The organism is Gallibacterium genomosp. 1 (assembly GCF_001678575.1).
GTDB lineage: Bacteria > Pseudomonadota > Gammaproteobacteria > Enterobacterales > Pasteurellaceae > Gallibacterium.
Genome location: NZ_JTJP01000006.1, coordinates 1 through 44,248 on the forward strand (window position 1 = coordinate 1; position 44,248 = coordinate 44,248).

Below are 44,248 nucleotides of genomic sequence, written 5' to 3' on the forward strand. Positions count from 1 at the left end.
AGCAAATTTGCTGCTGTTCTTGCAGTAACTTCTGCAACAAAAAACTCAAGCAGTTTTTTCTGCATGGATTTCTTTAATTTACAATATGTTATCTTCATTTTTGTAGTATAGCATTGTTGCTAATCTACTACAGCCCCAAATTTTAACTTGACACAAAAACGCTTCAACTCACTGAATAACCACATAAAACTTTGTTCTATGAGTTATCCTAATTTGGAAGAGGTTACACCTCTCCCAATTAAGATATTTATTGCCTTGAACGGTAGGATTTCAACCATTTAAGCATTTTTGATATAGTTGTTTTATTAAGTTAAACTTCTATTATCTTTCCTGTAACGCCTGCTTCATTCGTGTAATCGGTTTGATTAAATATTGAAATACTGTTTTTTCACCAGTCTTAATATCCACTGTTGCAATCATTCCCGGTAACACCGGCAATTCGTGACCGTTTTTATCAGTCAAATGGCTGCCGTTGGTTTTTACCAACACACGATAGAACGAGTTGTTCGGGTTCAGATTTAAATCGCTCGGTTGGCGTTTATCTTGCAATGTACTCGGACTTAATAAGGTTACAATACCGTCCAAGCCGCCGTAAATCGCATAATCATAAGCGGTTAATTTCACCACCGCTTTCATTCCCGGGCGAATATAAGCTACATCTTTCGGATTGATATAGGCTTCCACTAATAAATTATCCTCCACCGGCACGATTTCCATAATATCCTGTCCGGCGGAAATGACGCCACCGATGGTATTAATCCGGATATTTTTCACAATCCCTTTCAATGGCGCACGAATTAAGGAACGCTCCACCGGATCGGCACGTGCGGCGAGATTTTCTTTCGCTTGGTCAAGATCGCCCTGCACTCGCACCAATTCATTACCGGCATCAGTGATATATTTATGTTCACGTTCGGAAATCTGCAACGCCATATCATTTGCGGAGCGTTTCATTCGCAACAATTCCACTTGCGAAACCGCACCTTTCGCTACCATTGGCTCTGTCAAGGCAATTTCGGAATCAAGATAGGCTTTACTATCACGCAAAGTTCTAACTGCTTCTTCCAATGCTTGTTTTTTCGCTTTATAGACCTCCATTTCACGATCTTTAATCTCTTTCGGAATTTTTTCTGAGAAAACAGGTGTCTGCCCTGAAATTTCAGCTTTTAGACGTGTGGTAATCGCCTCAAGATTATCTACTTTCGCTTGTGTTTCACGCAAAATAGCAGAACTTCTGGTGTCGTCCAGTTTTAATAACACCTGTCCTTTTTCCACCAAATCTCCCTCATGCACCATCATTTGATCCAAAATGCCGGGATCCAAACTTTGAATAATCTGTTCTCGGCTATTTGGAATAATAGTACCTTGCCCACGGGTAACTTCTTCTATTTTGCTAAAATATGACCAAATTAGAAACACCACTAAAAAAGCACCCAATAGCCAAATCATAGCAAATGAACCCGTGTGTTTTTCCACCTGCAATGCCGCATTGAGGTCATTTAACAGACGTAAATCCTTACTATTCACTTTTTCTGTTGGCATTTGTGATTGTTCAGATTTTTTTATTTCAGTACTCAGAGATGTCGCCTTATTATCAGCCTGCTTTTTCTGCTCTCCGCTTTGCCCGTTATCCTTTTTATTTTCGTTATTTTTATCACTCATTGCTCAAACCTATTTATTCTCTGTATCATTGCTGTGATGTTCTATTTTCACAGTGGCTTCTTCTTGCTGTTGTGGTTGTGCTAAACGTTTTAATACTGCATCCTTTGGCCCATCCATTACCACTTTTCCGTTATCAACTACAATCACTCTATCAACTAACTGCAACACTTGAGGACGATGTGTAACTACCACTAAAGTACGGTTTTGTACCCATTGTGATAAGCCTGCCAATGCCTGCTGTTCGTGGAATTGATCCAAACCGGTAGTCGGTTCGTCCAATAACACCACTTTCGGGTCTTTTAAGGTCATACGAGCCAATGCTACCGCCTGTTTTTGTCCGCCGGATAAACCTAAGCCGTTTTCGCCAAGATACATATCCAAGCCACGCGGATGGTTCTGCACTAAACCTAACAAACCGAAACGTTGCAACGCCACTAATAGGGTTTGATCGCTCGGGAAGGAATCCATTCGACCTATATCCAAATTTTCACGCAAAGTTCCTAAGAATAGACGAGGATTTTGTTCTAATAACAAAACTTGATTGCGTAAATAATAAGGATCAAGCTGTTTGAGGTTGATACCATCTAAAGTAATATTTCCTTTACTCGGATCATACAAACCAACACCTAATTTCAACGCTGTAGATTTTCCACTGCCAATTTTACCCAATACCCCTACTTTCTCACCCGGACGTACAATTAGATTAAAATCTTGCAATGCCGGTTGGCTATCTTCCTGATATTTAAAAGAAACGTGATTAAACTGCAAATGCCCTTGCACCTGTTTTAAACTGATATATTCACGATCTGCGGGTTTATCAATAGGTTTAGATACAATACCTTCTACCCCTTTTAATGCTAACCACGCCTGTTGGAAACGAGTTGCCAATCCAGCAATTTGTCCCAACGGTGCTAATGCTCGCCCAGAAAGAATGACAGAAGCTATCAATGCCCCCATTGTGATACGGCTGCTCGGATCTTCACTATGAATCAGATAAGTACCGAAAATTACTAGAATTACAGTGTTTAACTGCTGCAAAGCGGTGATTAAATTCACCACAAAATTACTGGTATCTTTTACTTTAATTGAGGAAAAAGAACTTTTTGCGGTATAAAAATCCCAACGCTTCTGCGCCCACGACATTGCATTGTTATTTTTAATAGTTTCAATCCCCTCTATTGCTTCCACCACCAAGCCTTGACGTTGTGAAGATTCACGCATTGATTCATTAATGGCACGGGAAAGTGGGGCCTGTGCCAAAATACCGATAACAATCACCAAAGGAATAATAATCGCTGGTACCAATGCTAATTTACCAGCGACAATCCAAATTACAGTAACAAACAGCAATAAGAATGGTAAATCAACCAAAGTCAGCAAACTGGCACTAGTTAAAAATTCACGCACCGACTCAAAATCACGTAAGTTATTAGCGTAAGAACCAGAAGAAACCGGACGATTCTGCAACTTCAAGGCCATTACTCGCCGAAACAGCATCGCACTAATAATTAGATCGGCTTTTTTACCTGCCACATCTGTTAAATGTCCACGTATCATTTTGGCGGCAAACTCAAAACTGATTGCCAAAATCACACCTATACTTAATACCCATAAGGTTTCATATGCCTGATTAGGAATTACCCGGTCATACACATTCATTACATAGAGAGAACTAATTAAAGCAAGGAAATTGATAATAAATGTTGCCGCAATAACCTGATAATAATATTTTTTAAACCGCCAAATAATACGGAAAAACCAACTCTTCGGCAAAGAGTATTCCGGCAATTCAGAACGGATATCTTTTTCTACTTTCGGCTTAATAAACCAACAGTAACCAAGATATTTTTCAGCTAAATCTACTTCAGCAAGTTGCTGTTTTATACCATCTGTATGAGTAATGGTATAAAGGCGTTTACCCTCTTCATTAGTATCTATAGCAGTTACCACTGCTGCTTCTTCATTCTGTAAAATCAAAATTACAGGTAATGCCAAAGAAGGAATTTCATTCAATGATCGCTGCGATAAATTATTCTCAAAACCTTCGCTACGCAAATATTCACATAATGATGAAAAATCAAGATTGTTGCCATTACGGCGAATGGTATGAGAGGCAAGTGTCGCCACAGAAAGTGGCGACCCTAAAATTTGTGTTGCCAATGCAACATTTTCAATAATTAACTTCATAACTGTTTTTATTTTCTATTTAAGATCAATAGCCCATTTAGTAGTCATTCCTTGTGAATAAAGATAATCCAACACAGAATGACGTAATTGATATTCGGCGGATACTCGATTTAATTCCACGCTTAATAATTCATTTTCCGCATTCAACAAATCCAATAAAGAACGCTTTGCAATTTGGAATTGTAATTTATAAAAGTTGGTAACTTCATAAAGTGAGTTAACCTGTTTTGATAACGTGCCAATTTGACGTTGGTACTCTTCTAAATTAATTAATGCAGTCCTAGTTTTCTCTTCCAACTCTAATTTAGTCTGCTCTAAACGACTTTTTTCAGCTTCTAATGTTTGTGCTTTTTCCTGTACGCTGTATGAAGAAGCACGATTAAACATATCCCAAGATACATTCAAATAAACCTGGCGATCATCTTTGGTTGCCTGCCCTATCAAATCTAATTTAGGATAACGACTCGCTTGCTCCGCTTCTACACCAGCGTGTGCGCTCTTAATTTTAGCTTGAGCAGTCTTATAGGAAGGATGCAAATATTGGTTTTGAGAATATTGTTTCTTTAGTACAACAGCTGTCATTCCTTTAAAAGGATCAGACAACCCGCTCACTTTTACCGCTTTACCTGAATAACGTTGCAATTGACTTAATGCATCCTGTAACTCACGTTCAGAGGTATTTTGTTGTTGCTCAACTGAAAACATTCGTGCTTCTGCCTGCACCAACTCAGAACGACGTCCTTCATCATTGTCTGCAATCGCCTCTATTTCACTGATAATACTACGCAAACGAACTAATCCTCGTTGTTGTGCTGCAATCGCATCTTTACTACGAATTGCCATTAAATAGAGTTCTGTAATTTTATAGGCAATATTCTCTTTTGTTTCATCATATTTATAACGGAAAGAAGCTTCATTGGCTTCAGAATAAGCAACCTTTTTTTCAATTGCACCAAAAGAGTAAAGGTTTACATTCGCCTGTGCTCCCGGTGTAAATTTATTATTTCTATCATTTGTTTGATAACGAGAATAATCCTCTAATGACTGACGACCAAAAACAGATAGTGTTGGATAATGCCCCGAAATTGCCTGTTCTGTTTGATTGTGAGCAATCATCGTATTGGCTTTTGCTTCTAATAATTCCGGATCTTTCTCAAAAGCACGGGATAAAATTTGTTTCAATTCTGTATTTTGGCTATTCGCTGCATAGGTAACACTCGATAAGCATAACCCCAAAGCAAGAATAGAGTAAGTGAAATAATTTCGTGTCATAACCTATATTCCTCAACCAATTTAAAAATTGCGTAATTATAGGACAAATTAAATATTATTTGTACCTGTTGTTAACTATTACGCTTATTTTATTAAAAAGCATCTTCATCTCTTAATAAATGAAAGTTTCCTTTTCGTCGTAAAAATCCGGAACGATCAAAATATTCTACTAACTGCACCGATAATTTACGTCCAAACCCGAGCTGATCCCGAACCTCATTTACCGAAATCTGTTGATATTGACGAAGGTAAACTTTTAACCATTGTGCAAAACGCTGAATATCTTGCTGACGGAAAAATCGATCCTTCACAATTGGAATCAATAATCCCATTTTTCCTGCTTTATACATAAAACAGCGCATCTCCTGTTCATCTAACGATAAAATTTTTGCCATATCACGCACCCAAATAGGTTGTGTGGTTTTCGTAAATTCCGCCTCCACCGCTTGCCAAAGCTGCTGTTCCTGTGAAGTAAAACTGATCTGATGTTCAGGTAAATGTAGCCAACCATTGGCTTGCAGCATCTGCTGCTGTGCCACTAATTGATCAATAAAATGGAAAATTAATATCTTCGGTTGTTGCAAGGCACTCATTCGCCATAAACGTGCCTTACTAACTCCTAATTGATCTTGATGTTGCTCGTGAAACTGAGCCAAATGCTGTAATAACGCTTGTTGTTGTTGCTGTTGGTAATTCAAGGAAAATGCCTGATCACGGTATAAAAACAAATGTTGTTGCTGTTGTAATTGTCGTAACTGACTAGAAGTCAACTGCTCTATCCATTGTAAATGAGCAACTTCCAATGTCTGATTTTTAAGATAAAATTTGATCCTTTCAATGCTGTTTGTACACTGTAATAACGATTGCAGATAACTCAACCGTTCCGGCGTACGTTTATGCCGTTTCGGAGAGTTAATCTCCAATACTGTTGCACCAGCTAATGTCTGCTGATCATCAGCATTACGCAAAATCAATTTATCACCACTCGCCATCAACAACGGTTTATCCATTACCAATTCAACTAAATCATTTTCACCATTGATCAATCGAGTAAATTTGCCAATTGTATGATTTGCCGCATAATAAATATGCACCGCCTGACTGTCATTTAAAACCTGATTTGGTTTCAATTTAATCGTTATTCTGTCACTAAAAGGCATTGTTTCTAAACTACTAAGCCAATCTCCACGTTTAATCTCATCTTCGCCTAATTCAGTAGCAAGATTTAATGCCACACGTTGCCCGGCAACCCCTTTTGACGAATTCTGATTTTGAGCGTGAATGCTTTTAACCCTAACCTTCTGTTGTGCACAAGAAAGATAAAGTTCATCACCTACTGACACCGCTCCACTGAACACAGTTCCAGTGACTACTAATCCAGCACCTTTTAAAGTAAATACGCGATCTATTGCATAACGGAACGGTTTATTTTGATCACTCAGATTTTCCAGTTTCAATAAATACTGCTTTAACTCATCAATACCCTGACCTGAATAAGCGGAAGTGATAAATGCAGGATTTTGAGCTAAGAATGGAAATTGCTTGCGAATTTTCTGCAATAATTGCTCAATTAGCTTAGAATCAACACGATCAGCTTTTGTAATAACAATTAAAATTTGTTTAAACTGCAATAAATACAGTAAGGTTAAATGTTCAATAGTCTGTGGCTTAATGCCTTCATCTGCCGCCACCATCAACATTGCATAATCTACACCCCCCAATCCTGCCAGCATATTAGAGAGAAATTTTTCGTGTCCCGGCACATCAATAAAACCAAGAACACGATCACCGATTGGCAAATAAGCATAACCAAGATCAATCGTCATTCCCCGTTTTTTCTCTTCCGGAAGGCGATCAGCATTAGTGCCTGTCAATGCTTGAAGTAAAGCAGTTTTTCCGTGATCAACGTGTCCCGCCGTGACTATAATCATAATTCATTTACCGTTGTTAATAATGTTTCTATTCGTGCTACACTACGCAAATCTAACCATAATTTATTATTTTCAACACGACCGATAATAGGTTGCGATAATGACTTAAGTATTGTCATTAATTGATATAAATCTTCGCTTTTCGCCGATTTTGCCTGCAAAGTTACCGCTAAAGAATCAATTTTTGTCATTGGTTGCGCCCCACTACCAATTTGAGCTACAGAAGATTCTATCATTAAATAAAAGCGATCTCCGAACTTTACCTGTAACATTTGTAATAATTGTTGCGCCTGCGTTTGTAATTCTTCTATGTTTTTTGTTAAAGCATTTAATGTCGGCAATGATTTAGGCAACTTTTCTGGCTCAAGATATAAGCGTAACGTTGCTTCCAATGCACTTAAAATCACCTTATCACAACGCAACACTCGTTTTAACGGATGTTGTTGTAATTGCTCAATCAACGCTTTTTTACCGACAATAATGCCTGCCTGTGGCCCACCCAATAATTTGTCACCAGAAAATGAGATTAAATCCACACCTGCCGCTACCTTTTGTTGCACTTGCGGTTCGTGCGGCAAACCATAATCACGAAAATCGATCAACGCACCGCTTCCCAAATCGGTAATCACCGGAATATTTTTCTCTTGCCCCAACTGCACCAGCTCTTCTTCGCTGACGCTTTTGGTGAAACCGACAATCTGATAATTGCTGCTATGCACCTTCAACAAAAACGCGGTATTTTCATTAATTGCTTGGGCATAATCACGCAAGTGTGTGCGGTTTGTGGTGCCAACTTCCACCAGTTTACAACCTGACTGTTGCATAATATCGGGAATACGGAAAGCACCGCCAATTTCGATCAGCTCGCCACGAGAGATAATCACCTCACGATCTTTGGCAAAGGTTGCCAACATCAACAGCACGGCGGCAGCGTTATTATTGACGATACACGCCGCTTCCGCACCGGTTAAATGCGCCAACAACTCACTGATTGCTTGGTCTCGATGTCCGCGCTTACCCTGTTGCAAATCAAATTCCAACGCCACATTCTGTTGCATCGCCTGTAATGCTGCCTGTTGTGCCGCTTGCGCCCAAATGGCTCTGCCTAAATTGGTGTGTAACACCGTTCCGGTTAAGTTATGCACCGGCTGAATTGCAAGCTGTCGTTGTTGTTGCAACGCTGACTCCAGCTGCTGCAAAAAGGTCTGTTCATCGGCACAAAACGGCGGTAATTGCGCCGATGTTTTGATGAACGCTCTTGCCTGCTGTAAAAAATGACGCATTGTCGCAACCGTTGCACTATGCCCATATTTTTCCAACAGGCGAGTGCCGCTTTCGGTTTTCAGTAAACGATCAATAGAGGGAAGTTGTCGGTAAAGCCCTGACATAACAGATTCCTAATTATTGGAAATAAAACAAATAATACTGTTTTTATCAGAAAAATTCAGTAAAATGAGTGCGCTTTTATGATACAAAGCACTTTTCTTATGTTCTCGGGAGAGTCGTCGTTTCCGGTGAGGCGGCAGGACTTCAAATCCTGTTAAGGCTGCCAGCAGTCTTGGGTAGGTTCAACTCCTATGACTCTCCGCCATTAATTTCATTAACATATCTTAATAAGCTGATAGTACCATTTTATTTTTAAAGCTCGCTAGAACGAAGAACATCGTGGAAAAATCCCAATTAAACATTATTGATGAGAACAGCAATGGGCTAATACAGGAAAATTTCCCAAAACAGTAAGAGAATAAATCAATGGAGTAACTCAGAACACCTTATGAAGTTTTATTTTGATAAGGTGTTGCTTTTACTTTAACAATTTAAGCCCTAAAAAAGGGCAATCGCATTTTTAATGCCATAACGCCAGTATCCAATCCACTATTGGTACAATCGGAATGAATAATAATGTGCTAGTAGTAACAATATTGGTGGCGAAGGATACATCACCTTTGGCTTGATTGGCTAAAATCGGCAAGATAGCAAGGGCGGAAACGGCGGATTGTAAAATCAGCGTTTGCGCTTCAATGCTAGGGAGGGGTAGCCACGCGTTGCCGAGTAGAATAAGGCTTGCCATAATCGCAGGAGCGAGGGCGAATTTGCCGATGAGAGCGGCGAGGGTGTCTTTGTCAAAACGGATACTTTTCAGCCCCGCGTCATAGAGCGTGATGCCGATGTAAATCAATGAAAGTGGCGTTACCATTGCCCCGACATAGCTTAATGCACTGTGGATAAAATTCGGCACGGGAATGCTCATCAATAAAAAGAGTAGGGCGATGAGGAAGCCAAGCAGTGGTGGTGGTAATAATTTTCTCCAGTTGAAGTGGGTGTATTGCTCCATTTGAGGCTGACTGTTGTCGCGAGCAATGAGCCACGCTCCGAATGTCCAAGTGGAAACGGTGTTCAGCACATAATACACCAAAAAATAAGGCATACTGTTGTCGCCAAATAGAGCGATATTGAGGGGCAAGCCGATGAAAATGGTGTTGGCATTGACGATCGTATTGATGAAAACCCCTCGCCGTCCTGCTCGCACTTTGAGCCATTTTGTCATTAACCACGCGATGAAATAACCCAGTAATGTTGCGGCAACACCGTAGATTAAGCCGTCTGAGAGGGAAAATAGACGCTGTCGATCAAGGTGGCTTAGCACGGAAACGAAAATCGAGGCGGGCAGGGCGATGTTCATTATCAATTTGGAAATATTGCTGGCGAAGCTGTCGGCAAAATAGCCTTTGTGGCGTAAATAGAACCCCAATGCGATGATAAGGACGATGGATAATACGCTTTCAAGTGCGGTGAGAAAAAGCATCGTTTTTTTCCTTTATGGTGATGACTTGACTAATAAAGTGTGGTGTTTTTTCGTGAGAAAATGCCGTCTGCAATCAAGACGGCATTGTGAATAACCCGATTAGCGATAGACCGCTTGCCACATTGCGTCTTGTACGCTTTGCACCCAGTTATCGCTGTGTTTAGTGGCAACACCATCTTTCACCGCTTGTTTTGCAACCGCAACGGCAACGGTGGCAGAAGAAACACGCAAATTGTCCACTGGTGGCAACAGCGAAGCCCCTAAATCTTGCGGATTTACTTGGCTGGCTACTGCTTCCGCCGCTGCGAGAAGCATTCCGTCTGTAACTTGGCTCGCTCCTGACACAATCACGCCTAAGCCTAAACCCGGGTAGAGCAGTGCGTTGTTGCCTTGTCCGATGTGGAAGGCGGTGCCGTTGTATTCCACTGGCTCGACAGGGATTCCCGTTGCGATGAGGGCTTTGCCTTGCGACCAAGGAATAGCGTCTTGTGGCATCACTTCAATGCGTTCCGTTGGATTGGAAAGTGGTAATAAAATCGGGCGTTCTACCCCTTCGCACAAGGCGTTGATCACCACTTCCGTAAATGCCCCGTGATCCGTTGATGTGCCAATTAAAATGGTTGGCTTCACTTGTTTCACCACTTCCAATAAGCCGATTTTGCCGTTTTCACGCGTCCAATCAGCGACTTCTGCCGCAGGGCGAGCGTATTCTTGCTGATAATTCGGCAGGTTCGGCATATCGTCCGTAACCAAGCCGTTAATATCAATCAACCAAACGCGTTTTTTCGCTTCCTCACGAGAAAGCCCGTTGCGTTCCATTGCGGCACTGATTTGATCCGCCATACCTGTACCAGCCGTTCCCGCCCCATAAACCACAAGACGTTGTTCAGCGAAACTTTGTTTGGTGACTTTCAAGCCAGAAATCACCGCTGCCATTACGATTGCGCCCGTGCCTTGCATATCATCATTAAAAATACGGTATTTTTCACGGTTTTCAACCAAAATGCGGCGTGCGTTGGACGGGCCAAAATCTTCAAAATGCAAGAGCGCATTTGGGAACATTTCTGAGGCGATTTTGAGATATTCATTAATCAAATGATCGTAACGCTCCCCACGCACACGCGCGTGGCGGTTACCCAAGTAGGTCGGATCGTTGAGCAAGGCTTCGTTGTCTGTTCCCACATCTAAATTCACTGCGATCACACGGCTTGGATCAATCCCCGCAGCTGCTGTATACACCGCTAGTTTTCCGACAGAAATATCTGTTCCGTTTACGCCCCAGTCGCCAATGCCGAGAATTTCTTCTGCATCAGAACACACGATGAGATCTACATCATCTGCACCAAGTCCTAATGTTTCAAAAGAAGCACGAATATCTTCTGGACGGTTCACATTTAGATAAACCGCACGGGAACGGCGATAATCACGGCTCCATTGTTTAATCGCATCGCCAACAGTTGGGTCATAAACAATGGGTAACATTTCCGCTAAGTGATCGGTGAGCAAGCGGTAATATAGCACCTCATTGCGATTGTGCAGTTGGTCGAGATAAATGTATTTTTCCATTGGCTTTTCATAGCGAGAAAGCTGTGCATAAGCACGTTTTGCTTGTTCCTCTAAGGTTTCCACCGCCGCAGGCAAACGCCCTGTCAAACCTAACTTCGCACGCTCTTCAAGGGTGAATGCTGTGCCTTTATTAGTGAGAGGATTGGTGAGGATATTAACTATTTTACTCATTTTGACTCCTTATATTATGTATTGATAATCCAATAATACCTAAACTTTCAATCTAGCCGCAACAAATAAAAAAGAAGTGTTTATCAATTTTATCCATTATTGAATATCCACACACAATAATAAATTTTACTAAATATTTAAAACAGCATAAATCAATGGAACCTCTCAGAAATTCAGGAAAAAGTTAATAAAACAAATAATCAACTTTGTAAAAGTTTGAGTTTTAAACACCTTATGAAGTTTTTTCATAAGGTATTGTACTTGGTTTGACAATTCTACAAAAAAACCTACAAAATGAACTGACTTCAAAATGTAGGTTTAGTTTATATCTTAGAAGAATTTTAAAAGTACATCTATCATTATTAATGCTGTTTATGCGTTGTGTTATATAAAATCCTATCAGTATATGCCACCGCCAATGCTGATGCTAAGAAACCGAGATGTAAAAACAATTGCCACATAATCTGTTTTTCCGGCAAATTAGCCGCATTAATAAATGTCTGCAACATATGAATAGAGGAAATACTAATTATCGCCATTGATAACTTCACTTTCAACACTGAAGCATTAACGTGATCCAACCATTCCGGTTGATCCGGATGATTATCAGTATTTAATTTAGAAACAAAAGTTTCATAACCGCCAACCAACACCATCACCAATAAGTTGGCAATCATAACCACATCAATCAGATTCAACACTGCTAACATTATTGTGTTTTCATCCATTTGATTAAGATTTACTATCAAATGCCAAAGTGATTTCAAAAATTTAAAGGCATAAATAATCTGTACCACGATTAAACCAAGATAGATCGGCAATTGAACCCATCTACTGGCAAAAATCAATTTAGCAATCGCATTTGGTTTTGGAGTTGTTTGTTCTTGTTGCATAAAATCCTTAATTATTTATTTTTTAATAAATCACGAATTTCAGTTAATAATTTTTCTTCTGCGCTTGGTTCAGCCGGTTTTGGTTCTTCTGCCAGTTTTTCACGTTTTAATTTATTCATCGCTTTAATTGCCACGAAAATAGCAAATGCAATAATGATGAAATCAAAAACAGTTTGAATAAACATACCGTAATTTAAGGTTACTGCCGGAATATCTCCGACCGGACCACGCAAAATAATTTTAAGATCTTTAAAATCAACGCCGCCGACCAATAAACCGATAATCGGCATTACAACATCACCAACTAAAGAGCTTACAATTTTACCGAATGCGCCACCGATAATAACCCCAACTGCCATATCAACAACGTTACCTCGCATTGCGAATTCACGAAACTCTTTCAAAAAACTCATTTTTCATACTCCTAAGTTAAAATTAATAATCAAATGTTAAAAACGGCGCACATTATATTTTTATTGCAGATTTGATACAAATATTTTTAACTATTTTTTCCAGAAATTAGGAAATAACAAAATAAGGATTGTCATAATTTCAAGCCGCCCCAATAACATACCTAAAATCATTAACCATTTAGCCACGGTCGGAATATTGGCAAAGCTGCCGCTGGCACCGACTTCATTTCCAAATCCCGGTCCTACATTGCTGATCGCCGTTGCTGCTGCGCTCCACGCACTTTCAAAATTCATTCCGGAAATTGCCATTAACACCGCTAAAACCGCCATAATCATAAAGTAACTGAAGATAAAGCCGACAATCCCGAATACGGTTTCATTTGATACCGTATGGCGATTATAATGCACGGCGGAAATACTATTCGGATGAATCAATCTTAATATTTGATGTTTTAATACTTGGAACATTATTTGAAAACGGAATATCTTAATTCCACCGGTAGTTGAGCCTGAACACCCTCCTAAAATAAAAGCTACCGTAAATATCATTGTGGTGGTTGCGGTCCAAGTATCAAAATTACCTAAACTGAAGCCGCAAGTGGACATAATATTAATTAAATTAAAAAAAGCATAACGCAGACTATCCTGCCAACTAAATACATTCTCATAATTGAGCCACGCAGCAGTAAATAAGGCGACAATAAAAACAAATAGAGTAAATCCCATTAATTGCTGATCACGGAATAACACCAAAATATTTCGCCGATGAATTGCCTGCACCATTAATAAGAACGGTAATGAGCCGATAAACATAAATACCGTACAAATCCATTGTGTATTACTGTTAAATTCACTCATTGAGCCGCTGCGTGTCGAAAATCCGCCGGTTGCAATCGTGGTAAAGGCGTGATTAATTGCATCAAAAAAATCCATTTCCGACCACATATAGCAAAATAGACAAATAACGGTTAAAGAGAGATAAATCTGAATAATACTTTTGGCAATATCTCGTGCTTGCGGCAAAATTTTATCGGATTTATCGGAAGATTCGGTTCTAAACAGCGTCATTCCGCCCACATTTAAAAACGGCAACACCGCAACCGCCATCACAATAAAGCCCAAACCGCCTAACCATTGCATTGTAGAACGCCACATTAGAAGTGCCGGTGAAGTGTCGCTTACATCAACGATAATACTCGACCCTGTCGTCGTCAGTCCGGAAACGGTTTCAAAATAGGCATCGGTAAAACTAAAATCACTGATCACAATGAACGGCAAGGCACTGAAAACACAACTAATCACCCAAATCAGCGTCGTCAACAACAGCATATCTTTCACGCGTAGGCGCATATCTTGCGGTTTTTTACGCGTTAAAATAAAAGAGACAAAATGAGTGATGCCGATACAGATTAAAAAACCAATCAAACCATCACCGTTATGAAAAAAGGTTACGATTAACGGAATAATCATCAACCACGCAATTTTAGAAAGCACTGAACCTAAAATGTAGAGAATAAATGGTCGATTAAACATAGTGTTACCTTTTTAGATAAAGAACGGGCTTGGTTGGAATAATTTTTCCACTTCAGCAATATACTTTTTATCTTGCAAGAACAAAATAACGTGATCATCCTCTTCAATTATCAACTCCTCATTGGCAATCAACACTTCGCCGTTACGACTGACCGCCCCGATGATCACGCCTTGCGGAATTTTAATTTTTTTCAGTTCACGCCCGATAACTTGTGAAGTTTGCGCATTACCGTGAGCCACAATTTCGATCACTTCAGCCACACCGCGCCGCAATACGGTAACATTCACAATATCGCCTTTTCTGACATAACTTAACAGTGCCGAAACAGTCGCCTGTTGCGGTGAAATGGCAATATCGATCGTACCGCCCTGTACCAAATGCAGATAAGCAATACGTTGGATTAAAGCAATCGCTTTTTTCGTTCCTAACCGTTTCGCCAACAGTGATGCCATAATATTGGCTTCATCATCACTGGTTAAGGCAATAAATGCATCAATATTTTCAATATGTTCTTCAAACAGAAACGCCTGATCAGAAGCATCAGCACAAAAAACAATGGTTTTTGATAATCTCTCCGCTAACATTTCCGCCCGCTTCTGATTACGTTCCACCAACTTGACGCTGTAATCATTTTCCAATGTTCTTGCCAAACCGGAACCGACATTACCACCGCCGACAATCATTATGCGACGATAATTTTTCTCTAAGCGTTGCAATTCACTCATCACCGCACGGATGTGCTGGCTGGCACAAATAAAGGTGACTTCATCACCTGCTTCAATAATGGTTGAACCTTGCGGTCGAATCACTTTATCCTGTCGCCAAATGGATACAACTCGCGCATCAATATGCGGCAAATGTTCCTGTAACATTGAAATCGAATAACCAACCAAAGGCCCACCGTAATACGCTTTCACTACCGCTAAACTGATCAGCCCGTCAGCAAAATTGGCGACTTGCAAGGTGCCGGGATAATTCACCAAACGGGCAATATCATCAATGACCAACTGCTCCGGTGAAATAATATGATCGATAGGCAAAACTTCATTTTTAAACAGTTTGTCCTTTTCGCGAATATATTCCGCATTACGAATACGCGCGATTTTGGTCGGCACTTTAAACAGGGTGTAAGCCACCTGACAAGCCACCATATTGACTTCATCCGAACTGGTTACCGCCACCAGCATATCGGCATCGGTCGCCCCTGCTTCACGCAAGGTTCGTGGGGATGACGCATTACCGTGAACGACACGTAAATCGTGTTTATCCTGCAAGCGGTTCAAACGCTCAATATCATTATCCACTAAGGTGATTTCGTTATCTTCGCTAACCAAATTTTCTGCTAACGTACCGCCGACCTGTCCGGCACCTAATATGATAATTTTCACCGCTCTTACCTTTCAGCTTGTTTCACTAATTTGGCATAAAAGAAACCATCTCCGCCTTGTTGATGCGGAAAACATTGAAAACCGAATCCGGTATCTATGCCCTGTTCGCCTAAATCCACTGCGATCAATTTTGCATCGGAATGTGTCGCTAAAAAAGATCGAATTTGCTCACTATTTTCTTGCGGCAAAATAGAACAGGTTGCATAGAGCAGAACGCCGTTTACTTTTAGCCGTTGCCATAAAGCTTGCAAAATCTGTTTTTGTAATGCAACCAACTGCTCTATATCGCTTGGCTGTCGCAACCATTTGATGTCTGGATGACGACGAATCACACCGGTTGCCGAACAAGGTGCATCCAATAAAATCCGATCAAACATTGCGCCATCCTGTAACCATTGTTGCGGCTGTGATGCATCACCGCAAATCACGTTTGCGTGCTGATTAAGGCGTTGTAAATTCTGCTCAACTCGCTGCAAACGACCGGCCTCAACATCCAAAGCGGTCACTACCGCTTGTGGCGCTAATTCTAAAATATGCGTTGTCTTTCCGCCCGGTGCCGCACAGGCATCTAAAATCGTTTCATTATTTTGTCCATCCAACAACAACGCTGCCCATTGGGCGTGACAATCCTGAACACTGACCCAGCCCTGCTCAAAGTTAGGCAACTGTTCCACTGCAATGGCATTCTGTAAACGCAAAGCTGACGGCGGTTGCGCGCTCTCACCGGCAATGTGTTGTTGTACCAATAACTGTTGATACTGTTCAGTGCTGCAATGTTGGTGATTGACACGTAACCACATTGGCGGTTTTTGATTATTTTCTTCAACAATCTGTCGCCAATTTTGCGGATAATAAGATTTCAGTAGATTCACCAACCATTCCGGATGCAAAGTTTGCCAGTGTTTATCGATCACCGCCAAAATCGACGCTTGCTCTCGCAAAAAACGACGCATTACAGCATTGACCAAGCCACGAAAGTTCTCCACTTTTAATACTTTGGTTGCTTTTACTACTTCATCGACTGCGGCGTGTGCCGGAATACGGGTATAAAGTAACTGATATAAACCCACCAATAACAGACAATGAACAATGCGTGTTTTTCCTTTTAACGGCTTAGCCACCAATTTGCCGATAATGCGCTCCAATCTTGGTAACACCCGACAAACGCCAAAACAAACTTCTTGCAACAATCCCATATCCTGTGCGGAAATACGTTGTTGTGCCGCCGGCAATAATGAAGAGAGCGATTTTCCTTGATCCAACACTTGCAATATCACTTCCGCCATCACCGCTCGCAATGGCATTTTTTTAGATAATTGAGATTTCATTTCTGGCTCACTTAATCAAGTTGTTTTCCGACTTCAAACCAATCACTGCGTCCGTTAAGGAAATCCTGCACTGCCATCGGTTTCTTACCCGCCGGCTGTAATTGTGTAATATTCAACACCCCATCCGCCGTTGCAATCTGTATTCCCTGTTTATTTGCCTGCAACACAGTGCCGACTGTTTGATTTTGATGCGGCAACACAGTGGCTTGATAAACTTTCAATATTTGGTTGTTGCCTTGTGCATCTGTTGTTTGTAACCAACTGATCGGCCACGGATTAAACGCTCGAATGCAACGTTCAAGCTGAACTGCCGGCAATGACCAATCCAATTTTGCCTCTTCTTTACTTAATTTTTCGGCATAATTGCTGAATTCATTTTGTTGCGCTTGTGGCGGATATTTGCCCTCTTCTAAATGATCCAACACCTCAATTAATGCTTGCGGTGCCAATGTTGCCAACTTTTGATATAACGATGCGGAGGTTTCATCCTTGCTGATTTCACAGCTGACTTTATGCAACATATCGCCGGTATCCAAACCTTCATCCATCTGCATAATGGTGACACCGGTTTGCTCATCGCCTGCCCAAATCGCACGTTGAATCGGCGCAGCACCTCGCCAACGAGGCAACAGGGAGCCGTGTACATTCAAACAGCCTAAACGGGGCATCGCCAACACCGCTTTCGGCAAAATCAAGCCATAAGCGACCACCACCATTACATCGGCATTTAATTGTGCTAATTGTTGTTGAGCTTCCTCTTTACGCAACGATTTTGGTTGAAAAATCGGTAAATTATGTGCCAATGCCAACTGTTTAACCGCACTCGGTTGTAATTTTTTACCGCGCCCTGCTGGCTTGTCCGGCTGGGTATAAACCGCAATCACTTGATGCTGAGAAGCTAATAACGCCTGCAAATGTTGTGCCGCAAAATCGGGCGTGCCGGCAAAAATAATGTTTAAAGGTTTCATCAATTCGCACCTAAATCAATTCTGTTTTATCGTTAAAATAAATTGGTTATCTTACCTTAGGGGTTTACGAAATAAAATCGTTAATTCTCAAGCGGCTTTCCGTTTACATTATTAAATGTCGTATTGTGATGTAATTCAAGGTAAACTATGCGCTATTCATTTTCGCCAGCTTATTTCATTTTATGCGTTTATTAACTATCGGTTTATTCTCATTATTATTAATTTCAATTTATAACTTTTGGTTCGGTGATTCCGGTTATCAAACCTATAAACAGACAATGACTGAAATTAGCCAACAGAAAAGCATTAATGAAAAACAGAGTCAAATCAACCAAGAGGCGAAAGCGGAAACACAAGATTTAAAACAGGGTTTTGCCGCTGTGGAAGAACGTGCCCGCAGCAATTATGAAATGGTCAAACCGAATGAAACTTTTTATCGTATCTTAAAATCTGAAAAATAATGGAGCATTCGTTAATGATTCGTCGAATATTTGCCATTGTTCCCGCCGCCGGTGTTGGCAGTCGTATGCAGAGCAACCGCCCGAAACAGTATCTCCATTTGCTCGGTAAAACCATTTTGCAACATACGTTGGAAAAACTTCTTGCTTATACCGCAATTGAAAAAATTATTGTCGCCGTTGCCGCCGAAGATCCCTATCTCGCCCAATTTCCATTAACAAATCATCCAAAAATCCAATGGGTTATCGGTGGTGAAAGTCGCGATCAGTCGGTATTAAATGCGTTAAACACCATTGATGAACAAGTTTGGGTAATGGTGCACGATGCTGCCAGACCCTGCATCACCCATCAGGATTTAGATAAATTATGTGCGATCACCGATATTCAAGGCGCTATTCTGGCAAAACCGGTTGTCGACACCATCAAAAAAGCCTTTCCAAACCGGCAGCAGATTGAAAAAACGGAAGACAGATCCTGTTTATGGCACGCATTAACGCCACAATTTTTTCCGGCACAACGTTTAAAACAGGCGTTGCAATATGCCCATCAACAAGGGTTAAGTGTTACCGATGAAGCCTCTGCACTGGAGTTAATCGGTGATTATCCGCAATTAGTTTCCGGTCGTAGCGATAATATCAAAATTACCCGTCCGGAAGATTTGGCATTAGCCGAATTTTATTTACAGCAACAACAAAAAGAGGAACAACAATGATAAGAATCGGTCACGGTTTTGATGTTCACGCCTTTACTGATGACGGCAAGGGCTTTGTCATCCTTGGCGGCGTTAAAATTCCCTATGCCAAAAGTTTGTTAGCCCATTCAGACGGCGATGTTGCATTGCACGCCCTAACGGATGCCTTACTCGGTGCTGCGGCATTAGGCGATATCGGCAAACTGTTTCCGGATACCGATATGGCATATAAAGGGGCGGACAGCCGAGAATTATTAAAGGAAGCATTCCGTCAAATTCAACAACTTGGCTATCATATCGGAAATGTGGATGTCACCATTATTGCTCAAGCGCCGAAAATGCGACCGCATATTGATCAAATGCGAGCCAATATCGCTCAAGATTTGCAATGCGATATTGCTCAAGTCAATGTGAAAGCCACTACCACTGAAAAACTGGGCTTTACCGGTCGTGGCGAAGGGATTGCCTGCGAAGCTGTTGCGTTATTGCACAAAACTCTTTAGATTATTCCTCATTTATTCAAAAAGAAAAAAAGGAGCGCATAATGAATATTTTATTAAGTAATGATGATGGTTTTCACGCTGAAGGCATTCAAACTTTGGCTTCCCATTTACGCACTTTTGCCAATGTTATTATTGTTGCTCCTGATCGCAATCGAAGTGCCGCTTCATCCGCTCTCACACTGGTTGAACCATTGCGTCCGCGACAAATTGATAATGGTGATTATTGTGTTAACGGCACGCCTGCGGATTGCGTTTATTTAGCGATGAATTATTTGCTTGCTGGTAAAATCGATTTAGTGGTGTCCGGTATTAATGCCGGCTGCAATCTTGGCGATGATATTCTCTATTCGGGTACGGTTGCCGCCGCCTTTGAAGGCCGCCATTTAGGTTTGCCCGCTATTGCGGTATCACTTGACGGTAGACAACATTACGACACCGCCGCTAAAGTGGTTTGTGATCTGATTCCGAAATTACACTCTCATCTATTGCGTCGTCGTGAAATTCTAAACATCAATGTTCCGGATCTGCCTTATGATCAATTAAAAGGTACAAAAGTGACTAAACTTGGTTACCGCGCCAGTGAGGGAGAAATTATTAAACAAATTGATCCGCGCGGTGAAGCTATTTACTGGTTAGGTCTGTCCAGTTTGCCGGAATATGCCGATGAAGGCACCGATTTTCACGCTGTCGCCAACGGTTTTGTTTCCATTACCCCAATACAAGCGGATATGACGGCTCATCACTCTCTAACTGCGGTGCAAGAGTGGCTTAACTTAGGATAATCGCTATGTCTGTTGAACAACAACGTTTGGTTAATGAACTCTATCATCGTGGCATTCACGATCAGCGGGTTTTACAAGCGATCTATGAAATTCCTCGTCCTTTCTTTATTGAAGAGGTTTTTCGCCAACACAGTTACGAAGATATGCCATTGCCGATTGGTGAAGGACAAACCATTTCGCAACCCTATATCGTGGCAAAAATGACAGCACTGCTGCAATTACAGCCGACTGATAAAGTGTTGGAAATCGGCACCGGCAGTGGTTATCAAACTGCGATTTTAGCCAAATTGGCGCAACAGATTTTTAGTGTAGAAAGAATCAAATCTTTGCAATGGCAGGCAATGCACCGTTTTAAAAAATTGGAATTACATAATATTCGCTTAAAACACGGTGATGGCTGGGAAGGCTTAAAAGGGCACGCTCCTTTTAATGCGATTATCGTTACCGCCGCACCGTCAACCATACCAACCGCATTATTACAACAGTTGGCGGATGGCGGTAGGTTAGTATTACCGGTTGGAGAAGAACAACAAATTCTGCAACGTATTACGCGTATTAATGATAAATATCAGATTGAAAATATTGAAGAAGTTAAATTTGTGCCGTTAGTAAAAGGAGACACTTTATGAATCTGTTTAGCCGAATGTATGACAAAACAATGCAATGGTCGAAACATAAATTTGCCGTTTATTGGTTATTATTAGTTAGCTTCATTGAAGCTATTTTTTTTCCTATTCCTCCGGATGTGATGTTGGTGCCAATGTCGATGTCAAAACCGCAAAAAGCGTTACGTTATGCACTTTATTGCGGTTTAGCTTCCACTATCGGCGGAATGATCGGTTATGCTGTTGGCTATTATGCTTTTGATTTTATTAAAGATTATATTGCACTTTGGGGCTATCAATCACATTGGGACACCGCGGTATCTTGGTTTGAAAAATGGGGCATTTTAGTGGTTTTCGTTGCCGGTTTTTCGCCAATTCCCTATAAAGTGTTCACCATTTGTGCAGGCGTAATGCAAATGGCATTCTTGCCGTTTGTTGCAACTGCATTTATTTCTCGCACCGCTCGTTTTATGTTAGTGGCAAAATTATCCGCTTGGGGCGGAGAACGATTTGCTGCACAATTACGCAATTATATTGAAATCATTGGCTGGGGCGTTGTAGTATTAGCAATCTGTGCCTATTTTCTCTTAAAGTAGCAAAATTTTAATAGGAATATTTATGAAACAATCTTTTTTACTTATCCCCGTTGTTGCTGCCGTGCTCGCAGGTTGTAGCAGTAATAATTCTGCGCCTGTCGAAGATGTTGACGGTACATTAACACCGGGAATTATGCAGTCCGTCGGTAATAGTGCAAATTCCACCTGGGAACCACAGGTACAACAACAACAAATGCCTTCCGATATGATGGCGACACCGGCAGCACCGCAACCACAAGCTCAACCGGTTCAATCTCAGCCGGTACAAACTCAACCGACTTATCAACAACCACAACCTGTTGCAGCACCAACACCGGCACCTCAACCGGTAACAAAACCGGCTGCGAAAAAAGCGGTTTCTCAAGATTTTACTATTCCACGCAATCCTCAAACCAATGCGCCTGACTATAGCAAAATTGATAAAGGTTTCTATAAAGGCGACAGTTATACTGTACGTAAAGGCGATACAATGTTCTTAATTGCCTATATTTCCGGTATGGATGTGCGTGAATTGGCAGCATTAAACCATATTCCCGAACCTTATAAATTAAGTGTCGGTCAAAAATTACGTATTAGTAACAATGCGGCGGAAAGCAATGAAACTATTGCGACGACCACAACTACTGCATCAACTACAACAGCTGCTACCGCACCGACACAACCAGCCGTCACTTACACACCGGGTCCAAACGGTACAGCTTACGGCTCTGACGGCACAGTAATTGGTCCAATTAAATCTACTGCTGGTACAATGCCGACAACCAGCAACAATTCCGTCAATACCGTTCCGGTTGAACCGCAGCCAACTAACACCGTTAACCAAGCACCACGTAATATTGAGCCTGTTGCCGTTAATAACAGTAACATCACTTGGATTTGGCCGACAAAAGGCAATATTATTCAAGGCTTCTCCAACAGTGATGGCGGCAATAAAGGGATCGACATTGGAGGTTCTCGAGGTCAAGCCGTTTATGCTGCCGCACCTGGACGTGTTGTTTATGCTGGCAATGCATTGCGTGGCTACGGTAACTTGATCATTATTAAACACAATGATGATTATCTCAGTGCTTATGCCCACAATGAATCGATCTTAGTAAAAGATCAGCAACAGGTGACGGCGGGGCAACAGATCGCAAAAATGGGAAGTTCCGGAACCAATAGTGTTAAATTACACTTTGAGATTCGTTATAAAGGCAAATCGGTCAACCCAACCAATTACCTACCAAGAAACTAAAATGACAAACGGTATCGCAAAGATACCGTTTTTTATTGCAAAAAAATAGCGACGCTAACCTTAAGGAGTTTTTTAATGAAAAAAATCACAATTATCAGCGGCAGTACTTTAGGCGGTGCGGAGTATGTAGCTGAACATTTAGAAGACTGTTTACAGCAACAAGGTTTCAAAACCAATTTATTTCACGGCCCTGATGAGTTAAATCAAGTGATCGAGGATAAAAACTGGCTGATAGTCACTTCTACACACGGTGCTGGTGATTTACCCGATAATTTACAACCGCTTTTTGAACAGATTAATGAAGAAAATCCAGATCTTTCCGATCTGCGTTTTGCTGTGGTCGGTTTAGGAAACAGTGATTACGACACTTTCTGTTTTGCAGTAGATCGGGTTGAAACCGAGCTTACTCAATGTCACGCTGTAAAGATCTGTCCTTCACTGAGAATTGATATGTCAGTTTGTGCTGATCCGGAAACTGAAGCTGAGCAATGGCTACCAAATTTACTCAGTCGTCTTTCCTGATCTGTTATGATCTCCTGTGGATAAACTGATGAATTTCCATTATATAAACTGTTTTATTGCTGAATATAATTTTATAAATTAGATCACCTGTGGAAAAAAAAGCACTTTATCCACAAAAAAGATCATACTTTCGCTAGTGATCTTCACAGTTTCATAAGGATCTTAACTCATTAAGATCTTTATGAAAAACAAACTTTCTCACAAGGATCTAAGGCACTAATAATAACAATAATAAAAAGATCTCTATATAAAGATCTATTTTATTATTAGCGATCCTGTTCGTGATCCTAAAAAATTAATTTTTAACAGATCCTCAAAATTCAGTTAAAATAGCCGAATTTTCTTATCACAATTCAATTTTCAAATTTTAGGTTTTTTATGCTTTATCTAAATCAATATGATGTCATTGTTGTCGGTGGCGGTCACGCCGGTACAGAAGCGGCTCTCGCCCCGGCAAGAATGGGTCTAAAAACATTATTAATCACACATAATATAGATACATTAGGTCAGATGTCTTGTAATCCAGCAATTGGTGGTATCGGTAAAGGACATCTCGTTAAAGAGATCGATGCTTTAGGCGGTTTAATGGCTCACGCAACCGACCAAGCCGGAATTCAGTTCAGAACATTAAACAGCAGCAAAGGGCCGGCAGTAAGAGCAACCAGAGCACAAGCAGATCGTGTTTTATATCGTCAGGCGGTTAGAACTGCTTTAGAACGGCAGCCTAATTTAGATCTTTTTCAACAAGAAGTAACTGATATTCTTATTGAAAATGGTCACGTAAGCGGTGTTAATACCAAAATGGGATTAACATTTAAGGCTAAAGCAGTGGTATTAACAGCAGGTACTTTCTTAGCAGGTAAAATTCACATTGGTCTTGATCATTATGAAGGTGGACGAGCCGGAGATCCTGCATCGGTTCGTTTAGCAGAACGTCTTCGTGATCTTGATCTGCGCGTAGCTAGATTAAAAACTGGTACTCCACCGCGTCTTGATGCAAGAACTATCGATTTTTCCGTGCTAAAACAGCAACACGGTGATGAGATTTTGCCGGTATTTTCCTATATGGGAAGTGTTGATGAACATCCACAACAAGTGCCTTGCTACATTACTCATACTAATCTTAAAACACACGATATTATTCGTGCTAATTTAGATCGTAGTCCAATGTACACAGGGATCATTGAAGGGGTTGGTCCACGGTATTGCCCTTCGATAGAAGATAAAGTAATGCGGTTCGGTGATCGAAATGGACATCAGATCTTTTTAGAACCAGAAGGATTAACTAGCAATGAGATCTATCCAAACGGCATTTCTACCAGTCTACCGTTTGATGTGCAAATGGGCATCGTTAACTCAATGCAAGGTTTGGAAAATGCTCGAATTGTTAAACCGGGCTATGCGATTGAATATGATTTCTTTGATCCGAGAGATCTGAAACCTTCTTTAGAAACGAAAGCGATCAACGGTTTGTTCTTTGCTGGACAGATCAATGGTACCACAGGTTATGAAGAAGCGGCAGCACAAGGTATTCTTGCGGGATTGAATGCCGGTTTACACGTACAAGACAAAGAGGCGTGGTATCCGCGTCGTGATCAAGCATATATCGGTGTATTGGTTGATGATCTCTGCACATTAGGTACGAAAGAACCATATCGTGTCTTTACTTCGCGTGCGGAATATCGTTTATTGTTACGTGAAGATAATGCCGATTTGCGTTTAACTTCTATTGGACGTGAGCTTGGTTTAATTGATGATGCACGTTGGGCTAGATTTAATCAGAAATTAGAAAATATTGAGCTGGAACGTCAACGTTTAAGACAAATTTGGATTCATCCTCGTTCTGAATATTTGGATGAGGTCAATGCTGTGTCGAATTCTCCGTTAATACGTGAAGCGAACGGAGAGGATCTGCTACGCCGTCCGGAGATAGATTATGAAAAATTATGTCAATTAACCCCTTTCCAACCGGCAATGCAAGATAAAGAGGCAGTGGAACAGGTTGAGATCTCAATTAAATATCAAGGTTATATTGAGCATCAAAAAGAAGAGATAGAACGACATAAACGCCACGAAAATACTTTAATTCCTTCTGAATTTGATTATTCCGCTGTTGTTGGCTTATCTAATGAAGTGAGATCTAAATTAGAACAGCATCGACCTGTTTCTATTGGACAGGCTTCGCGTATTTCCGGCATTACCCCAGCAGCAATTTCAATTTTATTAGTTTATTTGAAAAAGCAAGGAATGTTGAAACGTGGTGAGTAAGATGTTATTGGAAAAACTGACTCAATTATTGTCAATTGCCGATATTTCCTTGACCGATCAGCAAAAGTCTCAATTAGTGAAATTAGTGGAGCTTTTGCATAAGTGGAATAAGGCATATAACCTTACTTCGGTACGTGATCCGCAAGAGATGTTAATAAAACATATTTTAGATAGTTTAGTGGTAAGCCCTTATTTGGTTGGAAGACGTTTTATTGATGTTGGTACTGGACCGGGATTGCCTGGTTTACCGTTGGCGATTGCTAATCCGAATAAAAAGTTCTATCTGTTGGATAGTTTAGGTAAACGCATCAGTTTTATTCGTAATGCAGTGAGAGAATTGGAGCTGACTAATGTTGAACCTGTTTTAAGTCGTGTTGAGGAGTATCAACCGGAGCAAAAGTTTGATGGCGTATTAAGTCGTGCTTTTGCTTCTTTATCTGATATGACGCAATGGTGTCAGCATTTACTGAATGAAAATGGTTTTTTTTATGCGTTAAAAGGTCAATATCAAACAGAAGAAGTCAAAATGCTAAATAATCGTTTTCAAGTGATTGATGTTGTTACGTTAGCTGTGCCAGAATTAGTGGGAGAAAGGCATTTAGTAAAAATAAAAATTGTAGCATAATTTTAACAAAAAGAGATTTTATGCAAAAAGGAAATCAAAAAGTTAAAATTTTTATTAAAAATGTTAACTATGTAACACTTTTATAGTATTAAATCGATTGCATAAAATCATAGTCCTCGTATAATTGAGTGGTGCATAAACGGGATAATTCCTTCAATTCAGAGCAATTCATAGAGTAACAATTTGTGTTTTGTTTTGTTTTGTGAATTGAAATATGGATAGAATCTGAACAATGTCTTTTTGGATTAATCATACAAAAACGCTCTATAAAAAAATATTTTTAACGATGGCAATGATTATTGCCGTCGTTTTTATTGGGATGTATTTTTTTAAACCGGATTATGCCTTTTCTTATTTAATCGGCGCTTTAATTGGTTGGATTCCTCAAATTCTATTTGTTGGTTTTCTGATTTTTAAAGGATTAAAAACAGCGCAAATAAATAAGGCTAAAGTGTTATACCAAGCTGAAATTTTTAAAATTTGTATAACTATTTTGTTTTTCGTGATGTTGTTTGTCTTTGATAAAACAGTGTCACCATTAGGATTATTCGGTGGTTACTTGGGAGTAATCTTTTTGAATAATTTCTTGTTATTTCGTTTAAGAAATAGTAACAAGGTAATAAACTAGCATCTTAACAATCAGTAGGAACAAATATGTCTGCAGAAGGTTCATCTCTTACTTCTATGGAATATATTAACCACCACTTAGGCAACCTTAAAGCTGGTGAGGGTTTTTGGTCATTCCATTTCGATACTCTTTTATTTTCTATTATTTGCGGTGTTGCTTTTTTGTATCTGTTCTATCGTGTAGCACAAAAAGTAACAACCGGTAAACCAACAAAACTACAAGCAGCGGTTGAGATTTTGGTTGAGTGGATCAACGGCGTTGTGACCGAAAACTTCCACGGCAGTCGTAATGTTGTTGCACCGTTAGCATTAAGTATTTTTGTTTGGGTATTTTTGATGAATACCATCGACCTTATTCCGGTCGATTATCTGCCGAAACTGGCTGCTATTTTGTCCGGCAATGATGAAATTCATTTACGTGCAGTGCCAACCACCGATATGAACCTCACTTTCTCATTGGCTTTGGGTGTGTTTGTACTGATTATTTTCTACACCGTGAAATCTAAAGGGGTAAGCGGATTTGTTAAAGAATATACAATGCATCCGTTTAATCATTGGGCATTGATTCCTGTTAACCTTATTCTTGAATCTGTAACCTTACTTTCTAAACCAGTATCTTTATCACTCCGTCTTTTCGGTAATATGTATGCGGGTGAATTGATCTTCATTTTGATTGCTGTGATGTATTCCGCCAATATGGTTGTTGCCACAATGGGTATTCCATTGCAGATTATTTGGGCAATCTTCCACATTTTGGTCGTTACATTACAAGCATTTATCTTTATGATGCTTACCGTGGTTTATTTAAGTATTGCTTACAATAAATCGGAACATTAATTGATTTTTTTAACCTCAGCATTTTGCTGTTATCTTTAACCAAACTGGAGAAAAATATGGAAACTGTAATTAGTGCAACAATTATCGCTGCATCTATCATGTTCGCTTTTGCTGCTTTAGGTACCGCTATTGGTTTCGGTATCTTAGGTGGTAAATACTTGGAATCAGCTGCTCGTCAACCAGAGTTAGCAAACTCTTTATTGACAAAAATGTTTATCGTTGCTGGTTTGCTTGATGCGATTGCGATGATTGCAGTAGGTATCGGTTTATACTTTGCGTTTGCAAACCCATTCGTTTCATTGTTAGGTTAATACATAACGGGTTACTCTTTAATAGAGTAAATCAACCAACTTCAATAGGAGGTCCGTTGTGAATATCAACGCAACATTAATTGGACAAACAATAGCTTTTATCATCTTTGTATGGTTTTGCGTGAAATATGTTTGGCCACCGATTATTAAAGCTATCGAAGAGCGTCAATCACAAATTGCAAATGCGTTGGCTGCGGCTGAAGTAGCGAAAAAAGAACAAGCGGATACACAGGCACTGATTGAAAAAGAAGTGAATGCGGCAAAAACACAGGCTCAATCTATTATTGATGCTGCGAATCGTCGCCGTAATGAAATTTTAGCTGAAGTTCAAAATGAAGCAGAAACTTTGAAAGCGAAAATCGTGGAACAAGGTTATGCTCAAATTGAAGCTGAACGTAAACGTGTTCAGGAAGAGTTACGAGCTAAAGTGGCTTCTTTAGCGGTAGCCGGTGCTGAAAAAATTGTTGCCCGCAATGTCGATGAAGCCGCTAATAACGACATTATCGATAAACTCGTGGCTGAGTTATAAGGAAGGTAAGCTATGTCAGAATTTACTACAGTAGCTCGTCCTTATGCGAAAGCGGCTTTTGATTTTGCGATTGAACACGATCAATTAGCTCAGTGGCAAACAATGTTAGGTTTTGCGGCAGCTGTAGTTACTGATGATAGAATGCAAAATTTATTAGTCAGCGATTTATCAGCAAACAAAATTGCCGATATAGTGATTAAATTTTGCGGTGATCAGTTGGATAAATACGGTGAAAACTTTATCCGTATTATGGCTGAAAATAAACGTCTACAAGTTTTGCCGGCCGTGTTGGCACAGTTTAAAGAGTATGTGGATGACTATAAGTCAATCACAGAAGTTTATGTTACCTCCGCTTTTCCATTAAGTGATAAGCAACAAAAGAATATTATTGCTGCGATGGAAAAAAGGCTTGCTCGTAAAGTTAAATTAAATTGCAATGTGGACAGTACTTTAATTGCGGGAGCAGTTATTCGTACCGATGAGTTTGTCATTGATGGAAGTAGTCGTGGTCAAATTGCTCGTTTAGCTAATGAGTTGCAATTGTAAGAGGAAAAAAAGATGCAACTAAATTCTACAGAAATTAGTGAACTGATTAAAAAACGTATTGCCCAGTTTGAAGTCGTTAGCGAAGCACGCAATACTGGTACAATCGTTTCCGTGAGTGATGGAATTATCCGCATTCATGGTTTAACAGAAGTAATGCAAGGGGAAATGATTGCATTACCTGATAATCGTTATGCTATTGCACTGAACTTGGAAAGAGATTCAGTTGGTGCGGTAGTAATGGGGCCTTATGCCGACTTGGCTGAAGGTATGGAAGTACAATGTACCGGTCGTATTTTGGAAGTGCCGGTCGGTCGTGGTTTATTAGGCCGTGTGGTTAATACATTAGGTCAGCCGATCGATGGTAAAGGTGAGATTGAAAACGATGGTTTCTCTCCGGTTGAAGTGATTGCGCCGGGCGTTATTGATCGTCAATCTGTTGATCAGCCGGTGCAAACCGGTTATAAAGCGGTCGACTCAATGATTCCAATCGGTCGTGGTCAACGTGAGTTAATTATCGGTGACCGTCAAACCGGTAAAACCGCATTGGCGATTGATGCAATCATCAATCAACGTGATTCAGGCATCAAATGTGTTTATGTCGCTATCGGACAAAAAGCATCAACAATTGCCAACGTCGTACGTAAATTAGAAGAATATGGTGCGTTGGATAACACTATTGTTGTGGTGGCTTCAGCGGCAGAATCTGCGGCTTTACAATATCTTGCACCATATGCTGGTTGTGCAATGGGTGAATATTTCCGTAACCGTGGTGAAGATGCATTAATCGTTTATGATGATTTATCAAAACAAGCTGTAGCATATCGTCAAATTTCATTGTTATTACGTCGTCCACCTGGACGTGAAGCCTTCCCTGGTGACGTTTTCTATCTACACTCTCGTTTATTAGAGCGTGCGGCTCGCGTTAATGCCGAATTCGTAGAACGTTTCACTAACGGTGAAGTTAAAGGTAAAACAGGTTCATTAACTGCATTGCCTATTATTGAAACTCAAGCAGGTGATGTTTCAGCATTCGTTCCGACTAACGTAATTTCTATTACCGATGGTCAGATCTTCCTTGAAACCAACTTATTTAACTCCGGTATTCGTCCAGCGGTTAACCCGGGTATTTCCGTTTCTCGTGTTGGTGGTGCTGCTCAAACTAAAGCAATGAAGAAATTGTCAGGCGGTATTCGTACTGCATTGGCTCAATATCGTGAATTGGCAGCGTTTGCGCAATTTGCTTCCGACTTGGATGATGCAACCCGTAAACAACTTTCTCACGGACAGAAAGTTACCGAATTGTTGAAACAAAAACAATATTCACCGATGACTGTGGCACAACAATCTTTAGTCTTGTTTGCTGTTGAATTCGGTTATTTGGATGATGTTGAGTTAGACCGTATTGGTTCATTTGAATCTGCATTATTGGAATATGCACAAAATAATTATGCAGAATTTATGCAAGAATTGACCAAAACCGGTAAATATGATGATGCAGTAAAAGATACCTTAAAGGCAATTTTAGACTCATTTAAACAAAACGGTGCTTGGTAATTACTATAGACGTAACGGAGAGATGAAATGGCAGGTGCGAAAGAGATAAGAACCAAAATCGCCAGTGTACAGAGTACACAGAAAATTACTAAGGCGATGGAAATGGTTGCTGCCTCCAAAATGCGTAAAACGCAAGAACGCATGTCTTCTTCACGTCCGTATTCTGACACAATACGTTACGTAATTAGCCATGTATCAAAAGGTAGCATTGGATATAAACACCCTTTCTTGGTTGAAAGAGAAATTAAGAATGTTGGTTACATTATCGTTTCAACGGATCGTGGATTATGTGGCGGTTTAAATATTAATTTGTTTAAACGTGCTATGAATGAAATGAAAGCGTTCAATGATAAGGGTGTCGGTGTTCAGCTAAGTTTGATCGGTGCTAAAGGAATTAATTTCTTCCAATCTTTGGGAATTGCGAAAGTGATTTCTCAAACTTCAGGGATTGGTGATACCCCTTCTGTGGAAGAGTTGATTGGTACTGTTAATACGATGGTGGATGCTTATAGAAACGGTGAGGTTGATGCGGTTTATCTCGTATTTAATAAATTTATTAATACAATGTCGCAAAAACCGACCCTTGAAAGATTATTGCCTTTACCTTCAATGGAAAACGATCGTTTACAAAAAGGTATTTGGGATTATATCTATGAGCCAGATCCGAAAGTATTGCTTGATAGTTTATTGATTCGTTATATCGAATCTCAAGTGTATCAGGCAGCAGTAGAAAACTTAGCATCTGAGCAAGCGGCGAGAATGGTTGCAATGAAAGCTGCAACAGACAATGCGGGTAATTTGATTAACGAATTACAACTTGTTTATAACAAAGCTCGTCAAGCAAGCATCACAAATGAATTAAATGAAATTGTCGCTGGTGCGGCTGCAATTTAAAGTAGATTAGAGGAATGATAATGGCAACTGGAAAAATTGTACAAATCATCGGTGCCGTCATTGACGTTGAGTTTCCACAAGATGCTGTGCCAAAAGTGTATGAAGCATTAAACGTTGAAACCGGTCTTGTGCTTGAAGTGCAACAACAATTAGGTGGTGGTGTTGTTCGTTGTATCGCAATGGGATCTTCAGACGGATTAAAACGTGGCTTGTCTGTAACTAATACAGGCAGCCCAATTTCTGTACCGGTCGGAACAGAAACATTAGGTCGTATTATGAATGTACTTGGTGAGCCAATTGATGAACGTGGTCCTATCGGCGAAAAAGCTCGTTGGTCAATTCACCGTGCTGCACCAAGTTACGAAGAGCAAGCAAACAGTACAGAATTGTTGGAAACCGGTATCAAAGTTATCGACTTGGTTTGCCCGTTTGCGAAAGGGGGTAAAGTTGGTTTGTTCGGTGGTGCGGGTGTAGGTAAAACCGTTAATATGATGGAACTTATCCGTAATATTGCGATTGAACACTCAGGTTATTCTGTATTCGCGGGGGTAGGTGAGCGTACTCGTGAAGGTAATGACTTCTATCACGAAATGCAGGAATCCAACGTTTTGGATAAAGTATCACTTGTTTACGGACAAATGAATGAGCCACCGGGTAACCGTTTACGTGTTGCGTTAACCGGTTTGACGATGGCTGAAAAATTCCGTGATGAAGGTCGTGATGTGTTGTTCTTCGTCGATAATATTTATCGTTATACCCTTGCAGGTACAGAGGTATCAGCATTGTTAGGTCGTATGCCGTCAGCGGTAGGTTATCAACCTACTCTTGCGGAAGAAATGGGGGTTTTACAAGAACGTATTACTTCAACTAAAACCGGATCAATCACTTCCGTACAAGCGGTTTACGTTCCGGCGGATGACTTGACTGACCCATCTCCGGCAACAACCTTTGCTCACTTGGATTCAACCGTTGTATTAAGCCGTCAAATCGCTTCACTCGGTATTTATCCTGCGGTAGATCCGCTTGATTCAACTTCACGTCAATTAGATCCGCAAGTTGTTGGACAGGAACATTATGATGTTGCCCGTGGCGTACAGGGTATCTTACAACGTTATAAAGAATTGAAAGATATTATCGCAATTCTTGGTATGGACGAATTGTCTGAAGAAGATAAATTAGTGGTGGCTCGTGCACGTAAAATTGAACGTTTCTTATCACAGCCGTTCTTCGTTGCTGAAGTATTTACCGGTTCACCGGGTAAATATGTGCCATTAAAAGAAACAATTCGCGGCTTTAAAGGTATTTTAAACGGAGAATATGACCATATTCCTGAACAGGCGTTCTATATGGTTGGTTCTATCGATGAAGTATTAGAAAAAGCGAAAAAAATGTAATTGCTCCTAAGGCAAACAATCGCTAAGGAGATAACTAATGGCAACGTTTAACTTAACAGTTGTAAGTGCGGAAGAAAAAATATTTTCAGGTGTTGTTGAAAGTATTCAGGTTACAGGGAGTGAAGGTGAGTTAGGTATTCTCGCCGGGCATACTCCGTTATTAACTTCGATTAAACCTGGCATCGTAAAAGTGATGAAAGAAGGTAAAGAAGAAGTTATTTATGTATCCGGTGGCTTTCTTGAAGTGCAACCAGGAAATGTGATTGTATTGGCGGACACTGCGATTCGAGGAGAAGAGCTTGATAAAGAACGTATCCTTGCAGCGAAACGCCGTGCAGAAGAAAATATTCGCAGTGCGCATAAGGATGGTAATTATGAGCTTATGGCTTCTAAACTTTCCAGAGAACTTGCGAAATTGCGTGCTTATGAACTTACAGAAAAATTAGTCAAAAATAAACGCTAATTCTTAATATTGAAAAAACCGGTTATAGCGATATAGCCGGTTTTTTGTTTTTATAAGGCATTAAAAATGTGATCCGGTTAACATTATTAAAATAATTGGTATCGTTCCCATTGAATAAATTTGAGTGAGTTTTATGATGTGATTAACAACACATTAATGATTAAAATCTTCTAGTTACGGTTGAGAAGAGTGTTTGATTTGGCAGAAGGAAAATTCTTCCACAGCGAGCTGATTCATAGACAATATTTTATGTGTTGCATTGTGAAATTATATGTTTGTTATATTTATGGGGATTAAAAAATGAAAAAACTTTCATTAATTGCATTACTGCTTTCAGTATCTACACTTTCTTTTGCACAGGATAATGATGTTACTACTAAGCCTGATTTGTACTTTCTCAAAAGTAGCGAAGTCATTGATAGCTTTAAACTTTTACCACCGCCACCTGCGGTCGACAGTGTTCTGTTTTTAAACGATAAAGCACAATATGAGAAAGGAAAATTACTAAGAAACACCGAAAGAGGAAAACAGGCTTATAAAGATGCTTATGTTGCGGCTGACGGTGTGCCACAAGCATTTTCAGAAGCGTTTGGTTTAGAAATTTCTCAACAAAAAACCCCTGAAATTTATAAATTACTACAAAATTTTAGAGAAGATGCCGGCGATCTCTCAACAAGAGCAGCAAAGAAAGGCTATATGAGAATTCGTCCGTTTGCCTTCTTTAAAGAAGGTACTTGTCGACCTGATGATGAGAAAACCTTATCAACAAACGGTTCTTATCCTTCCGGTCATACAGCCATCGGTTGGGCAACCGCTTTAGTTTTAACTGAAATTAATCCGGCGCGTCAAAATGAAATTATCAAACGTGGTTATGAAATGGGACAAAGCAGAGTGATTTGCGGTTATCACTGGCAGAGCGATGTTGATGCGGCAAGAGTGGTAGCGAGTGCAGTAGTGGCAACATTGCATACGAAACCGGCATTTCTACAACAGTTAGAAAAAGCAAAACAGGAATTTAATAAACTTTCTAATAAATAATCTTTGAATAGCGATAACAACCGGCTATAGCGATATAGCCGGTTTTTTGTTGGCAATAATTTTCATTAATTATAATTAGTTGATATATATTATCTTTTTTATCTTGGAGCAGAAAACACTCCATATAATAGCATCTCCTAAGGGTCATATAAAATAAGTTTATTTTGTAAAAGTAATCATAGAGCCGGATTGCTATTCGCGGTATTATTAGTTTTCGGTGGAGAAGTGTTAGGTCGCATCATTTTTTATGGACTGCATATGACAGGAGGTATGGCAGTTTGATGTTAATGATGGCTATGCCTAATGATTTAGGCGTAGTTCCTTTCTGTGGGAGACACAATGATGGAACGAGAAAAGTTTTTAGAATGGGTAAAAACAAGTGGTTATTGGATGGGAATGTTATTATATTTTGAACCAAGACACTCTGTTTTAAAGCCTATTCTAGATGCATTGGATCATATGGATTGGCAAGGAGATTGGTTTCCAGCACTCAAAAATGAGGATGAAATTGTGGCGTTGTTACGCCAACGTGATAATTTGCCGGAACAATTCCAAGCGCAATTTATTGGGCCTAATGCTTTACCGGCACCGCCTTGGAGTACAGTTTATTTGGATGAAGAGGCTGTCATCTTCGGCAAACCCTTAATAGATCTACGCAAATTTATGTTAAAAAATGACATCTGTTGTAATGTTGGCACTGAAGAACCGGAGGATCAGGTCGGCTTGATGTTAATGATGGCAGGTTATATCGCCAACAGTAATCCGAAAATTCTGGATGAATATTTAGCGAAGTATCTGTTTACTTGGGTGTGGCGTTATTTAAGCTTACTCACTAAACAAACAGAATCGCCTTTTTATCGTGGAATCGGATTAATTGCGGAACAGACTTTATCGTTATGGCAGATGAACATTAAATGCTCTGTTCCAAAATTACCACTCTATTTTTAGCAATGATGACAACAAAAGACGAACGTTATTATTCGGCATATTTGTCACATCATAATATTTCAAGACGAGGGCTTTTTCGTCTGTTTAAACAATCACCGCAACAACAATCGTTGCGGCGATTACAAAATCGCCCACCGTTTGCTGCAAAAGAGTCGCTGTTTACCGCTTTTTGTGATGGTTGTGGTAAATGTGCGCAAGTTTGCCCATATGGGTTAATCCAAATTGAACAACAAAAAGCGACTTTAGCGATAACTTATACTGCCTGTGATTTTTGTGGACTCTGTGCACAGGTTTGTTCAACAAAAGCATTACATCCGACATTCAATGCAGACACTGAATTAAGACCATATTTCTTAACGGAATGTTTACAACAACAGGGACAAGCGTGTGATAGTTGTATACAAAGCTGCTCGACAAAAGCGATCCGACTTGATAGTAATAAACAACTTATGGTTGATTTATCGCACTGTAATGGCTGCGGCGAATGTAAAGTCAGCTGTTTTATGAGTGCGATAGATTTGACATTAATGGAATGAAAAATGCAGTATCGGAATACTGCATTTTTCTTACAACCACCCTTTTCGTTTGAAATAAAGGAATGGGAATAAGGCGGCGAGAGCCATTAAAACTAAGGCGAATGGGTATCCGAATTTCCAAGTTAATTCCGGCATATTAGCAAAGTTCATACCGTAAGTGGAAGAAACCAATGTTGGCGGTAGGAAAATCAAGGATGCCACAGAGAAGATCTTCATAATTCTGTTCTGTTCGATATTCATAAAACCCATTGCCGCCTGCATTAAGAAGTTCACTTTTTGGAATAAAGATTCGTTATGAGGTTGTAGTGATTCAATATCTCGTAATACTTCACGTGCTTGTTCTAACTGGCTAGCTGGTAAGCGAGTTTTTCGCACTAAGAAACTTAATGCCCGTTGTGTATCCATCAAACATAAACGCACTTTTGAGCTTACGTCTTCTTGTTCAGTAAGAGTAGATAGTGCTTGATCAAAGGCTTCACCTTGTTTCCCTTCAAGAATAATACGGCTTAATTTTTCTAAATCAGCATAAACAGTTTCTATAACATCGGCCAACTGTTCAATTTTAGTTTCAAATAAGTCAAGTAGTAATTCATAAGCATTGCATTCGAGTAAACGTTGAGTTCTGGAACGCATACGATAAAGGCGGAAAGCCGGCAATTCACGGTCTCTTAATGAGAACAAACGTCCGTCGCGTAAGGTAAAAGCAACGGTGGCTATATCGGCGTAATCATCTTCATCTTCACAATAAAAGAAAGAGTGTAAATGTAATCCGTCTTCATCTTCAAAGAAACGTGCGGATGCCTCAATGTCTTCCAATTCAAGATAAGAAGCTAAGCTTTGACCTAGTCCTTTTTGTAGCATCTCACGTTCTTCGGCTGTTGGTTCTAATAAATCAATCCAAATTGCATCATTTAATGCATCGCTGTTTTCATCAATTCGCACTAAACGTGCGTCATCTAAGGCAAATGCTCCAATCATCTGTTCTTACTCCCTAAGTTGGGTTTTGAACAACGCAATGAACAAAATAAAAAAGATTCCAGTTTATTTAATATAATGGGAAGTTTGATACTTACCGACTTTTCGCCGATAAGCAAAAGAGGCTATGAGGCGAAAAGATTAGTTGTAATAGTAAAACCAGTATCGACTGTGACTGTCCAAAGTGTTTGTCCTCATAGAAAAAATATCGGGCGGAATGTTACTCTTGTCAAATGAAATAGTCAAGTTTCACTATTAATGAAACTTGACTTTACTTTAAAGATTAATTTTTCTTTTCAAAATCATTGATATGCTTGTTGGCTGAAATCCAGGCTGCTGTATAGCCAATAGCAGAACAGATAATAGTCATAAGAAGTATTTCTGAAATAGCTAAGCCATTTAAGGCAATTTTTATAGCAAAAATATCAGCAACATAACCAACAGCAGTAGAGAAATAGCTGATTAATAAAAAACTGAAAATAGTAGCTAGAATACTGCCTAACATACCATAAATAATGCCGGTGCAAAGAAATGGTCGAAGAATGAAGTGATTAGTAGCACCAAGCAGTTTCATTACTTCAATATTAGTGCGGCTGCTATAAACATCGGAACGTACACTATTTCCAATAACTAAAAATACTGCCAAGCTCATTAAAAAACTGCAAATAGTGGCAATTTTTGCGATTAAATAGGAGATTGCTCCTAATTTTTCTATCCAGCCGTCATCTAAACGTACTTCCTGTACGCCTTTGACTTTCGCTAGTTCTGTGCGTAATTCCATCATTTTATCGCTGCTTTTATATTCATTTGTTGGTTTTATCATCACTACAGCTGGTAAAGGATTGTCATCTAAAAGCGATAATTCTTCATTAAAGCCTGACCATTGGCGGAAATCTTCGAGACTCTTTTGGCGAGAGATATAATTGAGAGAATCAACACCTTGTTGCGCTCTGAGTGACTCAACAACGCGTTCTGTATCCTGTTCACTCAAATTCTTATTCAGATATACTGCCAATTCTGATTCTGGATAGAAGTTATCGATAGTATATTCCACATTTTTCCATAATAAATAAGTCATTACTGGAATAGTTAATGAAACGGCGATCACAATAACGGTTAATAAAGTACCAAGTTTTCTTTTTAATAGTTCACGAAATACCATTTGGAAGACAATTTTGAATTGCAAGAATATGGAAGCGTTGAGATGACGTTGGTTCATAATAATCCCATTAACAAATAAACTGTTTTAAATGCCCTTGTTCTAAAACAATGGTCGGTTTTGGATTCTGTGCGATGATATTGACATCGTGCGTGGCAATAATCACCGTTACCCCCATACTGTTCAATTGCTCGAAAAGATGAAAAATATCCAATGAAAGCTCTTTATCCAGATTGCCGGTTGGTTCATCTGCCAATAAAAGTTGTGGGCGATTAACAATTGCTCGTGCAATATCGACTCGTTGCTGTTCACCACCAGAAAGTTGTTGCGGATAGTAATCAGCACGATGGAATAATCCTACACGATCTAGAGCCGCCGAAGCACGTCTTTTTACTTCATTAGGGTGCATTCCATTAATTACTAGTGGTAAACCGACATTATCTAACACTGTGTAATTAGTGAGTAGACGATAATCCTGATGTACCATTCCGATTTGGCGGCGTAAATAAGGCATTTCAGATGCAGGTAAACGGGTAATATCGTGATTGTTGAACCAAATATTACCGCCATTGGCACGTTCAATACCAAGGATCAGCTTCAATAAAGTGCTTTTCCCAGCACCGGAATGCCCAGTGATATAGGTCATACTGCCAACAGGTAAATGAAAACTGATTCCTTGTAAAGCGGGTTTGTTTCCGCCACTATAAACTTTACTCACATCTGAAAACCGAATCATAACTGTTCCTTAAGCCTCTTTATCTGATATAAACAGCGCTTCAATAAACTCTTCGCTATTAAATGGGCGTAAATCATCAATTTTTTCACCCACTCCAATATAACGAATAGGTACATTAAATTGATCTGCTAGTGCAAAAATGACACCGCCTTTTGCTGTGCCGTCCAATTTAGTTAGTGTAATTCCTGTAATACCGACCGCTTCATTAAATAATTTCATCTGACTAATGGCGTTTTGACCGGTGCCGGCATCTAATGTCAGCATAATTTCGTGTGGTGCATTTTCATCATATTTTTTCATCACTCGCACAATTTTTCTTAGTTCATCCATTAGATTATTTTTATTTTGTAAACGACCTGCGGTGTCGGCAATCAGAATATCCACCCCTTTTGCAGTTGCAGATTGCATTGCATCAAATAATACTGAAGCGGAATCTGCACCGGTTGCTTGAGCGATAACAGGAATATGATTCCGCTCACCCCAAACTTGTAACTGTTCCACAGCTGCTGCTCTGAAAGTATCACCGGCAGCTAACATAACGGATTTACCTTGCTGCTGGAACTGTTTTGCTAATTTACCAATGGTTGTGGTTTTACCTACACCGTTTACACCGACCATCAGAATAACAAAAGGTTTTTTATCGGTTAGCACCAAAGGTTGTTCATTCGGTTTCAAAATAGTTGCTAATTCGACCTTTAATTGTTGATAGAGTAATTCCGCATCTTTTAACTGTTTACGACTGGCGTGTTCTGTTAGATTTTTAATAATTTTATTAGTGGTTGGCACGCCAATATCGGCAATTAACAACTGTTCTTCTAATTCTTCAAACAGATCATCATCAATTTTTTTACCTGAAAAGAGAGAGCGAAAACCGGCACCGATATTTTGTTTGGTTTTCACTAAGCCTTGTACTAAACGGCTGAAAAAGCCTTGTTTAGTTGGTTTTTCCTGTGTTCTAATTTTTGTAGGCTCAGGCTCAGGCTCAATTTGTTGTGGTGGAAGTGAAGAAGTTTGTTTTTCTTGCTGTTCTGTTGTTGCTATTTCTGTGTCGGTAAGTTGTGATTCAGCAATCGGCGTTTCAGTTTTCGGTGCTTCAGTTTGTGGATGCTGATCTGAAATAACATTATCTGCATTTTTATCAGTTTTTGTTTCCTGTTGTGTATTTTGTTGCGGTTGTTGAGATTTATTACGACCGAATAATGATGCCCAAAAGCCTTTTTTCTGTTTATTTTCCGACATATTTATTTCCAAATTAATATCAAATGATAATCTGCATAAGGTTATGCACAAAGTGAAAAGAATAGACTAAAATACCGTCTAGTTTATCATTTTAATGTTATTGATGTTTAGCATTTCTTTTATTTATGGCAAAAAACTTTTCAAAAATAGCACAATTGAGTAACAACAAGGGCGAAGTGAGAATTATCGGTGGATTATGGCGAGGGCGTAAATTGCCAGTATTGTTGTCCCAAGGGTTGCGTCCTACTTCAGATCGAGTGCGTGAAACACTGTTTAATTGGCTAATGCACGATATTGTTGGAGCGGATTGTTTAGATTGTTTTTCGGGTAGCGGTGCTTTGGGGCTTGAGGCGTTATCTCGTCAGGCAAATTCGGTAGTAATGTTGGAAAAATCGCCACAAGTGGCAAAACAGTTAAAGCAAAATTTACAACAGCTTAAAACACAGCAGGGCGAAGTGGTTTGTGCGGATACTTTGTCGTTTTTAGCAACGGCTGAAGCTAAAGATTTTAATATTGTTTTTATTGATCCGCCGTTTCATCAGAATCTGCTTTCAGAAACACTGTTATTATTAAATAATTATGGTTGGCTTGCGGAGGAAGCGTTGATCTACATTGAAACGGAAAAAAACTTAACGCCGACCGTACCGGAAAACTGGCAGTTGTTAAAAGAGAAATTTACACAGCAAGTTGCATATCGTTTATATCAGAAACAGGGGGTAAATTATGAAAGCATTGGTATTACGTCAAGCGGAAAATCAACCTTTTCAGGCAAAAATTGAAAATATCGATTCGGAATTTTTCCCAGAAGCACAACGGCAAGGCATTAAAATTAAAGTGCATTATTCAGCGTTGAATTATAAAGATGCATTGGCGTTATGTGGAACCGGTAGAATTATTAAACAGTATCCGTTTATTCCCGGTATTGATTTGGTCGGTAGTGTTGCCGAGAGTAATGATCCGGTATTTAAAGTAGGTGATTTAGTGTTGGTCACTGGTTTTGGTTATGGTGAATTGCAGTTCGGTGCGATGGCGGAGTATACCTATGTACAACCACAACATTTGTTGAAATTGCCGATAACGCTGACAGAATATAAAGCGATAGCATTAGGAACGGCAGGTTTTACTGCAATGTTGTGCGTGAATGCGTTGCAACAGGCAGAAATTACGCCTGACAAAGGGCAAATTATTGTGACCGGTGCAAGCGGCGGTGTTGGCTCAATTGCGGTCTATTTATTGCATAAATTAGGCTATTCAGTGGTTGCCGTTTCAGGAAATACGGATCGTTATCAACAACTTTTGGATTTCGGTGCAGAGAAAATTTATGATCGATCCCATTTTGCACAGCCAAGCCGTCCATTAGAAAAACAACAGTTTGCCGGCGTGATTGATACTGTCGGTGGCGATATTTTGGCAAATTTAATAAGTCGTGTGCAGTATCACGGTTGTGTTGCTTGCTGCGGTTTAGCACAAAGTTATCAACTACAAACCACAGTAATGCCGTTTATATTGCGTAATGTGAGATTGCAAGGAGTGGAGTCAGTCTATTTCCCTCTTGAAAAACGTACTGCTGTTTGGCAACAATTAGCACAATTGATAGGTGACGATTATTTACAAGGATTTACGCGTGAAATCCCTTTAGCTGATGCCCCTGATTATGCTAAAAAGATGCTCGATCATCAGTTATACGGTAGAACGATTGTGAGAGTAAGTTAAGTACTGTCTCTTATAATAAGTCGGCTGCGGACAAGGATACTATCCGGTTTATAAGCTATTTGTTGATTGAATAAGCGTCTTACAGTTCGCCCGGCTAGAATTCCCATTTCTTTATAAGGAATGGCTACAGTTGTTAATTTGGGATAACACACTTCGCTAACTTCTAAACCGCCTATGCTGCTTATTGTTGTTTCATAAGGAATATTAATATGACGACGATGAGCTTCAAATAGTGCGCCACAAGCCATTTCATCAGATAGGCAGATAAAAGCGTCAATTCGTCCCCAAAGTAAAAACGCCTCGTTGAACAGTTGCGCTCCAGTTTTGAAAGAGGCGTGATTAGCACCGTGTAGGACAAGGTGAGGGTTAATGGCGTATTGCAAACAAGCGCTATGCCAACTTTTCATATATTGTTGGAAAATAGAAAGTTGTTGATTGGCGCAAAGTAAACCTATTTCTTGTTTTCCTTTTTGTAATAAATGCGAAACCAATAGATGAATGACCTGTGATATATCAATGCCTATGTTGATACCTAAACTATCAGTTTTGTGTGCGCCAATGGATATGAGAGGCAAATTAAGACTTTTTAGTCGTTGTGCTTGATTGGCATCATATTCCATATTTAATAAAACAATAATTTCAGGGGAATATTGAATTGCTTCGTTGATCCAATCTTTGTCTTTTTCAGTAAGAAGAAACAGAAGTTGTACATTAGCGGTTTGTAATTCCCTCTGTAGCCCTTCTAGAATAAGTGTATTCTCAGTGGCAATTAATGATGTTGTAACAATTACGATATTATTGGAGTTGACACTTGCCAAATTTCTTGCTGCTACATTCGGAATGTAACCCATTTCCTGAATAGTCTGTTGAATTTTATCTCTTAACTCTTCAGAAACTAAATCTGGTTTATGAATTGCTCGGGAAACCGTCATTGCACCAACTCCCACTTTTTTGGCGATATCAGCTAAAGTTACTTTCCCTGTACTGCGGCGAGATTTATTACTTTTTTGTTCAGTCATAATGAGAGAAATAGAATCAAAATAATGGAGTAAGTATACCATTCTATTTTATCGAAAAAATAAAATGTTAGCGCTATCACAAAATTGAAATTTGGTGATTGATAGAAATCTAAAGCTCCACTAGACTGCAATTATGAAAAAATTTTAGGGAGAAAGTATGTTAGAACAATTTTTACCGAAAAAGCATTTGCAACGCATAGAAAAGGTGATCTCGTGGCAAGAAGCAGTGAAATTGTGTGCCATACCGTTGCTTAACGATAAAATTATCGAGCCACGTTATACCTGTTTTAATTGTGCTTTTAATAATTGAATAATTTCTTGCAATGACTGAATTTCTTTATCTTTTTGTTCAATAATCTGATCTTTATATTTGAGGGATAACTTAAGTTTTTCGTTTTCAAATGCCATTCCCTCATTTGCTCCATAATAATTCGAGCTTAATTGACTATTTTCGTTAATTAAAAAACAAATTTTTTTATCATTACTTAATAATTCGGAAATATCCACATCAAAAATCTGTGCAATTTTTTCTAATTTATCAAGGTGAAGCCGTGTTTCTCCACGTTCAATTTTGGCATAACCACTCGGCGATAAACTCATTTTTTCAGCCATTTCTTCTTGCGACCAATGATTCATTTCTCTCATTAATCTAATTTTTTCATTTATTGCCATAGCTTCTCCCAAAGTACGATTTTTGCACCAAAAGAGCAAGAAACTGTCTGTTTTTGCTCTCGTATCTCTATTTTTACATAGATAAAATTTATATCGGAAATTCGTTCTATTTTACATATTTACAGAGGTTTATCTATGAAAACTTTACTTAAAGTTGCATTTCTTTCTAGTGCATTAGCACTTACAGGTTGTGCCACAATTGTTAGCGATAGCAAATATCCTGTACTCATTAAATCAGAGCCTTCAGGTGCTGAATTTACGATTAAAAACGCAAAAGGAGAAATTATTTCTAACGGAATAACACCTAATACAGTAACTCTCAAAGCAGGCGATGGCTATTTCAAAAAAGCCCAATATACAATTACTTTCCGCAAAGGAAAATCTATTTCAACCGTTAATGTTACGCCAGAAATTGATGGCTGGTATATCGGTAATATATTATTTGGAGGCATAGTTGGATTACTCATTGTTGATCCAATTACAGGGGCAATGTATAAACTTCCACCAGAAGTTACTGGCACATTAAGTACCCAAAAAGAAAGAGCATTAAATATTATTGATATCAACACATTAACAGCAGAACAACGAGCTAAATTAGAACAAATCCATTTATAAAAACACACAAAAAAGCCACCGCACTTTTTGATCTGACCC

At 39.6% G+C, this 44,248-nt stretch carries 45 protein-coding genes, 1 tRNA gene and 2 pseudogenes; 28 read left to right on the plus strand and 20 right to left on the minus strand.

Annotated features, from left to right (window positions below):
• From QV04_RS11440 to selA, 6 genes and pseudogenes are all read right to left on the minus strand, one after another.
• Window positions 1-98, minus strand: a pseudogene (locus tag QV04_RS11440) (IS1595 family transposase); the annotation flags it as partial.
• Window positions 99-321: 223 nt separating this feature from the next.
• Window positions 322-1,662, minus strand: a complete 1,341-nt coding sequence (locus tag QV04_RS01345; protein ID WP_082985552.1) for an HlyD family efflux transporter periplasmic adaptor subunit — start codon at window positions 1,660-1,662, stop codon at window positions 322-324.
• A gap of 9 nt (window positions 1,663-1,671) precedes the next feature.
• A complete protein-coding gene (locus QV04_RS01350; protein WP_065231588.1) occupies window positions 1,672-3,849 on the minus strand; it encodes a type I secretion system permease/ATPase in 2,178 nt (725 codons plus the stop codon).
• A gap of 15 nt (window positions 3,850-3,864) precedes the next feature.
• The gene (locus QV04_RS01355; protein ID WP_065231587.1) at window positions 3,865-5,121 is read right to left on the minus strand and encodes a TolC family protein; all 1,257 of its coding nucleotides are present in this window, start codon (window positions 5,119-5,121) and stop codon (window positions 3,865-3,867) included.
• 92 nt (window positions 5,122-5,213) lie between these two features.
• Entirely contained in the window at window positions 5,214-7,052 is a 1,839-nt protein-coding gene (gene selB / locus QV04_RS01360; RefSeq protein WP_065233106.1) for a selenocysteine-specific translation elongation factor, read from the minus strand.
• Window positions 7,049-8,440 carry an L-seryl-tRNA(Sec) selenium transferase gene (gene selA / locus QV04_RS01365; RefSeq protein WP_065231585.1) on the minus strand — a complete coding sequence of 464 codons (1,392 nt, stop codon included), beginning with the start codon at window positions 8,438-8,440 and terminating at the stop codon, window positions 7,049-7,051. Before selA ends, selB begins: the two co-directional genes overlap by 4 nt.
• Window positions 8,441-8,548: 108 nt before the next feature.
• On the opposite strand from selA, the gene QV04_RS11445 reads away from it, so the two are divergent.
• Window positions 8,549-8,643: transfer RNA gene (locus tag QV04_RS11445), tRNA-Sec, on the plus strand.
• A 255-nt stretch (window positions 8,644-8,898) separates the two neighbouring features.
• Here the strand turns inward: QV04_RS11445 and QV04_RS01370 are convergent.
• The 8 genes from QV04_RS01370 to fmt form a co-directional block, all read right to left on the minus strand.
• Window positions 8,899-9,858: an AEC family transporter gene (locus QV04_RS01370; RefSeq protein WP_065231584.1), complete on the minus strand. Its 960-nt coding sequence runs from the start codon at window positions 9,856-9,858 to the stop codon at window positions 8,899-8,901.
• Window positions 9,859-9,957: 99 nt separating this feature from the next.
• Entirely contained in the window at window positions 9,958-11,595 is a 1,638-nt protein-coding gene (locus QV04_RS01375; RefSeq protein ID WP_065231583.1) for an NAD-dependent malic enzyme, read from the minus strand.
• Between the two features lie 362 nt (window positions 11,596-11,957).
• The gene (locus QV04_RS01380) at window positions 11,958-12,488 is read right to left on the minus strand and encodes a TIGR00645 family protein (RefSeq protein WP_021462329.1); all 531 of its coding nucleotides are present in this window, start codon (window positions 12,486-12,488) and stop codon (window positions 11,958-11,960) included.
• 11 nt (window positions 12,489-12,499) lie between these two features.
• Entirely contained in the window at window positions 12,500-12,901 is a 402-nt protein-coding gene (gene mscL, locus QV04_RS01385) for a large-conductance mechanosensitive channel protein MscL (RefSeq protein ID WP_039141303.1), read from the minus strand.
• 90 nt (window positions 12,902-12,991) lie between these two features.
• Complete coding sequence (locus tag QV04_RS01390) at window positions 12,992-14,434, minus strand: TrkH family potassium uptake protein (RefSeq protein ID WP_039141299.1); 1,443 nt, start codon at window positions 14,432-14,434, stop codon at window positions 12,992-12,994.
• Between the two features lie 12 nt (window positions 14,435-14,446).
• Complete coding sequence (gene trkA / locus QV04_RS01395) at window positions 14,447-15,823, minus strand: Trk system potassium transporter TrkA (protein WP_021462327.1); 1,377 nt, start codon at window positions 15,821-15,823, stop codon at window positions 14,447-14,449.
• 5 nt (window positions 15,824-15,828) lie between these two features.
• On the minus strand, window positions 15,829-17,151 hold the full coding sequence (gene rsmB, locus QV04_RS01400) for a 16S rRNA (cytosine(967)-C(5))-methyltransferase RsmB (protein WP_065231582.1): 1,323 nt from the start codon (window positions 17,149-17,151) through the stop codon (window positions 15,829-15,831).
• A gap of 11 nt (window positions 17,152-17,162) precedes the next feature.
• Complete coding sequence (gene fmt / locus QV04_RS01405; RefSeq protein WP_039091155.1) at window positions 17,163-18,119, minus strand: methionyl-tRNA formyltransferase; 957 nt, start codon at window positions 18,117-18,119, stop codon at window positions 17,163-17,165.
• 182 nt (window positions 18,120-18,301) lie between these two features.
• Here fmt and ftsB point away from each other — a divergent pair, with 182 nt between their 5' ends.
• The 23 genes and pseudogenes from ftsB to napF all read left to right on the plus strand — a co-directional run bounded on the left by ftsB (window position 18,302) and on the right by napF (window position 36,081).
• Window positions 18,302-18,580 carry a cell division protein FtsB gene (gene ftsB, locus QV04_RS01410; RefSeq protein WP_013746018.1) on the plus strand — a complete coding sequence of 93 codons (279 nt, stop codon included), beginning with the start codon at window positions 18,302-18,304 and terminating at the stop codon, window positions 18,578-18,580.
• Window positions 18,581-18,594: 14 nt separating this feature from the next.
• On the plus strand, window positions 18,595-19,290 hold the full coding sequence (ispD, locus tag QV04_RS01415) for a 2-C-methyl-D-erythritol 4-phosphate cytidylyltransferase (protein ID WP_065231581.1): 696 nt from the start codon (window positions 18,595-18,597) through the stop codon (window positions 19,288-19,290).
• Window positions 19,287-19,772 carry a 2-C-methyl-D-erythritol 2,4-cyclodiphosphate synthase gene (ispF, locus tag QV04_RS01420; RefSeq protein WP_021462323.1) on the plus strand — a complete coding sequence of 162 codons (486 nt, stop codon included), beginning with the start codon at window positions 19,287-19,289 and terminating at the stop codon, window positions 19,770-19,772. Before ispD ends, ispF begins: the two co-directional genes overlap by 4 nt.
• Window positions 19,773-19,813: 41 nt before the next feature.
• Window positions 19,814-20,554 (plus strand): 5'/3'-nucleotidase SurE, encoded by a 741-nt coding sequence (surE, locus tag QV04_RS01425; protein WP_013746015.1) that lies wholly within the window; start codon window positions 19,814-19,816, stop codon window positions 20,552-20,554.
• 5 nt (window positions 20,555-20,559) lie between these two features.
• Window positions 20,560-21,183: a protein-L-isoaspartate(D-aspartate) O-methyltransferase gene (locus tag QV04_RS01430; RefSeq protein WP_013746014.1), complete on the plus strand. Its 624-nt coding sequence runs from the start codon at window positions 20,560-20,562 to the stop codon at window positions 21,181-21,183.
• Window positions 21,180-21,755, plus strand: coding sequence for a YqaA family protein (locus QV04_RS01435; protein ID WP_065231580.1), 576 nt, complete (start codon window positions 21,180-21,182; stop codon window positions 21,753-21,755). The genes QV04_RS01430 and QV04_RS01435 overlap by 4 nt, the downstream gene beginning before the upstream one ends.
• Before the next feature lie 22 nt (window positions 21,756-21,777).
• Window positions 21,778-22,989 (plus strand): murein hydrolase activator NlpD, encoded by a 1,212-nt coding sequence (gene nlpD / locus QV04_RS01440; protein ID WP_065233107.1) that lies wholly within the window; start codon window positions 21,778-21,780, stop codon window positions 22,987-22,989.
• 75 nt (window positions 22,990-23,064) lie between these two features.
• Window positions 23,065-23,511 (plus strand): FMN-binding protein MioC, encoded by a 447-nt coding sequence (gene mioC, locus QV04_RS01445; protein WP_065231578.1) that lies wholly within the window; start codon window positions 23,065-23,067, stop codon window positions 23,509-23,511.
• A gap of 378 nt (window positions 23,512-23,889) precedes the next feature.
• Complete coding sequence (gene mnmG / locus QV04_RS01450) at window positions 23,890-25,779, plus strand: tRNA uridine-5-carboxymethylaminomethyl(34) synthesis enzyme MnmG (RefSeq protein WP_065231577.1); 1,890 nt, start codon at window positions 23,890-23,892, stop codon at window positions 25,777-25,779.
• Between the two features lies 1 nt (window position 25,780).
• Window positions 25,781-26,404 (plus strand): 16S rRNA (guanine(527)-N(7))-methyltransferase RsmG, encoded by a 624-nt coding sequence (gene rsmG / locus QV04_RS01455; RefSeq protein ID WP_039136188.1) that lies wholly within the window; start codon window positions 25,781-25,783, stop codon window positions 26,402-26,404.
• A 232-nt stretch (window positions 26,405-26,636) separates the two neighbouring features.
• The gene (locus QV04_RS01460) at window positions 26,637-27,032 is read left to right on the plus strand and encodes an ATP synthase subunit I (protein ID WP_039172400.1); all 396 of its coding nucleotides are present in this window, start codon (window positions 26,637-26,639) and stop codon (window positions 27,030-27,032) included.
• A gap of 26 nt (window positions 27,033-27,058) precedes the next feature.
• Window positions 27,059-27,868 carry a F0F1 ATP synthase subunit A gene (gene atpB / locus QV04_RS01465; RefSeq protein WP_013746003.1) on the plus strand — a complete coding sequence of 270 codons (810 nt, stop codon included), beginning with the start codon at window positions 27,059-27,061 and terminating at the stop codon, window positions 27,866-27,868.
• Between the two features lie 56 nt (window positions 27,869-27,924).
• The gene (gene atpE, locus QV04_RS01470; RefSeq protein WP_013746002.1) at window positions 27,925-28,179 is read left to right on the plus strand and encodes a F0F1 ATP synthase subunit C; all 255 of its coding nucleotides are present in this window, start codon (window positions 27,925-27,927) and stop codon (window positions 28,177-28,179) included.
• A gap of 58 nt (window positions 28,180-28,237) precedes the next feature.
• Window positions 28,238-28,708 (plus strand): F0F1 ATP synthase subunit B, encoded by a 471-nt coding sequence (gene atpF, locus QV04_RS01475; RefSeq protein ID WP_013746001.1) that lies wholly within the window; start codon window positions 28,238-28,240, stop codon window positions 28,706-28,708.
• A gap of 12 nt (window positions 28,709-28,720) precedes the next feature.
• Window positions 28,721-29,254 (plus strand): F0F1 ATP synthase subunit delta, encoded by a 534-nt coding sequence (gene atpH, locus QV04_RS01480; RefSeq protein ID WP_065231576.1) that lies wholly within the window; start codon window positions 28,721-28,723, stop codon window positions 29,252-29,254.
• A 12-nt stretch (window positions 29,255-29,266) separates the two neighbouring features.
• The gene (atpA, locus tag QV04_RS01485) at window positions 29,267-30,808 is read left to right on the plus strand and encodes a F0F1 ATP synthase subunit alpha (protein WP_013745999.1); all 1,542 of its coding nucleotides are present in this window, start codon (window positions 29,267-29,269) and stop codon (window positions 30,806-30,808) included.
• Between the two features lie 27 nt (window positions 30,809-30,835).
• Window positions 30,836-31,702 carry a F0F1 ATP synthase subunit gamma gene (gene atpG / locus QV04_RS01490; protein WP_013745998.1) on the plus strand — a complete coding sequence of 289 codons (867 nt, stop codon included), beginning with the start codon at window positions 30,836-30,838 and terminating at the stop codon, window positions 31,700-31,702.
• 20 nt (window positions 31,703-31,722) lie between these two features.
• Window positions 31,723-33,096 carry a F0F1 ATP synthase subunit beta gene (gene atpD / locus QV04_RS01495; RefSeq protein ID WP_013745997.1) on the plus strand — a complete coding sequence of 458 codons (1,374 nt, stop codon included), beginning with the start codon at window positions 31,723-31,725 and terminating at the stop codon, window positions 33,094-33,096.
• 37 nt (window positions 33,097-33,133) lie between these two features.
• Window positions 33,134-33,559, plus strand: a complete 426-nt coding sequence (locus tag QV04_RS01500) for a F0F1 ATP synthase subunit epsilon (protein WP_013745996.1) — start codon at window positions 33,134-33,136, stop codon at window positions 33,557-33,559.
• A gap of 300 nt (window positions 33,560-33,859) precedes the next feature.
• Window positions 33,860-34,597, plus strand: a complete 738-nt coding sequence (locus QV04_RS01505) for an acid phosphatase (protein WP_065231575.1) — start codon at window positions 33,860-33,862, stop codon at window positions 34,595-34,597.
• A 192-nt stretch (window positions 34,598-34,789) separates the two neighbouring features.
• A pseudogene (locus QV04_RS11925) lies at window positions 34,790-34,879 on the plus strand (dimethyl sulfoxide reductase); the annotation flags it as partial.
• Window positions 34,880-34,936: 57 nt separating this feature from the next.
• Window positions 34,937-35,545 (plus strand): Tat proofreading chaperone DmsD, encoded by a 609-nt coding sequence (gene dmsD, locus QV04_RS01510; protein WP_082985553.1) that lies wholly within the window; start codon window positions 34,937-34,939, stop codon window positions 35,543-35,545.
• Complete coding sequence (gene napF, locus QV04_RS01515) at window positions 35,512-36,081, plus strand: ferredoxin-type protein NapF (RefSeq protein WP_231924188.1); 570 nt, start codon at window positions 35,512-35,514, stop codon at window positions 36,079-36,081. The genes dmsD and napF overlap by 34 nt, the downstream gene beginning before the upstream one ends.
• A gap of 30 nt (window positions 36,082-36,111) precedes the next feature.
• On the opposite strand, the gene corA is transcribed toward napF, so the two are convergent.
• The 4 genes from corA to ftsY all read right to left on the minus strand — a co-directional run bounded on the left by corA (window position 36,112) and on the right by ftsY (window position 40,190).
• Window positions 36,112-37,059, minus strand: coding sequence for a magnesium/cobalt transporter CorA (corA, locus tag QV04_RS01520; RefSeq protein ID WP_039136178.1), 948 nt, complete (start codon window positions 37,057-37,059; stop codon window positions 36,112-36,114).
• Window positions 37,060-37,339: 280 nt separating this feature from the next.
• Complete coding sequence (ftsX, locus tag QV04_RS01525) at window positions 37,340-38,275, minus strand: permease-like cell division protein FtsX (protein ID WP_065231574.1); 936 nt, start codon at window positions 38,273-38,275, stop codon at window positions 37,340-37,342.
• A 10-nt stretch (window positions 38,276-38,285) separates the two neighbouring features.
• Complete coding sequence (ftsE, locus tag QV04_RS01530) at window positions 38,286-38,951, minus strand: cell division ATP-binding protein FtsE (RefSeq protein ID WP_018345464.1); 666 nt, start codon at window positions 38,949-38,951, stop codon at window positions 38,286-38,288.
• Window positions 38,952-38,960: 9 nt separating this feature from the next.
• On the minus strand, window positions 38,961-40,190 hold the full coding sequence (gene ftsY / locus QV04_RS01535) for a signal recognition particle-docking protein FtsY (protein WP_065231573.1): 1,230 nt from the start codon (window positions 40,188-40,190) through the stop codon (window positions 38,961-38,963).
• Between the two features lie 125 nt (window positions 40,191-40,315).
• Here ftsY and rsmD point away from each other — a divergent pair, with 125 nt between their 5' ends.
• Both rsmD and QV04_RS01545 read left to right on the plus strand, forming a co-directional pair.
• Window positions 40,316-40,969 carry a 16S rRNA (guanine(966)-N(2))-methyltransferase RsmD gene (rsmD, locus tag QV04_RS01540; protein ID WP_231924847.1) on the plus strand — a complete coding sequence of 218 codons (654 nt, stop codon included), beginning with the start codon at window positions 40,316-40,318 and terminating at the stop codon, window positions 40,967-40,969.
• Window positions 40,914-41,903, plus strand: coding sequence for an MDR family oxidoreductase (locus tag QV04_RS01545; RefSeq protein ID WP_065233108.1), 990 nt, complete (start codon window positions 40,914-40,916; stop codon window positions 41,901-41,903). The genes rsmD and QV04_RS01545 overlap by 56 nt, the downstream gene beginning before the upstream one ends.
• Here QV04_RS01545 and QV04_RS01550 read toward each other — a convergent pair.
• The gene (locus QV04_RS01550) at window positions 41,900-42,964 is read right to left on the minus strand and encodes a LacI family DNA-binding transcriptional regulator (RefSeq protein ID WP_231924848.1); all 1,065 of its coding nucleotides are present in this window, start codon (window positions 42,962-42,964) and stop codon (window positions 41,900-41,902) included. The genes QV04_RS01545 and QV04_RS01550 overlap by 4 nt on opposite strands.
• 115 nt (window positions 42,965-43,079) lie before the next feature.
• Between QV04_RS01550 and QV04_RS11250 the strand changes: the two genes are divergently transcribed.
• Window positions 43,080-43,232 (plus strand): hypothetical protein, encoded by a 153-nt coding sequence (locus QV04_RS11250; RefSeq protein ID WP_231924849.1) that lies wholly within the window; start codon window positions 43,080-43,082, stop codon window positions 43,230-43,232.
• On the opposite strand, the gene QV04_RS01555 is transcribed toward QV04_RS11250, so the two are convergent.
• Window positions 43,199-43,594 (minus strand): helix-turn-helix domain-containing protein, encoded by a 396-nt coding sequence (locus QV04_RS01555; protein ID WP_039169045.1) that lies wholly within the window; start codon window positions 43,592-43,594, stop codon window positions 43,199-43,201. The two genes, QV04_RS11250 and QV04_RS01555, sit on opposite strands and share 34 nt — an antisense overlap.
• 135 nt (window positions 43,595-43,729) lie before the next feature.
• On the opposite strand from QV04_RS01555, the gene QV04_RS01560 reads away from it, so the two are divergent.
• On the plus strand, window positions 43,730-44,209 hold the full coding sequence (locus tag QV04_RS01560; protein ID WP_065233110.1) for a hypothetical protein: 480 nt from the start codon (window positions 43,730-43,732) through the stop codon (window positions 44,207-44,209).
• Window positions 44,210-44,248: the final 39 nt, after the last annotated feature.

Excerpts from the sequence above, each read along its gene's own strand:
- QV04_RS01345 (WP_082985552.1), bottom strand. The coding sequence starts at position 1,662 with ATGAGTGATAAAAATAACGAAAATAAAAAGGATAACGGGCAAAGCGGA.
- QV04_RS01350 (WP_065231588.1), bottom strand. The coding sequence starts at position 3,849 with ATGAAGTTAATTATTGAAAATGTTGCATTGGCAACACAAATTTTAGGG.
- QV04_RS01355 (WP_065231587.1), bottom strand. The coding sequence starts at position 5,121 with ATGACACGAAATTATTTCACTTACTCTATTCTTGCTTTGGGGTTATGC.
- selB (WP_065233106.1), bottom strand. The coding sequence starts at position 7,052 with ATGATTATAGTCACGGCGGGACACGTTGATCACGGAAAAACTGCTTTA.
- selA (WP_065231585.1), bottom strand. The coding sequence starts at position 8,440 with ATGTCAGGGCTTTACCGACAACTTCCCTCTATTGATCGTTTACTGAAA.
- QV04_RS01370 (WP_065231584.1), bottom strand. The coding sequence starts at position 9,858 with ATGCTTTTTCTCACCGCACTTGAAAGCGTATTATCCATCGTCCTTATC.
- QV04_RS01375 (WP_065231583.1), bottom strand. The coding sequence starts at position 11,595 with ATGAGTAAAATAGTTAATATCCTCACCAATCCTCTCACTAATAAAGGC.
- QV04_RS01380 (WP_021462329.1), bottom strand. The coding sequence starts at position 12,488 with ATGCAACAAGAACAAACAACTCCAAAACCAAATGCGATTGCTAAATTG.
- mscL (WP_039141303.1), bottom strand. The coding sequence starts at position 12,901 with ATGAGTTTTTTGAAAGAGTTTCGTGAATTCGCAATGCGAGGTAACGTT.
- QV04_RS01390 (WP_039141299.1), bottom strand. The coding sequence starts at position 14,434 with ATGTTTAATCGACCATTTATTCTCTACATTTTAGGTTCAGTGCTTTCT.
- rsmB (WP_065231582.1), bottom strand. The coding sequence starts at position 17,151 with ATGAAATCTCAATTATCTAAAAAAATGCCATTGCGAGCGGTGATGGCG.
- fmt (WP_039091155.1), bottom strand. The coding sequence starts at position 18,119 with ATGAAACCTTTAAACATTATTTTTGCCGGCACGCCCGATTTTGCGGCA.
- ftsB (WP_013746018.1), top strand. The coding sequence starts at position 18,302 with ATGCGTTTATTAACTATCGGTTTATTCTCATTATTATTAATTTCAATT.
- ispD (WP_065231581.1), top strand. The coding sequence starts at position 18,595 with ATGATTCGTCGAATATTTGCCATTGTTCCCGCCGCCGGTGTTGGCAGT.
- ispF (WP_021462323.1), top strand. The coding sequence starts at position 19,287 with ATGATAAGAATCGGTCACGGTTTTGATGTTCACGCCTTTACTGATGAC.
- surE (WP_013746015.1), top strand. The coding sequence starts at position 19,814 with ATGAATATTTTATTAAGTAATGATGATGGTTTTCACGCTGAAGGCATT.
- QV04_RS01430 (WP_013746014.1), top strand. The coding sequence starts at position 20,560 with ATGTCTGTTGAACAACAACGTTTGGTTAATGAACTCTATCATCGTGGC.
- QV04_RS01435 (WP_065231580.1), top strand. The coding sequence starts at position 21,180 with ATGAATCTGTTTAGCCGAATGTATGACAAAACAATGCAATGGTCGAAA.
- nlpD (WP_065233107.1), top strand. The coding sequence starts at position 21,778 with ATGAAACAATCTTTTTTACTTATCCCCGTTGTTGCTGCCGTGCTCGCA.
- mioC (WP_065231578.1), top strand. The coding sequence starts at position 23,065 with ATGAAAAAAATCACAATTATCAGCGGCAGTACTTTAGGCGGTGCGGAG.
- mnmG (WP_065231577.1), top strand. The coding sequence starts at position 23,890 with ATGCTTTATCTAAATCAATATGATGTCATTGTTGTCGGTGGCGGTCAC.
- rsmG (WP_039136188.1), top strand. The coding sequence starts at position 25,781 with ATGTTATTGGAAAAACTGACTCAATTATTGTCAATTGCCGATATTTCC.
- QV04_RS01460 (WP_039172400.1), top strand. The coding sequence starts at position 26,637 with ATGTCTTTTTGGATTAATCATACAAAAACGCTCTATAAAAAAATATTT.
- atpB (WP_013746003.1), top strand. The coding sequence starts at position 27,059 with ATGTCTGCAGAAGGTTCATCTCTTACTTCTATGGAATATATTAACCAC.
- atpE (WP_013746002.1), top strand. The coding sequence starts at position 27,925 with ATGGAAACTGTAATTAGTGCAACAATTATCGCTGCATCTATCATGTTC.
- atpH (WP_065231576.1), top strand. The coding sequence starts at position 28,721 with ATGTCAGAATTTACTACAGTAGCTCGTCCTTATGCGAAAGCGGCTTTT.
- atpA (WP_013745999.1), top strand. The coding sequence starts at position 29,267 with ATGCAACTAAATTCTACAGAAATTAGTGAACTGATTAAAAAACGTATT.
- atpG (WP_013745998.1), top strand. The coding sequence starts at position 30,836 with ATGGCAGGTGCGAAAGAGATAAGAACCAAAATCGCCAGTGTACAGAGT.
- atpD (WP_013745997.1), top strand. The coding sequence starts at position 31,723 with ATGGCAACTGGAAAAATTGTACAAATCATCGGTGCCGTCATTGACGTT.
- QV04_RS01500 (WP_013745996.1), top strand. The coding sequence starts at position 33,134 with ATGGCAACGTTTAACTTAACAGTTGTAAGTGCGGAAGAAAAAATATTT.
- QV04_RS01505 (WP_065231575.1), top strand. The coding sequence starts at position 33,860 with ATGAAAAAACTTTCATTAATTGCATTACTGCTTTCAGTATCTACACTT.
- dmsD (WP_082985553.1), top strand. The coding sequence starts at position 34,937 with ATGATGGAACGAGAAAAGTTTTTAGAATGGGTAAAAACAAGTGGTTAT.
- napF (WP_231924188.1), top strand. The coding sequence starts at position 35,512 with ATGCTCTGTTCCAAAATTACCACTCTATTTTTAGCAATGATGACAACA.
- corA (WP_039136178.1), bottom strand. The coding sequence starts at position 37,059 with ATGATTGGAGCATTTGCCTTAGATGACGCACGTTTAGTGCGAATTGAT.
- ftsX (WP_065231574.1), bottom strand. The coding sequence starts at position 38,275 with ATGAACCAACGTCATCTCAACGCTTCCATATTCTTGCAATTCAAAATT.
- ftsE (WP_018345464.1), bottom strand. The coding sequence starts at position 38,951 with ATGATTCGGTTTTCAGATGTGAGTAAAGTTTATAGTGGCGGAAACAAA.
- ftsY (WP_065231573.1), bottom strand. The coding sequence starts at position 40,190 with ATGTCGGAAAATAAACAGAAAAAAGGCTTTTGGGCATCATTATTCGGT.
- rsmD (WP_231924847.1), top strand. The coding sequence starts at position 40,316 with ATGGCAAAAAACTTTTCAAAAATAGCACAATTGAGTAACAACAAGGGC.
- QV04_RS01545 (WP_065233108.1), top strand. The coding sequence starts at position 40,914 with ATGAAAGCATTGGTATTACGTCAAGCGGAAAATCAACCTTTTCAGGCA.
- QV04_RS01550 (WP_231924848.1), bottom strand. The coding sequence starts at position 42,964 with ATGGTATACTTACTCCATTATTTTGATTCTATTTCTCTCATTATGACT.
- QV04_RS11250 (WP_231924849.1), top strand. The coding sequence starts at position 43,080 with ATGTTAGAACAATTTTTACCGAAAAAGCATTTGCAACGCATAGAAAAG.
- QV04_RS01555 (WP_039169045.1), bottom strand. The coding sequence starts at position 43,594 with ATGGCAATAAATGAAAAAATTAGATTAATGAGAGAAATGAATCATTGG.
- QV04_RS01560 (WP_065233110.1), top strand. The coding sequence starts at position 43,730 with ATGAAAACTTTACTTAAAGTTGCATTTCTTTCTAGTGCATTAGCACTT.